At 68.9% G+C, this 55207-nt stretch carries 45 protein-coding genes and 1 tRNA gene; 25 read left to right on the forward strand and 21 right to left on the reverse strand.

Annotated features, from left to right (window positions below; translation table 11 throughout):
- Nucleotides 1–1432, reverse strand: a 1432-nt coding sequence (locus Q0326_RS00955; protein ID WP_298686222.1) for a hydantoinase/oxoprolinase family protein, incomplete at its 3' end; no start/stop codon positions are given.
- A gap of 135 nt (nucleotides 1433–1567) precedes the next feature.
- Nucleotides 1568–2164 (reverse strand): hypothetical protein, encoded by a 597-nt coding sequence (locus Q0326_RS00960; RefSeq protein WP_298686133.1) that lies wholly within the window; start codon nucleotides 2162–2164, stop codon nucleotides 1568–1570.
- Nucleotides 2165–2332: 168 nt separating this feature from the next.
- Here Q0326_RS00960 and Q0326_RS00965 point away from each other — a divergent pair, with 168 nt between their 5' ends.
- Entirely contained in the window at nucleotides 2333–3655 is a 1323-nt protein-coding gene (locus tag Q0326_RS00965) for a family 1 glycosylhydrolase (protein WP_298686134.1), read from the forward strand.
- 58 nt (nucleotides 3656–3713) lie between these two features.
- Here Q0326_RS00965 and Q0326_RS00970 read toward each other — a convergent pair whose 3' ends face one another.
- Complete coding sequence (locus tag Q0326_RS00970) at nucleotides 3714–5138, reverse strand: hypothetical protein (protein WP_298686136.1); 1425 nt, start codon at nucleotides 5136–5138, stop codon at nucleotides 3714–3716.
- Between the two features lie 93 nt (nucleotides 5139–5231).
- Complete coding sequence (locus Q0326_RS00975) at nucleotides 5232–7010, reverse strand: SLC13 family permease (RefSeq protein WP_298686138.1); 1779 nt, start codon at nucleotides 7008–7010, stop codon at nucleotides 5232–5234.
- Nucleotides 7011–7280: 270 nt separating this feature from the next.
- On the opposite strand from Q0326_RS00975, the gene Q0326_RS00980 reads away from it, so the two are divergent.
- The 3 genes from Q0326_RS00980 (at nucleotide 7281) to Q0326_RS00990 (ending at nucleotide 10435) form a co-directional block, all read left to right on the forward strand.
- Nucleotides 7281–8087, forward strand: a complete 807-nt coding sequence (locus Q0326_RS00980; protein ID WP_298686140.1) for a cytochrome b/b6 domain-containing protein — start codon at nucleotides 7281–7283, stop codon at nucleotides 8085–8087.
- Entirely contained in the window at nucleotides 8084–8848 is a 765-nt protein-coding gene (locus Q0326_RS00985) for a molybdopterin-dependent oxidoreductase (protein WP_298686142.1), read from the forward strand. Before Q0326_RS00980 ends, Q0326_RS00985 begins: the two co-directional genes overlap by 4 nt.
- Before the next feature lie 213 nt (nucleotides 8849–9061).
- Nucleotides 9062–10435: an L-serine ammonia-lyase gene (locus Q0326_RS00990; RefSeq protein ID WP_298686144.1), complete on the forward strand. Its 1374-nt coding sequence runs from the start codon at nucleotides 9062–9064 to the stop codon at nucleotides 10433–10435.
- Between the two features lie 731 nt (nucleotides 10436–11166).
- On the opposite strand, the gene Q0326_RS00995 is transcribed toward Q0326_RS00990, so the two are convergent.
- The 4 genes from Q0326_RS00995 to pstS all read right to left on the reverse strand — a co-directional run bounded on the left by Q0326_RS00995 (nucleotide 11167) and on the right by pstS (nucleotide 15050).
- Nucleotides 11167–11994, reverse strand: coding sequence for a phosphate ABC transporter ATP-binding protein (locus tag Q0326_RS00995; RefSeq protein ID WP_298686223.1), 828 nt, complete (start codon nucleotides 11992–11994; stop codon nucleotides 11167–11169).
- A 65-nt stretch (nucleotides 11995–12059) separates the two neighbouring features.
- Entirely contained in the window at nucleotides 12060–12902 is an 843-nt protein-coding gene (gene pstA / locus Q0326_RS01000) for a phosphate ABC transporter permease PstA (RefSeq protein ID WP_298686146.1), read from the reverse strand.
- A gap of 10 nt (nucleotides 12903–12912) precedes the next feature.
- Entirely contained in the window at nucleotides 12913–13875 is a 963-nt protein-coding gene (pstC, locus tag Q0326_RS01005; protein ID WP_298686148.1) for a phosphate ABC transporter permease subunit PstC, read from the reverse strand.
- 137 nt (nucleotides 13876–14012) lie between these two features.
- Entirely contained in the window at nucleotides 14013–15050 is a 1038-nt protein-coding gene (pstS, locus tag Q0326_RS01010; protein ID WP_298686151.1) for a phosphate ABC transporter substrate-binding protein PstS, read from the reverse strand.
- A gap of 395 nt (nucleotides 15051–15445) precedes the next feature.
- Between pstS and Q0326_RS01015 the strand changes: the two genes are divergently transcribed.
- The 6 genes from Q0326_RS01015 to Q0326_RS01040 all read left to right on the forward strand — a co-directional run bounded on the left by Q0326_RS01015 (nucleotide 15446) and on the right by Q0326_RS01040 (nucleotide 24564).
- Entirely contained in the window at nucleotides 15446–16522 is a 1077-nt protein-coding gene (locus tag Q0326_RS01015; RefSeq protein WP_298686153.1) for a D-alanyl-D-alanine carboxypeptidase family protein, read from the forward strand.
- A gap of 69 nt (nucleotides 16523–16591) precedes the next feature.
- Complete coding sequence (locus Q0326_RS01020) at nucleotides 16592–17968, forward strand: L,D-transpeptidase family protein (protein WP_298686155.1); 1377 nt, start codon at nucleotides 16592–16594, stop codon at nucleotides 17966–17968.
- A 105-nt stretch (nucleotides 17969–18073) separates the two neighbouring features.
- Nucleotides 18074–18706 (forward strand): murein L,D-transpeptidase catalytic domain family protein, encoded by a 633-nt coding sequence (locus Q0326_RS01025; protein ID WP_298686157.1) that lies wholly within the window; start codon nucleotides 18074–18076, stop codon nucleotides 18704–18706.
- A gap of 217 nt (nucleotides 18707–18923) precedes the next feature.
- Nucleotides 18924–20453, forward strand: a complete 1530-nt coding sequence (locus Q0326_RS01030; protein ID WP_298686159.1) for a glucan biosynthesis protein — start codon at nucleotides 18924–18926, stop codon at nucleotides 20451–20453.
- Between the two features lie 134 nt (nucleotides 20454–20587).
- The gene (gene mdoH, locus Q0326_RS01035; RefSeq protein ID WP_298686161.1) at nucleotides 20588–22510 is read left to right on the forward strand and encodes a glucans biosynthesis glucosyltransferase MdoH; all 1923 of its coding nucleotides are present in this window, start codon (nucleotides 20588–20590) and stop codon (nucleotides 22508–22510) included.
- A 101-nt stretch (nucleotides 22511–22611) separates the two neighbouring features.
- A complete protein-coding gene (locus Q0326_RS01040) occupies nucleotides 22612–24564 on the forward strand; it encodes an oligopeptide transporter, OPT family (RefSeq protein ID WP_298686163.1) in 1953 nt (650 codons plus the stop codon).
- Between the two features lie 93 nt (nucleotides 24565–24657).
- Here Q0326_RS01040 and Q0326_RS01045 read toward each other — a convergent pair whose 3' ends face one another.
- Nucleotides 24658–25137, reverse strand: coding sequence for a glutathione peroxidase (locus tag Q0326_RS01045; protein ID WP_298686165.1), 480 nt, complete (start codon nucleotides 25135–25137; stop codon nucleotides 24658–24660).
- A 9-nt stretch (nucleotides 25138–25146) separates the two neighbouring features.
- Entirely contained in the window at nucleotides 25147–25797 is a 651-nt protein-coding gene (locus Q0326_RS01050) for a DUF6134 family protein (protein WP_298686167.1), read from the reverse strand.
- A gap of 249 nt (nucleotides 25798–26046) precedes the next feature.
- On the opposite strand from Q0326_RS01050, the gene purC reads away from it, so the two are divergent.
- The 4 genes from purC (at nucleotide 26047) to purQ (ending at nucleotide 29447) form a co-directional block, all read left to right on the forward strand.
- Nucleotides 26047–26826, forward strand: a complete 780-nt coding sequence (gene purC, locus Q0326_RS01055) for a phosphoribosylaminoimidazolesuccinocarboxamide synthase (RefSeq protein ID WP_298686169.1) — start codon at nucleotides 26047–26049, stop codon at nucleotides 26824–26826.
- Between the two features lie 539 nt (nucleotides 26827–27365).
- Nucleotides 27366–28541, forward strand: a complete 1176-nt coding sequence (locus tag Q0326_RS01060; protein ID WP_298686171.1) for an acyltransferase — start codon at nucleotides 27366–27368, stop codon at nucleotides 28539–28541.
- Nucleotides 28538–28768 (forward strand): phosphoribosylformylglycinamidine synthase subunit PurS, encoded by a 231-nt coding sequence (purS, locus tag Q0326_RS01065; protein WP_298686173.1) that lies wholly within the window; start codon nucleotides 28538–28540, stop codon nucleotides 28766–28768. The genes Q0326_RS01060 and purS overlap by 4 nt, the downstream gene beginning before the upstream one ends.
- Before the next feature lie 10 nt (nucleotides 28769–28778).
- Nucleotides 28779–29447 carry a phosphoribosylformylglycinamidine synthase subunit PurQ gene (gene purQ / locus Q0326_RS01070; protein ID WP_298686176.1) on the forward strand — a complete coding sequence of 223 codons (669 nt, stop codon included), beginning with the start codon at nucleotides 28779–28781 and terminating at the stop codon, nucleotides 29445–29447.
- 111 nt (nucleotides 29448–29558) lie between these two features.
- Here the strand turns inward: purQ and Q0326_RS01075 are convergent, their stop codons facing one another.
- Entirely contained in the window at nucleotides 29559–30290 is a 732-nt protein-coding gene (locus Q0326_RS01075) for a queuosine precursor transporter (RefSeq protein ID WP_298686178.1), read from the reverse strand.
- Between the two features lie 55 nt (nucleotides 30291–30345).
- On the opposite strand from Q0326_RS01075, the gene Q0326_RS01080 reads away from it, so the two are divergent.
- The 3 genes from Q0326_RS01080 to Q0326_RS01090 all read left to right on the forward strand — a co-directional run bounded on the left by Q0326_RS01080 (nucleotide 30346) and on the right by Q0326_RS01090 (nucleotide 32766).
- Nucleotides 30346–30422 (forward strand) — tRNA-Arg (locus tag Q0326_RS01080).
- Nucleotides 30423–30565: 143 nt separating this feature from the next.
- Nucleotides 30566–31006 carry a VOC family protein gene (locus tag Q0326_RS01085; RefSeq protein ID WP_298686181.1) on the forward strand — a complete coding sequence of 147 codons (441 nt, stop codon included), beginning with the start codon at nucleotides 30566–30568 and terminating at the stop codon, nucleotides 31004–31006.
- A 119-nt stretch (nucleotides 31007–31125) separates the two neighbouring features.
- Entirely contained in the window at nucleotides 31126–32766 is a 1641-nt protein-coding gene (locus Q0326_RS01090) for an NAD(P)/FAD-dependent oxidoreductase (RefSeq protein WP_298686183.1), read from the forward strand.
- Between the two features lie 243 nt (nucleotides 32767–33009).
- Here Q0326_RS01090 and Q0326_RS01095 read toward each other — a convergent pair whose 3' ends face one another.
- The 4 genes from Q0326_RS01095 to Q0326_RS01110 all read right to left on the reverse strand — a co-directional run bounded on the left by Q0326_RS01095 (nucleotide 33010) and on the right by Q0326_RS01110 (nucleotide 38640).
- Nucleotides 33010–34626, reverse strand: a complete 1617-nt coding sequence (locus tag Q0326_RS01095) for a cyclic nucleotide-binding domain-containing thioredoxin-disulfide reductase (protein WP_298686185.1) — start codon at nucleotides 34624–34626, stop codon at nucleotides 33010–33012.
- Nucleotides 34627–34692: 66 nt separating this feature from the next.
- Nucleotides 34693–35586, reverse strand: coding sequence for a hypothetical protein (locus Q0326_RS01100; RefSeq protein ID WP_298686187.1), 894 nt, complete (start codon nucleotides 35584–35586; stop codon nucleotides 34693–34695).
- Between the two features lie 5 nt (nucleotides 35587–35591).
- Nucleotides 35592–36329 (reverse strand): hypothetical protein, encoded by a 738-nt coding sequence (locus tag Q0326_RS01105; protein WP_298686189.1) that lies wholly within the window; start codon nucleotides 36327–36329, stop codon nucleotides 35592–35594.
- Between the two features lie 151 nt (nucleotides 36330–36480).
- The gene (locus Q0326_RS01110) at nucleotides 36481–38640 is read right to left on the reverse strand and encodes a TonB-dependent receptor (RefSeq protein ID WP_298686191.1); all 2160 of its coding nucleotides are present in this window, start codon (nucleotides 38638–38640) and stop codon (nucleotides 36481–36483) included.
- A gap of 147 nt (nucleotides 38641–38787) precedes the next feature.
- Here Q0326_RS01110 and Q0326_RS01115 point away from each other — a divergent pair, with 147 nt between their 5' ends.
- The 3 genes from Q0326_RS01115 (at nucleotide 38788) to Q0326_RS01125 (ending at nucleotide 42043) form a co-directional block, all read left to right on the forward strand.
- Nucleotides 38788–39600, forward strand: a complete 813-nt coding sequence (locus Q0326_RS01115; protein WP_298686193.1) for a substrate-binding domain-containing protein — start codon at nucleotides 38788–38790, stop codon at nucleotides 39598–39600.
- Nucleotides 39601–39944: 344 nt separating this feature from the next.
- Nucleotides 39945–40475 carry a phosphoribosyltransferase family protein gene (locus tag Q0326_RS01120; RefSeq protein WP_298686195.1) on the forward strand — a complete coding sequence of 177 codons (531 nt, stop codon included), beginning with the start codon at nucleotides 39945–39947 and terminating at the stop codon, nucleotides 40473–40475.
- Between the two features lie 89 nt (nucleotides 40476–40564).
- On the forward strand, nucleotides 40565–42043 hold the full coding sequence (locus Q0326_RS01125; RefSeq protein ID WP_298686197.1) for a mannitol dehydrogenase family protein: 1479 nt from the start codon (nucleotides 40565–40567) through the stop codon (nucleotides 42041–42043).
- On the opposite strand, the gene lldD is transcribed toward Q0326_RS01125, so the two are convergent.
- Nucleotides 42040–43209 carry an FMN-dependent L-lactate dehydrogenase LldD gene (gene lldD, locus Q0326_RS01130; protein ID WP_298686199.1) on the reverse strand — a complete coding sequence of 390 codons (1170 nt, stop codon included), beginning with the start codon at nucleotides 43207–43209 and terminating at the stop codon, nucleotides 42040–42042. The two genes, Q0326_RS01125 and lldD, sit on opposite strands and share 4 nt — an antisense overlap.
- Nucleotides 43210–43534: 325 nt before the next feature.
- On the opposite strand from lldD, the gene Q0326_RS01135 reads away from it, so the two are divergent.
- The gene (locus Q0326_RS01135; RefSeq protein ID WP_298686201.1) at nucleotides 43535–44401 is read left to right on the forward strand and encodes a fumarylacetoacetate hydrolase family protein; all 867 of its coding nucleotides are present in this window, start codon (nucleotides 43535–43537) and stop codon (nucleotides 44399–44401) included.
- 71 nt (nucleotides 44402–44472) lie between these two features.
- Here the strand turns inward: Q0326_RS01135 and Q0326_RS01140 are convergent, their stop codons facing one another.
- Nucleotides 44473–45399 carry a polysaccharide deacetylase family protein gene (locus tag Q0326_RS01140; RefSeq protein ID WP_298686203.1) on the reverse strand — a complete coding sequence of 309 codons (927 nt, stop codon included), beginning with the start codon at nucleotides 45397–45399 and terminating at the stop codon, nucleotides 44473–44475.
- A gap of 229 nt (nucleotides 45400–45628) precedes the next feature.
- Between Q0326_RS01140 and Q0326_RS01145 the strand changes: the two genes are divergently transcribed.
- The 3 genes from Q0326_RS01145 (at nucleotide 45629) to Q0326_RS01155 (ending at nucleotide 49416) form a co-directional block, all read left to right on the forward strand.
- Nucleotides 45629–46963, forward strand: a complete 1335-nt coding sequence (locus tag Q0326_RS01145; protein ID WP_298686205.1) for a M28 family peptidase — start codon at nucleotides 45629–45631, stop codon at nucleotides 46961–46963.
- 150 nt (nucleotides 46964–47113) lie between these two features.
- The gene (locus Q0326_RS01150; RefSeq protein ID WP_298686207.1) at nucleotides 47114–48598 is read left to right on the forward strand and encodes a tyrosinase family protein; all 1485 of its coding nucleotides are present in this window, start codon (nucleotides 47114–47116) and stop codon (nucleotides 48596–48598) included.
- Entirely contained in the window at nucleotides 48595–49416 is an 822-nt protein-coding gene (locus Q0326_RS01155) for a DUF2182 domain-containing protein (protein WP_298686209.1), read from the forward strand. The genes Q0326_RS01150 and Q0326_RS01155 overlap by 4 nt, the downstream gene beginning before the upstream one ends.
- Before the next feature lie 332 nt (nucleotides 49417–49748).
- On the opposite strand, the gene Q0326_RS01160 is transcribed toward Q0326_RS01155, so the two are convergent.
- Nucleotides 49749–49955, reverse strand: coding sequence for a hypothetical protein (locus Q0326_RS01160; protein ID WP_298686211.1), 207 nt, complete (start codon nucleotides 49953–49955; stop codon nucleotides 49749–49751).
- Nucleotides 49956–50558: 603 nt separating this feature from the next.
- On the opposite strand from Q0326_RS01160, the gene Q0326_RS01165 reads away from it, so the two are divergent.
- Nucleotides 50559–52097 carry a sialate O-acetylesterase gene (locus Q0326_RS01165; RefSeq protein ID WP_298686213.1) on the forward strand — a complete coding sequence of 513 codons (1539 nt, stop codon included), beginning with the start codon at nucleotides 50559–50561 and terminating at the stop codon, nucleotides 52095–52097.
- A 212-nt stretch (nucleotides 52098–52309) separates the two neighbouring features.
- Here Q0326_RS01165 and Q0326_RS01170 read toward each other — a convergent pair whose 3' ends face one another.
- The 3 genes from Q0326_RS01170 to Q0326_RS01180 form a co-directional block, all read right to left on the reverse strand.
- A complete protein-coding gene (locus Q0326_RS01170; protein WP_298686215.1) occupies nucleotides 52310–53476 on the reverse strand; it encodes an acetyl-CoA C-acetyltransferase in 1167 nt (388 codons plus the stop codon).
- Nucleotides 53477–53479: 3 nt separating this feature from the next.
- On the reverse strand, nucleotides 53480–54265 hold the full coding sequence (locus Q0326_RS01175; protein WP_298686217.1) for an enoyl-CoA hydratase-related protein: 786 nt from the start codon (nucleotides 54263–54265) through the stop codon (nucleotides 53480–53482).
- Nucleotides 54262–55207, reverse strand: a 946-nt coding sequence (locus tag Q0326_RS01180; RefSeq protein WP_298686219.1) for a phosphotransferase, incomplete at its 5' end; no start/stop codon positions are given. The genes Q0326_RS01180 and Q0326_RS01175, both read right to left, overlap by 4 nt.

A 55207-nucleotide genomic window follows, 5' to 3' on the forward strand; every position in this document is an offset into this window, starting at 1 on the left:
CGTAGGCGGAGAGCACGCCGGCGAGCGGGTGGATCATCACCGTACCGATGCCGAGAGCGTCGGCGACCAGACAGGCGTGCTGGCCGCCCGCACCGCCGAAGCTGACCAGCGTGAAGCGCGTCGCGTCATGCCCGCGGCCGACCGAGATGGTGCGGATCGCCTTGGCCATGTCGGCGACCGCGATCGCGACCAGCCCTTCCGCCGCCGCCTGCGGGGTCATCGCCCGGCCCGTCGCCGCCGCGATCCCGGCGCACAGCGCGGCGAACCCCGCCTCGGTCGCGGCACGATCGAGCGGGGCGTCGCCGTGCGGGCCGAACAGGCGCGGGAAATGCTCGGGCCGGATCTTGCCGAGCAGCAGATTGCAGTCGGTGATCGTCAGCGGGCCGCCGCGGCCGTAGCAGGCGGGGCCGGGCACCGCGCCCGCGCTCTCGGGCCCGACCAGCAGCCGCGCGCCGTCGAACCGGCAGATCGAGCCGCCGCCCGCCGCGACCGTATGGATGCGCAGCATCGGCGCGGTGATCCGCGCGCCGGCCACCACCGCCTCCTGGTCGCGCTCGTAGCGGCCGGCGTGGAGCGAGACGTCGGTCGAGGTGCCGCCCATGTCGAAGCCGATAACGCGCTCGAAGCCAGCCTGCGCGGCGGTCGCGGCCATGCCGACGATGCCGCCCGCCGGCCCCGACAGGATCGCATCCTTGCCGCGGAACAGGCGCCCGTCGACCAGCCCGCCGTTCGACTGCATGAACAAGGGCGTGCCGCCCAGCGCCACGCTCAGCCCCGCGACATAGCGGTGCAGCACCGGCGAAAGATAGGCGTCGACGACGCTGGTATCGCCGCGCCCGATCAGCTTGATCAGCGCGCCGACCTCATGGCTGATCGACACCTGGCTGAAGCCGATCGTTCGCGCGAGCTCGGCGAGCGCGCGCTCGTGCGCAGGATAGCGATAGCCGTGCATCAGCACGATCGCGACCGCCCGCAGGCCGCGCGCATAGGCCGCGGCCAGTCCCGCGCGCGCCGCCGCGAGGTCGAGCGGGCGCAGCACATGGCCCGCGGCGTCGACGCGCTCGTCGATCTCGAGCGTTTCGGCATGGACCGGCGCCGCGCGCACGATGTGGCGCGCGAAGATGTCGGGGCGGTCCTGCGTGCCGATCGTCAGCGCGTCGCCGAAGCCGCAGGTGATCGCGAGCAGCACCGACTCGCCCTTGCGCTCGAGCAGCGCGTTGGTCGCGATCGTCGTGCCGATGCGGACGTCGGCCGGGGGCAGCGGCCCCGCGCCGCATCCGGTCAGCGACCGGATCGCGGCGACCGCGGCGTCTTCCCGGCGGGCCGGGTCTTCCGAGAGCAGCTTGGCGGTGACGATGCCGCCGTCGGGCTTACGCGCGACGACATCGGTAAAGGTGCCCCCGCGATCGATCCAGAACTGCCAGCCCGCCATTGCCGACCGACATGCCATCAAGCCGCGCGCGACGCCAGCGTGGCGCGGTGTGCGTTAGGTCTTCAATGCGCGCCTTCTCCCGCGAAAGCGGGCGCCCAGCGTTTCAAGCGCCGTAGACCGCGGATCAGGCGCGGATCAGGCGGTCTGGTCGATCAGCGTGCCCGGTTCGATCGTCGCGAGATAGTCCTTGGCGGGATCGGCCGCGGCGGCGCTCGCGGACGGCTTGCCGTATTTGATCTTGTCGGCGTCGGTCGCGGTACTGGTCGTCGTCGTCGTGCTGTCGTCGGTGTAGGTGATCGTCGTGGTCATCGTCGATCCGACGACCGTCACGGATTCGGACAGCTCGGTCTTGCTCGCCCCGCCGCCACCACCGCCGCCACCGCCGCCCGATCCCCCCGCCGACCCGCCGGTCGATGCGGCGGCCGCGGCGGGCGCCGCCGCCTGGCTGGTGATCCCCGACGCGGTCGATTGCGCGTCGACCTGATCGAGCGTCTTCTTGACCGCAGCGGCATCGTCCTTCGAGAGCTTGCCCGACGACACGTCGGCGGCGATCCGCGTGTCGAGCGCCGCGCGCACCGAGACCGAGCTGGTGACCGTCCCCGTGTTGCCCGCGGTCGCGGCGGTGGCGGCGGCGAGATCGGTCGCGACCAGCTTCGCTTTGTCCGCCGACAGGCCGTTGGCCTCGAGCTGCTTCAGAAGAGGATTGGTCGCGGTTACGCTGCTGATCGTCACGAGAATCTCCCTTATCCTACGCGGTAACGACAGGCGTGGCGCAGGCTTTAGGGTGGCAGTGAAAAAATTCTTTGATCCTCCCCTCTCGCGGAAGGGGAAGGATTTACGCCCGCCCCGCATCCCTCGCCGCGATCATGCGTTGGCAGGCAAATTCGTTACGGAGCTGCGATGACCCTGCCCCCGCCGTCACCGTCGCGCCGCGTGGTGATCGGCGGTCTCGCCGCCGGCCTCGCCGCCGCGCGCGCGCCGGGCCATGCCGCCTCCACGCGCCGCTTTCCGCCCGGCTTTCTCTGGGGGGCGGCAACCTCGGGCCACCAGACCGAGGGCAACAACCTCGCCTCCGACATGTGGCTGCTCGAGCATCTCGCCCCGACGATCTTCGACGAGCCTTCGGGCGACGCATGCAACAGCTTCGAACTCTGGCCCGCCGATCTCGCGCTGGTCCGCGATCTCGGGCTCGGCGCCTATCGCTTCTCGCTCGAATGGGCGCGGATCGAGCCCGAGCGCGGGCAGTTCTCGACAGCGATGCTCGACCATTACCGCCGCATCATCGAGGGATGCCACGCCCGCGGTCTCGTCCCGATCGTCACCTTCAACCATTTCACCACGCCGCGCTGGTTCGCCGCCGCGGGCGGCTGGACCAACCGCCAAGCCCCCGAACTCTTCGCGCGCTTCTGCGACAAGGCGGCACGCGCGCTCGCCGACGGGATCGGCTATGCGACCACGCTCAACGAGCCCGACCTGCTGCCGCTGCTCAACTGGCGGTTGACGCCGCGGCCGCACAGCAAATTGCGCGACATGCTCGCCGCCGCCGCGATCGCCTGCGGCACGCCCAAATTCTGCGCCGCCAACATGGCCAATGACGAGGACATCGCGGTGATGACCCCGCTGCTGATCGCCGGGCACAAGGCCGGGCGCGCGGCGATCAAGGCGGTGCGCCCGGCGCTGCCGGTCGGGGTCAGCCTCGCGGTGCAGGACGATGTCGCGGTCGGGTGGGACTCGATCCGCGATCTCAAGCGGGCGGAGGTCTATGCGCCCTGGTTCGCGGCGGCGCGGGACGACGAGTTCGTCGGCGTGCAGAATTACGAGCGCATGTATATCGGGCCGCACGGCACCACCGGTGCGCCGGCGGGCGTGCGGCTCGGCCATTCGGGGCAGGACAATAACCCCGCCTCGCTCGGCGCGGTGGTGCGCTATGTCCATGCGCAGGTCGGGCGGCCGGTGATCGTCAGCGAGAATGGGCTCAACACCCCGCACGACGCCGAGCGCGTCGCCTATATCCCGGCCGCGCTCGCCGGGCTGCACGAGGCGATCGCCGACGGCGTGCCGGTGCTCGGCTACATCCACTGGTCGCTGCTCGACAATTTCGAGTGGAGCGCGGGCTATGCGCCCAAATTCGGGCTGGTCGCGGTCGACCGCACCAGCTTCCGCCGCACGCCGAAGCCGAGCGCGCATGTGCTCGCGCGGATCGCGGCCGCCAATGCGGTGTGAGGCGCATAGTCCTTCGTCACCCCGGGCTCGACCCGGCATGACGGGAAGTCTGCGATAGCTAGATGGCCAGCGGCCCCGCCGTCGCGCGCAGCACCACGGAGATCGCGATCGCCGCCACGGTCACGCCGAGCGCCCAGCCGAGCCGCCCCCGGTCGACGCCGCGGCACGCGGCGAGCAGCACCGCCGCAAGGTTCGCCGCGACGATCAGCCAGAGATGGTAGCGCAGGTCCGATGCGATGCTGACCACCGCAAAGCTCGCGGTCATCATCAGCCCCGAGAAGGCGAGCGCGAGCCCGAGTTCGCGCGCCGGCTGGCGGGGGGTGGCGAGCAGCGTCCAGAAGATCCCCGCGAGCAGCAGCGCCCACACCGCCGGCACGCCGAGCGGCGTCCGCTCGAGCGCCGCCGCCAGCGTCTTGAGATCGAGCAGCCCGCGCGTCTGCGGGCCGCCCAGGCCATCGGGATTGGCGTCCGACTTGGACGGCGCGACCGAGCTGAGCTCGGCGGCGGGCGTCGCGATGCGCAGCGTCGCGTTGAGATGCGCGAGGCGGTGCTCGGCATAGGCGATCGGGTGCGCCGCGATCGTCGCCACCCAGCGGTGGATCACCGACGGATGCGTGTCGTCCTCGGCGGCGATCGCGTCGCCCATCGTGCCGCAACGCGTGCGATCGGCGAAGGGGTCCCAGTAGAAGGGCGTGTAGCAGTGCCGCGCCTCGGCCTGTGCCCACTCCGCAGGCGTCAGCCCAGGCGGCGCGGCGAGCGGGGCGAAATGCGCGATCCCCACCATGTCGAACACCGGCAGCGTCGCGGTGACCCCCGATCGCTCGGCGGCGAACAACCGGTGGTTGATCGGATCGGAGACCAGGATGACCAGGATGGTCGCGGCGCCCATGACCATCGCCCGCGCCCACCAGCGCCGCACCCCGCCCCAGCCCGCCAGCATCAGCGCGAACGGCACGACGGCGAACACCGCATTGGCGCGGACCAGCGCGGCGTAGCCGAGCAGCAGCGCGACGAGCGCGACCGCCGCCCACGGCAGCCGCCCGCCCGGCAGCCGGTACCAGGCGACGATCCCGGTTGCCGCAACCAGCGCCGCGATCATCTGCGTGTCCTTGACGACCACCGGCAACCAGTTGAGCAGGATCGGCGACAGCGCGACCAGCAGGGAGGCGAAGGCGGCGCGCGGCGCACCGCTCCGCGCCAAGCCACCCGCGAACAGTCCGATCCCCGCCCAATAGCCGGCGAGTTGGAGCAGCAGCATCGGCAGCATGCCGCGCCCCCCGACCGCGAGCGTCAGCGCCCACAGCCGCGCCATCACCGGCGGGTGCCAGTCGTCATACTGCCCGGCGAGCGCCTGCTCATATTGCCGCAGCGTGTCGTAGGCGGCGACCCCCGGCCACATCGTCCACAGGCACAGGCCGAAGAGGAGCAGGGACGCGAGCGCGATCCGGCGCAGCGATGCGTTCTGCTCGGTCCGTCTCGCCATGCAATCCTCGCGCTGCCCGCGCTCCCTATAGCGGGATTGCCCGCGAGGCGAAGCACGCTCTTCATCCTCGCCAAGCGAGCCCGGGGAGGATGTTCAGCCGGCCAGTGGCCAGAAGAAGGCGATCAGCGGCACGCCGACCGCGATCACCATGATCGAGAGCGGCAGGCCGAGCCGCCAATAGTCCCAGAATTTATACCCGCCCGGCCCCAGCACCAGCGTGTTGCACTGGTGGCCGACGGGGGTGAGGAAGTCGCAGCCCGCCCCGGTCGCCACCGCCATCAGGAACGGATCCGGGTTGAGATGCAGCGCCTTCGCCACCGACACCGCGATCGGCCCCAGCACCAGCACGGTCGGCGCATTGTGGAGGAAGGGCGAGCACAGCATCGACGCCACCATCAGCACCGCCAGCACCATCACCGGCGGCGAGCCGGTCAAGAGCTGGGCAAGTCCGCCCGCGATCAGGTCGGTGCCGCCGCTGTGCTGCACCGCCTCGCTGATCGGGGTGAGCGCGCCGATCAGGATCAGCACCTCGGGCTCGAGCGCGCCATAGGCCTCGCGCATCGGCAGCGCGCCGACGATCACCACCGCGACCGCCGCGCCGAAGAAGCCCGCGGTCACCGACACGATGCCCAGCGCAACCAGCAGGATCGCCGCCGCCAGGATCAGGATCGGCCCGAAGCGCTGGCGGCGGTTGCCAAGCTTGACCGTTCGTTCGGCGAGGGGGAGCAGGCGTAGCTGCCCCATGAAGTCGGCGAACGCGCTCTCCCCCGCCTGGATCAGCAGCACGTCGCCCGCGCGCAGCGTCACGTCGCGCAGCCGCTCGCTGATCCGCTGGCTGGCGCGGCCGACCGCGAGCAGCTTGACCCCGTGCCGCTCCTGGATTCGCGAGCGTTGCGCCGAACTCCCGATCAGCGGCGAGTCCGGCTGGATCACTGCCTCGACCGATCGCACCTCTTCGCGCGCCGCGTCGGTTTCGATGGCCTGTTCCGAGCGCGCGGGCTTGAGCGGGAGGCGGCCGAACAGATGCGACAGCGCCTCGTCGTCGCCCTCGAGCACCAGCACCTCGCCGGGCCGCAGCGGCGCATCGGGGCCGGCCGCGACGCGAGTGCCGTCCGCGCGCACGATCGCGACCAGCTCGACGCGGTCCTGGCCGAGATCAAGGTCGGCGATCGTCCGCATCGTGTCGGGCAGGTCGTCGGGGATCGTCGCCTCGGTGGAATAGGCGGCGCCCGCCGACACCGATTCGAGCCCCGCATTGCCGGCGCGGTCGCGCGGCAGCAGACGCCAGCAGAGGCTGACCACGACGAGCCCGAGCGCGGTCAGGCACAGGCCGACGGGCGCGAAGTCGAACATCCGGAACGGCTTGCCCAGCGTCTCCTCGCGGACCTGGCTGACGATGATGTTGGTCGAGGTGCCCACCAAGGTGACCAGCCCGCCGAGCAGCGACATGAAGCTCATCGGCATCAGCAGCGCCGAGACCGAACTTCCCTCGGTGCGGCCGAGCTTGAGCGCGGTCGGCATCAGGATCGCCAGAGCGCCGACATTCTTGGTAAGAATCGACAGCAAGGCGGTCGCGCCCGCCATCACCGGCACCTGCAGCGCGAGCGTCTTGAGCCGCACCAGCAGCGGCCGGATGCCGACCTCGATCACCCCCGATTTGGCGATCGCGGCACTCACCACCAGCGCCGAGGCGATGATCACGACGACGTCGCTGGTGAAGCCGCTGAACGCGCTCTTCACCGGCACGACGCCGACCGCCATGCCGATCAGCAGCGCGACCAGCGACACGACGTCGTAGCGGAAGCGCCCCCAGGCAAAGGTCGCGATCGCGCCCCCGACCAATGCGAACGACAGGATCTGGGGCGTGGTCACAAGGGCGGGCGCAGCGTCATCGCAGCAGACGACGCGCGATGGGGAGGATAAGTTGCGCGGGGTCGGTAACCGCGGCGGGCTGCGGCGCGTATAGCGTGCAGGAAGTGGCGATGTGAACCGATCTCGAATAGGGCGGGCCATCCACAAGCCACACCGTCATTCCCGCGCAGGCGGGAATCCATAGACGCGGCGTTTCGTCATCTGGCGTCGCGTGTATGGATCCCGGATCAAGTCCGGGATGACGAAAAAGAAAGAGCGGCGGAGACCCGAATGACGGACCATCCCGAGACGCCCCAAGGCGGCGACATCGTCTACCGCCACCGCTTGCCCGTGCGTCTCTGGCACTGGGTCAATGCGCTCAGCGTGATCGTCATGCTGATGAGCGGGCTGATGATCTTCAACGCGCACCCGCATCTCTACTGGGGTGCCTATGGCGCGAACCACGACCACAGCTGGCTCGACATCACCCCCGGCCATCTGCGCGTCGGGCCGCTGGTCATCCCGACGCCGGGCATCCTCGGCGTCTCGCCCGGCGGCCGCTTCGTCGCCTTCCCGCCGCTGGTCACCATCCCGTCGAGCTACAATCTCGCCCACGCCCGCGAATGGCACCTCGCCTTCGCTTGGGCTTTGGTCGTGCCGGGGCTGCTCTACTGGGCATGGGGCTTCGCGCGCCGCCACATCCAGCGCGACCTCGCCCCCACCCGCGCGGAGTTGCGGCCGTCGCACATCGCCCACGACATCGGCCAGCACGCACGCCTGCGCTTCCCGACCGGGGCTGCGGCGCGCTACTATAATGTGCTGCAGAAGCTGGCCTATTGCGCGGTGATCTTCCTGCTCATCCCCGGCGTCGTGCTGACCGGCCTGACCATGTCGCCGGCGATCGACGCCGCCTGGCCGTGGCTGCTCGACGTCTTCGGCGGGCGGCAGTCGGCGCGCTCGATCCATTTCCTCTGCGCGATGGGGCTCGCCCTGTTCATCCTCGTCCACCTCGTGATGGTCGTGCTCGCCGGGCCGATCAACGAGGTCCGCTCGATGATCACCGGCCGCTACCGCCTGCCCCGCGAGCGCGGCGAATGAGCGCGCCCCTCACCCGCCGCCGGCTGCTCGGCTCGCTCGCCGCGGGTGGCGGCGGACTGCTCCTCGCCGGCTGCGACAAGATCGACGCGTCGCCCAGCGTGCAGCGGATCCTCGGCCTCGCCGAGCCGATCAACCTCCACGCGCAGCGCCTCGTCTCGGACCGCGCCGCGCTCGCCCCCGAATTCTCGGCGTCGGAGATGTCGCCTTTCTTTCGCACCAACGGCACCTCGTCGCCCGGCACGCCCGACTATACGCAGCTCGTCGCGAGCAATTTCTCGGATTGGAAGCTGGCGGTGGACGGCCTCGTCGCCACCCCGCTGTCGCTGTCGCTCGACGCGATCCGCCAACTCCCGCGCCGCACCCAGATCACCCGCCACGACTGTGTCGAGGGCTGGAGCGCGATCGGCCAGTGGACCGGGCTGCCGCTGGGGATGCTGCTCAAGCAGGCGCGGCTGCGACCCTCCGCACGCTACATCGTGTTCCACTGCGCGGACCTGTTCAACGGCACGCCCTATTATGAATCGATCGACCTGATCGACGCCTTCCACCCGCAGACCATCCTCGCCTGGGGCATGAACGGCCACCCGCTCGACGTCGGCCACGGCGCGCCGCTCAGGCTGCGCGTCGAGCGCCAGCTCGGCTACAAGCAGGCCAAATATGTGATGCGCATCGAGGCGGTGGCATCGCTCGCCGGGATCAACGGCGGCAAGGGCGGGACATGGGAGGACGCGATCGGCTACCAATGGTATGCGGGGGTGTGAGGCCCGCGCCGCCTATCCCTACATCGTCGTCCCGGACTTGATCCGGGACCCATAGACGCGGCGCGCGAGAGGTGACGCCCGAGCGCGGCCCTCGCGCAACCGCCTGCGCGCCGCATCCATGGGTCCCGACTTTCGTCGGGATGACGAAGAAGAAGGGTCGGCATAAGCGGCCGCGCATTGCGCCCCCTTGCCCCGCTCGGGCATAGCCGCCGGATGGACATGCCCACCGACACCAGCCCCGCGATCAGCGTCACCGAGCTGTTCACGATCGGCATCGGCCCGTCAAGCTCGCACACCGTCGGACCGATGCGCGCCGCCTTCGCCTTCGCGCGGATGCTGGTCGAGGACGGGGTCGAGCCCGTGCGCCTCAAATGCGACCTCTACGGCTCGCTGTCGCTGACCGGCCGCGGCCATGGCACCGACGGCGCGGTGCTGCTCGGGCTGGCCGGCGAGACCCCCGAAGGCGTCGATCCCGATGCGGTGGCGGCGCTGGTCGCGCGCATCCGCAACACCCGCACGCTGCCGCTCGGGGGCGGCGCCGAAATTCCCTTCGACGAGTCTGCCGACCTCGTCTTCCACGCAAGCTTCCTCCCCGCCCACCCCAACGGCATGGCGTTCACCGCGGTGCTCGCCGACGGCAGCCGCATCACGCGGCGCTATTATTCGATCGGCGGCGGCGCGATCCGGATGGAGGGCGAGGTGCCGCTGCGCGCCAATGTGGCGGTGCCCTATCCGTTCGGATCGGGCGACGAGTTGCTCCGCCTCGGCGCGGCGACCGGCCTCAGCATCGCCGAGATCGTCCGCGCCAACGAGGCGGCGTGGCGCGACGAGGCCGAGACCGACGCCTTCCTCGCCTCGGTCCGCTCTGCCATGTTCGCCTCGATCGAGCGCGGCTGCCACGGCGAAGGCGAGCTGCCCGGCGGGCTCCACGTGCCGCGCAGGGCGCGCAAGATCCGCGAGAAGCTGATCGAGCGGGGCCCGCGATCGGATCCGGGGCTCGTGTTCGAGTGGGTCAGCCTCTACGCGCTCGCGGTCAACGAGGAGAATGCGGCGGGCGGCCGCGTCGTCACCGCCCCGACCAACGGCGCGGCCGGAGTGATCCCGGCGGTGCTCAAATATTATGAGGCGTTCGTCCATGGCGCGAACCCCGCCGGTTCGCGCGCCTTCCTCTACACCGCGTCGGCGATCGGCTTCCTCTACAAGACGCGGGCATCGATCTCGGCCGCCGAGATGGGCTGCCAGGGCGAGGTCGGCGTCGCCTGCTCGATGGCGGCGGCGGGGCTGGCGGCGGCGCTGGGTGCCTCGAACCATCAGATCGAGAACGCCGCCGAGATCGGCATGGAGCATAATCTCGGCCTCACCTGCGACCCGATCGGCGGGCTGGTCCAGATCCCCTGCATCGAGCGCAACACGATGGGTGCGATCAAGGCGATCAACGCGGCCTATCTGGCGCTGCACGGCGACGGCCAGCACATCGTCTCGCTCGACCAGGTGATCGAGACGATGCGCCAGACCGGCGAGGACATGAAGAGCAAATCTAAGGAAACCAGCCTCGGGGGCCTGGCGGTGAACGTGGTGGAATGCTGAGGGGCTGATAGCGGGCAGCGGCCGTCATCTTCTTCGTCATCCCGGACTTGATCCGGGATCCATACGCGCAGCGTCCGCTTCCCAGGCGGAGACCGCGCTTGTCATCGTCCCGCGGAGCCACGAACGCCTCGGCTATGGATCCTGACCTTCGTCAGGATGACGGGCTTTGGAGTTGGCTCTATCCAGCCGCTTGACAGAACGAACCTTTTAGGTTATACGCTTGCTCCGTCCGCTGTCGCCTCCGATCAGGGCGACGCAGCGGGCGGGACGGGGTGGCGGTGCGATCGGCCGCCCGAACGGCCGGCGTGCCGGGCATCCGGAGGGACAAGCCCGCTACCCATGTTCAACCAGGCCAGCGCCTGCTTGCCACCCCCGTGCCACGAGGGGCCCCGGCAGAGAACCAGGCGTCCGCCCCAATGGGATCGCATCGATTTCCGCGCTGCAAAGGCCGCTTCGGCTCTGAGAGCTTCTTGCGGCATCAGGCGACCGGCGACGATGAAGGCCCTCGCGGGAAGAGAACCCCGCACACCTCCGCCTGCCACGAGGCACGCGGGCACGCCGGCCGTTTCTCTCGTGCGCGACGGGAGAGGTGCGTCCGCAAATCCTACAGCAAAAGCCCTCTCCCTCAGGGAGAGGGTTGGGTGAGGGTGTCCAGCCTTCGAAGTGGGACGCGACGCTGACGCGTCGCTCCCTCTCACCCCGACCCTCTCCCCGTCGGGGAGAGGGAGAGGTCAGCCGAACCGCCCCGTCACATAGTCCCTGGTGCGCGGGCTCTGCGGGCGCTCGAACAGCTCGGCGGTGGGCCGGAACTCGATCATCTTGCCCAGGAACATGAAGCCGGTGTGGTCCGAGATGCGCGCCGCCTGCTGGAGGTTGTGCGTCACGATCACGATCGTGAAGTCCTTCTTGAGCTCCATCAGCGTCGCCTCGAGCTTGGCGGTCGAGACCGGATCGAGCGCGGAGGCGGGCTCGTCGAGGAGCAGCACCTCGGGCTCGACCGCGATGCCGCGCGCGACGCACAGCCGCTGCTGCTGTCCGCCCGACAGGCCCAGGCCCGAGGCCGACAGCTTGTCCTTGACCTCGTCCCACAGCGCCGCGCGCTTGAGCGAGCGTTCCACGATCACGTCCATCTCGGCCTTGGACTTCTTCTGGTGCAGGCGGACGCCGAACGCCACATTGTCGTAGATCGACATCGGGAAGGGCGTCGGCTTCTGGAACACCATGCCGATCCGTGCGCGCAACGCCGAGGTGTCGAGCCCGCTCTCGTTGAGCTCGACGTCGCCATCGCGCGCCTTGAGCCGGGCGAGGCTGCCGCGGTCGGACAGGATGTCCTCGCTGTTGAGCAGGATGCGGCCGGTCGCATGCTGGCCGGGATACATGTCGTAGATGCGGTTGAGCGCACGCAGCAGCGTCGACTTGCCGCAGCCCGACGGGCCGATCAGCGCGGTGATGCGGTTGCGCTCGACCGGCAGGTCGACGCCGAACAGCGACTGGGTCTTGCCGTAGGAGAAGTCGAGGTTGCGCGCTTCGAGCACGAGCTCGCCGGTCGGCCGGGTCATGATCGGTGCCTCGGTCGAGGCGGCGATGTTGGGCGACGCGGGCGAAATGGGGGTGGCGATGTCGTTCATGGACGATGCGTCTCCCGGGCGAGCAGGCGCCCGATGGTGTTGACGGCGAGCACGGCCACCGCGATCAGCAGCGCGCCCACCCAGGCGAGGCGCCGCCAGTCGTCATAGGCCGACAGGGCGAATTGGAAGATGGTGGTCGGCAGGCTGGCCATGGGCTGCGCCATGTTGAGCGAGAAGAACTGGTTGCCGAGCGAGGTGAAGAGCAGCGGCGCGGTCTCGCCCGAGATGCGCGCGAAGCCGAGCAGGCCGCCCGTCAGGAGGCCGGCGCTTGCCGCCTTCCAGATGATCGAGCGGATCACGAACCCGCGGCCGGCGCCCAGCGCCATGCCGGCCTCGCGCAGCGTGTTGGGCTGGAGCGCGAGCATGTCCTCGGTGGTGCGCGTCACGATCGGCACCGCGAGCAGGGCGAGCGCCAGCGCACCGGCATATCCCGAGAAATGGCCGAACAGATGCGCGACCATGATCTCGTAGACGAACAGGCCGATCAGGATCGACGGCGCCGAGAGCAGCACGTCGTTGAGGAAGCGCACGGCGTGGCCATAGGGCGTCTGGCCGCCATATTCGGCGAGCCAGGTGCCCGCGAGGATCCCGACCACGATCGCGATCGCCATGCCGCCCGCGCACATCAGGATCGAGCCGGTGATCGCGTTCTTGAGCCCGCCCGGCGAGCCGGGCGCGGGCTGCGTCATCGTGAAGATGTTGGCGTCGATCCCGCCGACGCCTTCCTTGACCAGCGACCACAGGATCAGCACGAGCGCGGCCAGCGCGATGAAGGTGGCAAGTCCGCAGGCGCCGACGAAGATGCCGTTGGTGAGCTTGCGGCGGAGTGCGCGGTCCATCAGCCCGTCCTCAATTCTTGTTGCCGGCGAGCAGCGCGCGCGCCACCGCCAGCACCGCGAAGGTCAGCACGAACAGCACCAGCCCGAGCGCGATCAGCGCCGAGGTGTGCATGTCGCTGGTCGCCTCGGCGAATTCATTGGCGATCGTCGAGGCGATCGTCGAGCCGCTGTCGAACAGCGAATGCGGAAAGCCGTGCGAATTGCCGATGATGAAGGTGACCGCCATCGTCTCGCCGAGCGCGCGGCCGAGACCCAGCATGATCACCCCGACGGTGCCCTTGCTGACATAGGGCAGCATCACCTTGGCGACGACCTCGAACGCGGTCGAGCCGAGCCCGTAGGCGGCCTCGCGGACCTGGCTCGGCACGGTCAGCAGCAGCTCGCGGAACACCGCCGCCATGTACGGCAGGATCATGATCGCGAGGATCAGCGAGGCGGTGAAGATGTTGGCGCCGTTGGGGACGCCCGAGAAGATCCGGCCGATCAGCGAATGGCTGTCGAAGTCCATCATGATCGGCAGCTGGATGTGCGTCGCGAACCAGGGCGCGAGCACGAACAGCCCCCACATGCCGTAGACGATCGAGGGGATGCCCGCGAGCAGCTCGACCGCGATCGCGATCGGCCGCGCGATCCGCTTGGGGCAGAATTCGACGAGGAAGACCGAGACGCCGAGCGCGAGCGGCAGCGCGATGATCAAGGCGAGGATCGAGGTGACGATCGTGCCCACAATGGGGCCGGCGGCGCCATAATCCTCGGTGACCGGGTTCCAGGCCGTCGAGGTGATGAAGCCGAAGCCGAATTTCTGAAAGGCGGGCCAGCCGCCGATGATCAGGCTGACCACGACGCCGGCCAGCGCCGCCATCAGCAACGTCGCCGCCGAGAAGCACAGCGTGCGGAAGATCGTCTCGCCAAGCGGGCTTTGCGCGCGCGCGGGGCGGTCTTCGGTCCGGGTGTCGATCGCTGCGGTGCTCATCGAAATCCACTCATGGCGTTTATTTGCGTGGGGGCGGACACACCGCCGGTGCGCCCGCCCTCATCCACCGCGCCGCGGCGCGGTTCGGCGATCGCGAGGGCAGGCGGCGTCTAGGAGGACGCCGCCTGCCCCGTCGATCACATGCCCGAATAGACCGGCTTGCCGCCCGCCTTGACGTTGGCGGTCCACTGCTTGCGGACCAGCGCCTTGACCGGCGCGGGCAGCGGCACATAGTCGAGCGAGGACGCGGCCGCGTCACCATTCTTGTAGGCCCAGTCGAAGAACTTCAGGACCGACTGGCCGGCGGCAGGATTGGCCTGCTCCTTGTAGACCAGGATGAAGGTCGCGCCGGTGATCGGCCACGCATTGGCGCCCGGCTGGTCGAGCAGCAGCAGGTAGTTGCCCGGCGCGGACGCCCATTTGGCGCCGGCGGCGGCAGCGGCGAAGGCCGGAGCGTCGGGCGACGGATATTTGCCGTTCTTGTTCTGCACGAGAACGTAGGCGGCGTGGTTCTGCTTGGCATAGGCATATTCGACATAGCCGATCGAGCCGGCGGTCTGCTTGACGAACGCCGAGACGCCGTCATTGCCCTTGCCGCCGAGGCCGACCGGCCAGTTGACCGCGTCCGACGCGCCGACCTTGCCGGCCCAGCCCGCGCTCTTCATCGAGAGGTAGGAGGTGAACAGGAAGGAGGTGCCCGAACCGTCCGACCGGTGGACGACGGTGATCGGCAGCGCCGGCAGCTTCACGCCGGGGTTGTTGGCGACGATCGTGGGATCGTCCCACTTGGTGATCTGGCCGTAGAAGATCGCCGCCAGCATCGGGCCGGTGAGCTTGATCTGGCCGGCACCGATGCCCGGGATGTTGACGACGGGCACGACGCCGCCGACGACGGTCGGGAACTGGTAGAGGCCGGCCGCATCGAGGTCGGCAGGCTTCAAGGGCTTGTCGGACGCGCCGAAATCGACGGTCTTCGCCTTGATCTGCTTGATGCCGCCGCCCGAACCGATCGCCTGATAGTTGAGGCCGGTGCCGGTGGTCGCCTTGTAGGTCTCGGCCCATTTGGCATAGACCGGCGCCGGGAAGGTCGCGCCTGCGCCAGTGATGTCGGCAGCAGGGGCAGCGGTTGCGAGCAGCGCGGCGAGGCCAGCGGTCGCGACGAAAGTCTTCAGCATGTGCGTGATCTCCGAGCGCCGGCGTCTCCCCTCCGGCATGCCTGTCCCTAGGAAGCGCCTGTTACGACACTGTGACACTCGCCATGATCCATGTCACATTGGTCTAAGAAATGGCGGAAATCCGGGCTATTCAGATTAACGACAGCTGCGCTTCGCTATCGGAAGCCGATGCGAATCATGCGATCGACACTGGCTCTCGTGCGGCGACCCGTTGAGTGCGGGCGTCCGCCCGTGCCGTCCGCGGCTTGGCTATGTGGCTGGCGCGCCCTATGATTCCTCTGAGGCCTTCTGCCTCGGCTTACAGGGCGGGACTCTTGCAGACCATTTTTTCGCGCCGCGTCCGATCGGGTGCGCGGTTCGCTGTTTCTCGCGTAGCCGGTGCATGGCTGATCGCCGTGGGGGCGCTGTCGCCGGTACAGGCCGCGGCGCCGCGCTATGCCGCCTTCATGGTCGACGCCAATACGCGCGAGGTGCTCTACAGCAACGCGCCCGACGAGCTGCGTCATCCCGCCTCGCTGACCAAGATGATGACGCTCTATCTCACCTTCGACGCGGTCGAGGCGGGGCGGATGCGGATCAGCGACCCGGTGACGGTCTCGGCGCACGCCGCGTCGCAAAGGCCGTCGCGGCTCGGCCTCAAGGTCGGCCAGAGCCTCAGCGTCGACAATGCGATCTCGGTGGTGGCGGTCAAATCCTGCAACGACATCGCGGTCGCGCTCGCGGAAAAACTCGGCGGCAACGAGCAGAGCTTCGTCGGCCTGATGAACGCCAAGGCGATGCAGCTGGGCATGCGCAACACGCATTTCGACAACGCCTCGGGGCTGCCCGATCCCGCCAACGTCACCACAGCGCGCGACCTGACGATCCTCGCGCTGGCGCTGATCCACGACCATCCGCGCTTCTACCGCTATTTCGGCCAGCGCGACTATGTCTGGCAGAATGCGACGATGATCAATCACAACCATCTGCTCGGCAAGATGGCCGGGCTCGACGGGATCAAGACGGGCTATACGGTCGATTCGGGCTTCACGCTGGCGGCCTCGGCGCAGCGCGGCAACCGCCGGCTGGTCGCCGTGGTGCTCGGCGAGCCCAGCCTGGTGGTGCGCAACCGCGACGCGCAGAACCTGCTCGAGGCGGGTTTCTCGGTGCTCGACCGGCGCGGCGTCGGCCAGGCGGTGACGGTCGCCTCGGTGCTGCCGCAGACCGACCATTCGGCGCTGCGGCTCGAACCGCCCGTCGATCAGGGCGCCTCCGACGAGCCCGACACGCCGATGCCGGCGCGCCGCGCCGTGCAGCGTGCCGCACCGGACCGTCACGCCCCCGAGCGCCATGCGCATGGCCGCCGGGACCGAGCGCGCGACCGCAAGGCCGAGAAGCCGGCGGCGCGGCACCACGACCATCATGTGGCCAAATCGCACGAGGCCGCGAAGAAATCGTCGAGCCACAAACGCACGCGTCGACACACATCGTAAGGCTGCTATGGTCCGAGGACGACGCGGACAGTCGCAGCCGCGTGACGTTGATGCAGGGTCCTTCCCGACATGGCCAGGATACCTCGTCCCCGCACCGCCGTGCTGGGTACTGCCGCCGCGGTTCTGCTGGTCGCGGGCGGGCTGCTGTGGCGGACGCACGGCGGGCCGAACGCGTCCGGCGCGACCGCGATCGCGACCGCCCCTCCCCCGCCGCCGCCACCCCCGCCGCTGCACTGGCCGGCCGAACCGCTCCACCAGCTGCTCGCCGCGGTCGAGGCGTACCGCGACGAGGGTCTGCACCCCGCCGACTATAAGCGCGACGCGCTTGCCGCCGCGATCGCCGCAGGCCGCGACGATCCCGCCACCGATGCGCTCGCCACGGGCGCCGCGCACGCACTCGCGCTCGATTATGCCGACGGCCATGTCCGCCACCGGTCGCGGCTCGACTGGCATGTCGTCCACGCCGCGCCCGCGACGCTCGACGCCGATCTCGCCGCCGCGGTGAAGGCGGATACGCTGGGCGCCTACCTCCAGGGGCTGCTGCCGCACGATCCGCGCTACCTCGCGCTCAAGGCCGCGCTGCACGCGACCGACCATGGCGATGGCGACGATGGCGAGGATGGTGATGCCGACGCGGACGCGCGCCGCGTCCACATCCGCGCGTCGATGGAGCGCTGGCGTTGGATGCCGCGCGACCTCGGCACCGACTATGTCTGGGTCAACGTCCCCACCTACCGGCTCGCGCTGATCCACGGCGACGATGTCGTCGCCAGCCATGTCGTCGTCGTCGGCGCGCCCAAGACGCCGACGCCGATGCTGTCCGCCAATATCGGCTCGATCATCGTCAACCCGTGGTGGACATTGCCACCGACCGTGCTGCGCGAGGGGGCGGGCAAGCACTATGCCGCCGCGCGCGGCTTCACCTACGTCACGATCGGCGGCAAGCCCTATGTCCGCCAGAAGCCCGGGCCCGACAATGCGCTCGGTCGGATGAAGATCGACATGCCCAACCCCTATGCGATCTACCTCCACGACACCCCCGCCAAATGGGGTTTCGCCAAGGCCGAGCGCGCGCTCAGCCACGGCTGCATCCGCGTCCAGGGGATCGCGACGCTCGCCGGCGAGCTCACCCAGCCCGACACGATCAGCGACGCGATGGCCGATCTCACCACGCACACGCTGCCGATCCAGAAGACCGTGCCGGTCTATATCGTCTATTTCACCGCCGCCCCCGATGCCGATGGCGATGTCGTCACCTATGGCGATCCCTATGATCGCGACGCCGAGCTGATCGCCGCGCTCGACCATGACAAGAGCTACAAACGCCCCGATTCGGCTGCGGCGGTGAAGCGGTCTTCGTTAACGCCGAAGCGAGAATCCACGACGAACGGTGCAGCGCCCGAGCCGGAACGTGCCGAAGATCCGGGAACCAACGCCACTTATTAGCATCGGGGGAAGGTTACCTCTGCTATAAGCATCCCCGGGCACATCGGGCACATGCAAGGACAGCTAGTGGATTCTCCTCGGGGGTCGGCGCTTTCGCGTCGTGAATTGCTTCGTACGGGTACGATCGTCACCGCGGGCCTGCTGGCCGGGCCGGCGTTCGCGCAGCTCAACACCGGGCTCCCCGGCGTCGGCCATCCCACCGCGACCGCGATGCCGGCCTCGCCGATGACGATCCGCCCCGATCTGTTCCGTCGCGCGCTCACCGCGCTGCAGCGGCATGGCGACCGGATCCAGCAGCGCGACAAGATGGCGATCGTCGATTTCGACCTGCCCTCGTCGCAGCCGCGCTTCCACATCGTCGATCTCGCCTCGGGGCGCAGCCGCAGCCTGCTCGTCGCGCACGGCCGCGGCTCCGATCCCGAGCATACCGGCTTCCTCACCCGCTTCTCGAACGACATCGGCTCGGAGGCCTCGTCGCAGGGCACCTATCTGACCGGCGACATCTATGTCGGCGCGCACGGCCGCTCGCGCCGCCTGCTCGGTCTCGACAGCACCAACTCCAACGTCGAGCCGCGCGCGGTCGTGGTCCATGCCGCCTGGTATGTCGGCGCCGACATGATCGCGCAGCACGGCAAGCTCGGCCGCTCGGAAGGCTGTTTCGCGCTCTCCGCCTCGGATCTCGAGGACACGCTGGGCAGCCTCGGCCAGGGCCGGATGATCTACGCCGACAAGGTGTGATCGGGGGGCGGCCGCTCAAACTAATCGAACGGCGAGGCCATTTTCATCCGTCATGCTGAACTCGTTTCAGCATCCCCTCTCTTCAGGGCCTTCGCCTGCGGCGAGCGGGATCCTGAAACGAGTTCAGGATGACGGTTCATGGTGTAGCGAAGCATGACTCAAGCGCGTCCGTCGAGCGCCTCTTGTAAACCGCCCCGCCCCGCCCGTATCTCGTGGCATGATCAACACGACACGACGCGACCTCATCGCCGCGCTGGGTGCCGTCGCCGCCCTGCCCGCCGGCCGCCTGCTCGCAGCGACCACCGGCGGGGATGGCCAGCCCTTCTCGTGGGACATGCTCAAGGCGCACGCCGCGACGCTTGCCCGCCAGCCCTACAAGGCGCCGCCCCCGCCCGCCCCCGGGGTCGACCATGTCGACTATGACGCGCTCAACGCGATCCAGTTCAAGGCGTCGGCCACCCAGCTGAAGGCGCCGAGCGGCGGCGTCCGCTTCTTCCCGATCACGCATTTCCAGCCGATCCCGGTCGAGATCTTCCTCGTCGACGGTAATGTCGCCAGGCCGTTCCGCTACAGCCCGAACCTGTTCGCCATGCCCGCCGACAGCCCGCTCGCGAAGCTCGGGCCCAATGGCGGCCTCTCCGGCTTCCGCGCGATGAACGCGGCGGGGACCAGCGACTGGCTCGCCTTCGCCGGCGCCTCCTATTTCCGCTCGTCGGGCGCGCTCGACCAATATGGCCTGTCCGCGCGCGGCCTCGCGATCGACACCGGCGGCCCCGGGCCCGAGGAATTCCCCTCCTTCACCAAATTCTGGCTGGGCCGCGGCGCCGACGGCGCGCTGCTCGTCGATGCGCTGCTCGAGGGGCCGAGCGTGGTCGGCGCCTACCGCTTCACCAACCGCAAGACCGCCGCCGGCGTCACCCAGGACGTCGAGGCCTCGCTGCATCTGCGCAAGGATATCGCGCGGCTCGGCATCGCGCCGCTGACCAGCATGTTCTGGTACGACCAGGCCGACCGCGCCCGCGCCACCGACTGGCGCCCCGAGATCCACGATTCGGACGGGCTGCTGATCCTCAACGGCAAGGGCGAGCGGCTGTGGCGCCCGCTGTCCAATCCGCCCGGCGCCACCGCCAACAGCTTCGCCGACAAGGGGCCGAAAGGCTTCGGCCTGCTCCAGCGCGACCGCAACCACGATCATTATCAGGACGACGGCGTCTTCTACGAGAAGCGGCCGACGCTGTGGGTCGAACCCAAGGGCGATTGGGGCGCCGGCGCCGTGACGCTGGTCGAACTCACGACCACCGACGAGACCAACGACAATATCGTCGCGATGTGGGTGCCCGCCGCCCCCGCCAAGGCCGGCATGCATTACGACCTCGCCTACCGGCTGCGCTGGATCGCCGACGAGCCGCTGTCGCCTGGGCCCGCGCGCGTCGTCGACATCTTCCGCGGCCAGGGCGGCCGCCCCGGCCAGCCGGTCAATGCCGCCGCGACCAAGCTGGTGATCGACTTCGCCGGCCCCGCGCTGGTCGGCCTCGGCCGGTCGAGCGGCGTCGTCCCCGATCTCGCCGTCACCCGCGGCACCGCCGACAATGTCGCTGCCTATCCCGTCGTCGGCCAGGCCGATCGCTGGCGGCTGATGGTCGACATCACCCCCGCCGGTCACGACCCCGTCGACATCCGCTGCGTGCTCCGCCGGGGCGGCGCGGCGCTGAGCGAGGTGTGCCTGACCCAGATAGCCGGCAAATGACGATCGCGCGTTCATCCGGCCAAGGAACCGGACGAACGCCATCGGGTTGTGATAAGGTTCAGCGCGGCGCAGACCGGCGACGATGGGAATGATGCCGGGCTTGGCGACCCGCTCTATGACATGAGGGTTCGAGATTGACCGACGACATCCGCGGCGCGACGGGTGCGGCCACCCCGGGACCGTGGACCCCGCACGCGCCCGACGACATGCCGCGCGAAACGCCGACGTCGATGCCGGTCCAGGCGCTCGACCACGCCCCCGACGCGCCGCCGCCGCCGCGCACCTCGCCGCCGGGGATGACCGAGCGCCGGCTGCTGCTCGTGCTCGGCACGCTGGTGATCGGCACCTTCGGTGCGGGCGAGATCACGCGCAGCCTGTCGAGCGACGGGATCTCGGGCAGCGACGTCGTGCTGATGCTGCTGTTCTTCGCGCTGTTCGCCTGGATCGCCTTCGGCTTCCTCAACGCCTTCGCGGGCTTCCTGCTGCTCGTCTCGGGCCGCTCGGTGCCGACGCCCGCCGCCGCGCCCCAGGCGCTGCCGACCGGGCGCACCGCGATCCTGCTGCCGGTGCACAATGAGGAGGTCGAGCCCGTGTTCGCGCGGCTGCGCGCGATGGCGCGGTCGGTCGCGGCGGCGGGCGGGTCGCAATTGTTCGAGATCTTCGTGCTCAGCGACAGCCGGCCCGAGCGCGAGGCGGCCGAGCACCGCGCCTTCCGCCGGCTGCGGGGGTTGAGCCCGCTGCCGATCTGGTATCGCCGCCGCACGGTCAACGAGGGCCGCAAACCCGGCAACATCGCCGACTGGGTGCGGCGCCACGGCGGCGGCTATGACTATATGCTGGTGCTCGACGCCGACAGCCTGATGAGCGGCGCCGCGGTGATGCGGCTGGCGGCGGCGATGGACCGCCACCCGCAGGTCGCGCTGCTCCAGACCATCCCGATGGTGATCGGCGGCGAGACGCTGTTCGCGCGCTGGCAGCAGTTCGCGGCGCGGCTCTACGGCCCGGTCTTCTCCGCCGGGCTGCTCTGGTGGTCGGGTGCCGAATCGAGCTTCTGGGGCCACAATGCGATCATCCGCGTCGCCGCCTTCGCCGAATCCTGCGGCCTGCCCAAGCTCTCCGGCCCGGAGCCCTTCGGCGGCCATGTCATGAGCCACGACATGTACGAGGCGGGGCTGCTGCGCCGGCGCGGCTGGGCGTGCCACATGGTCGCGATGCAGGACGGCACCTATGAGGAATATCCGCCCACCTTCGTCGAGCATGCCGCGCGCGACCGGCGCTGGTGCCAGGGCAATCTCCAGCATCTGCGCGTGCTCGATACCGCAGGGCTGCACTGGGTCAGCCGGCTGCAGCTGCTGATGGGGGCGTCCGCCTATCTCACCTCGCCGCTGTGGCTGATGCTGCTGGCGGCGAGCGCGATCGTTGCGGTCCATTCGCAGGGCGAGATCCAGATCATCGCGCCTTCGGGCTGGCTGCTCGGGCTGACGCTGGTGCTGCTGTTCGCGCCCAAATTCATGGCGCTGGGCTGGATGCTCGCCGATCCGATGCGGCGCGGCGGCTTCGGCGGCGGCTGGGCGCTGATCAAGAGCGTCGGGCTCGACATCCCGCTCGGCGTGCTGGTCGCGCCGATGATGATGCTGACCCAGACGCTCGCGGTGATCGACATCCTGCGCGGCCGCCCGAGCGGCTGGGCGGCGCAGAACCGCGTCTCGGACGGCATCGCGCTGTCGGATGCCGCGCGCCACTATCGCTGGCATCTGATCGTCGGCGGCGCGATGGCGGCCGCGGCGCTGCTCGGGCTGCAGGCGGCGGTGTGGATGGCGCCGATCTTCGCGGGGCTGCTCGCCGCGCCCCTGCTGGTCACCTGGACGTCGCGGGCCTCGCTGGGCCAGGCGTCCGCCCGCCACGGCCTGTTCCTGATCCCCGAGGAGCGGCGCCCCAACCCGCTGATCCGCGACGCCCAGCCGGGCGCCGAGGATCGCAGTGAACCGACCCCGCCGACCGACGAACCCCGCTGGCCGGCCCTCCGCACGATGCTGCCGCGACGGCAACCGTCGTGACCTGATCCTCCCCGAGCTCGCTCGGAGAGGATTTTCGCGCTGCACTCGCCATGCCCTCCCGCGCGATGTAACGCTCGTCCCTCAAACGAACGAGGACAGATATGCGGCGCACCACCACCGAGAACGAGCTGACCTTCGGCGCGCTCGCCCTCGGCGTGCTGCTCACCCTGTTGTTCACCGCCGCCAACGTCTTCCTGGGGCTGCGCGTCGGGCTCACCTTCGCGACCTCGATCCCCGCCGCGGTGATCTCGATGGCGGTGCTCAAGGCGCTCGGCCAGGCCGGCATCCTGCGCAACAACATCGTCCAGACCGTCGCCTCGGCGGCGGGCACGCTCGCCTCGATCATCTTCGTGCTGCCCGGGCTGGTGATGGTCGGCTGGTGGGCCGACTTCCCCTTCTGGCAGAGCTTCCTGATCTGCGCGACCGGCGGGCTGCTCGGGGTGATGTTCTCGATTCCCTTGCGCCGCGCGCTGGTCACCGGATCGGACCTGCCCTTCCCGGAAGGCTGCGCCGCCGCCGAGGTGCTCAAGGTCGGCAGCGCCGAGGCGGGCGGCAGCGGCGTCGAGGAAAGCCGCTCCGGCCTTTCCGCCTTGCTGTTCGGCAGCGTCGTCTCGGCGGGCTTCGGGCTGCTCGCGGCGATGCGGCTCGTCGCCGAGGAGGCCGGCGGCTGGTTCCGCGTCGGCCCGACCGCCACCGGCATGAGCTTCAGCCTGTCCTTTGCGCTGATCGGGGTCGGCCATCTCGTCGGTCTGTCGGTCGGCATCGCGATGCTGTTCGGGCTGATCCTGGGCTTCGGCGTCGCGACCCCGCTGCTCGTCTTCCTCCATCACGGCCCGGTCGACGTGCTCACCGCCGCGCCCGACATCTGGAAGCATGAGGTGCGCTTCATCGGCGCAGGCGTGATCGGCGCCGCCGCGCTGTGGACGCTCGGCAAGCTGATCGTGCCGATCGCCCGGGGGCTTACCGATGCGGCCGCCTCGTCGCGCGCGCGCAAAATTCCGGGCGGCGCGATCCTGCCCGTCGAGGAGCGCGACATGCCGGTCGCGATCGTCGGCGCGATCTGCGGCGCGCTGATCATCCCGATCGCCTGGCTGCTCGGCCATTTCGCGAGCGTCGGCCCGCTCGCCGGCATCGCGCTGCCGCTGGCGATCGGCGGCACGCTGTTCGTCTATGTTGCCGGAATCATCACCGCCTCGGTATGCGGCTATATGGCGGGGCTGGTCGGCTCGTCGAACAGCCCGGTGTCGGGGGTCGGAATCCTCGCGATCCTGGCGGCGGCGCTGCTGCTCGCCCTGTTCGTCGGACCCACGGCGGCGACCGCGCCGCATCTCGTCGCCTTCGCGCTGTTCGCGACCGCGATCGTTTTCTCCGCCGCGACGATCGCCAATGACAATCTGCAGGACCTCAAGACCGGCCAGCTGATCGGCGCGACGCCGTGGAAGCAGCAGGTCGCGCTGATGGTCGGCGTCGTCGCGGGCGCGCTGACCATTCCGCCGGTGCTCAACCTGCTCGGCCACGCTTACGGCTTTGGAGAACCCTCGCTCGCGCACCCCAATCCACTGCCGGCTCCGCAGGCGCTGCTGATCAGCGCGCTCGCCGAGGGCGTGCTGGCGCATGACCTCGACTGGAGCCTGATCGGCATCGGCGTCGCGATCGGCGCGGCACTGATCGCGCTCGACGGCTGGCTCGGGCGGACGGGCCGGATGCGGCTGCCCGCACTCGGCGTCGGCATGGCGATCTATTTGCCGATGTCGCTGACGCTGCCGATGGTGGTCGGCGCGCTCGTCGGCCACGCCTGGGAGCGCCGCAACGTCGACGAGGCGACGCGCCGGATCGGGGTGCTGATGGCCTCGGGGCTGATCGTCGGCGAGAGCCTGTTCGGCGTCGTCCACGCGATCCCGATCTCGATCACCGGGCTGCCCAAGCCGCTCGCGGTGGTCGGCGACGATTTCGCGCTCGCGGCGACGGTCGGCGGGTCGCTGCTGTTCGCGGTGCTGGTGGCGCTGACCTATCGCCGCGCGACGACCTTGGGGGCGCGGATAAGCGGTAAGTAACGCGTCATGCCGGACCCGATCCGGCATCTAGAGCCACAAGCGGGAACGCGTGAAGCCCTGGATCCCGGGTCGAGCCCGGGATGACGGATGCGTCTACAGCAGCGCCTCGATCGCCGGGACGAGCGTCTCGGGCTTGGCGGTCGGCGCGTAGCGGGAGACGACCTTGCCGCTCCGGTCGACCAGGAATTTGGTGAAATTCCACTTGATCCGCTCGCTGCCGAGCAGCCCCTTCGCCTCGTGCTTGAGATAGGCGTAGAGCGGGTGCGCGGCGGGGCCGTTGACCTCGATCTTGGCGAACAGCGGAAAGCCGACGCTGTAGGTCAGCGAACAGAAATTGGCGATCTCGGCGGCGTCGCCCGGCTCCTGCGCACCGAACTGGTTGCAGGGAAAGCCGAGCACCGCCAGGCCGCGCGTCGAAAACCGCTCGTGCAGCGACTCGAGCCCGTCATATTGCGGGGTGAAGCCGCATTTGCTCGCGGTGTTGACGATCAGCAGCACCTGTCCGCGATAGTCGGCGAGCGGCTTGGTCTCGCCCGCGATCGTCTCGGCCGAGAAGTCATAGATGCTCGCCATGCGCGTCCCCTATTGGCGCTGGTAGCGGATCGTCGAGCCGTCCATCACCTTGAAGCTCAGCCCCGCCCAGCTCTGCCGCGCGTCGTACCACAGGTCGGTCTGGACGTCGCCGGTCAGCGCGAAATGGTTGGCGCGGATCTGGGTGCCCGCGGCGGTCGGGATCAAGTTGCTGCCGATCGCCGCGATCTTCGGGTGCATCAGCCGCCCGTCCTGGACGTTGATGAACGGCCCGTCGAGCTCGCGGCGGTTCCAGTGCGTCGCGGGCAGCGCGTTGGCGGGCGCCGTGTAGCGCGGCGCCTTGGTCCCCTCGACGACCAGCCCGCTCGCGTCGCGGCGCGCGGTGACGCGCTGCGGCGTGCCATTGTCGCTCGAGACCGCCTGGAGGCCGACGAGCTGATCGCCGACCCAGCTTTCGGTGGCGTGATGGGCAAAGCGATACAAGGTAATGAAGCCGATCTTGACCATCAGGTCGATCGCGATGCGCACGGTCAGCGCGTCGCCGCTGCGCTCGAAGGCAAGCGTGTGGGTGCCGAGCTTGGCGCCCTTGCGGACGATGTCGAAGCCGAGCCGGTCGCCGGGCACCGGAAGCCCCGCCCGAGACAGTGCGGGCATCGCCGCCAGCATCGCGCCACCGAGCAGCAGCTCGCGTCGTTCGATCATGCGCATCCCTTCGCCAAGTTTGGGACGACTGATCGTGCCCGGCCCGTATCGATTCGCCCTTCGCAATAGCAGCAATGGCGCCCGCGCCAGCTTCGAAAGTGACTGGCGCCGCCTAGCGATTGGTCATGGTGCCCGCCGACCCTCGCCGCATTGAAAAGCCGTGTCGCATCCGTTAGAGGGGCCGCTACGCCCCGGCCGCGTCGAAACACGCGTCGGGGCTTATGTCTTTTGGGCCGTCAGGAACCGCGCATGGCACGTCGCCGCCAGATCTACGAAGGCAAGGCCAAGATCCTCTACGAGGGCCCCGAACCCGGCACGCTCATCCAATATTTCAAGGACGACGCGACCGCGTTCAACGCCCAGAAGAAGGGCACGATCAGCGGCAAGGGCGTGCTCAACAACCGCATCTCCGAGCATGTCTTCACGATGCTCGGCAATATCGGCGTGCCGACCCACTTCATACGGCGTCTCAACATGCGCGAGCAGCTGATCCGCCAGGTCGAGATCATCCCGATCGAGATCGTGGTGCGCAACGTCGTCGCGGGCAGCCTCGCCAAGCGCCTCGGCATCGAGGAGGGCACGCAGCTGCCCCGCACAATCATCGAATATTATTACAAGGACGATGCGCTCGGCGACCCGATGGTCACCGACGAGCATATCGCCTGCTTCGGCTGGGCGAGCCAGGAGGAGATGCACGACATCTCCGACATGGCGATCCGCGTGAACGACTTTCTGACCGGGCTGTTCGCGGGGATCAACATCCGGCTGGTCGACTTCAAGCTCGAGTTCGGCCGCCTGTGGGAGAATGATTTCGCGCGCGTGATCCTCGCCGACGAGATCAGCCCCGACGGCTGCCGGCTGTGGGACATGGCCACCAACGAGAAGCTCGACAAGGATCGTTTCCGCCAGGATCTCGGCGGCGAGGTCGAAGCCTATCAGGAGGTCGCGCGCCGGCTGGGGCTGCTTCCCGAAGGCGCCGAGACCTCGGTGCTCGACATGGAAAGCCACCGCAAGAAGCGCGGCAAGTAAGGCCACGTCCGCCATCCTGACGAAGGCCAGGATCTGACGCGCTACGCCTGTCTGCCAGACAGTATCGACATTCAGCGTAAGGCATCGGTTCGTCCATCATCGTGGCCGTCGTCCCGACGGAAGTCGGGATCCATGGACACGGCCTGTTCGCAACCGGGCCCGACATTGGCGTGGCGGCACTGCCGCCCGACAATGACGAATCCTCGGAATATCGACGTGTCGCCGTCCATGGGTCCCGGCTTTCGCCGGGACGACGAAGACATCCGAATGTCGATCCATGCCAGCGCGGCGTCTCTGCATCCTGAACCAAGGCCAGGATGACGACGGCCGCGAGGCTTGCCCTACCCCCGCCGTCATTCCTGCGAAGGCGAGAATCCATAGACGCGGCGCCGGACGAGCGAACGCCGCGTCTATGGATCCCGGACCGAGCCCGTCCTGAGCCTGTCGAAGGGTCCGGGATGACGAAGAGAAGTGGCCGACCCGAACAGCTTACGCATCCTTCATGCACCCCTCGCCTTCGTCGGGCGTTGCCTGACCGAATGGCCACCGCATCCCGTCCCGCCGCCGACCTCCCGACCCGTGACCCGCCGGTCCGCGAGGCGATCGGCATCGCGCGCGTGCTGTGCATTCTCGGCATCGTCTATGTCCACGCCTGGACCGGGCTCGACGGCGACCGACTCGCCAAGCTCGACTCGACGCATCAGGGCATCCTGCGCTGGGTGCTGATCGAGCTCGTCGGGCGCAGCGCGGTGCCGCTGCTCGGCGCGATCTCGGGCTGGCTGTCGGGGCCATCGGCGCGCAAACGCAGCTACGCGGGCTTCGTCAGGGTCAAGGCACGCACCATCCTGGCGCCGATGCTGCTGTGGAACGTCATCGCGCTCGTGCTGGTCAGTGGCTTCGCTTATTGGGGCCATCTCGCCGCCCCCATCCCGGCGAACCTGTGGGAGGCGCTCGACTGGATCGGCTGCGTGACCCAGCCCAATCCGATCAACGTCCAGATCAGTTTCCTGCGCGACCTCTTCCTGTGCATGTGCGCGGCGCCACTGTTCGCACGGCTCAGCGACCGCTGGCTCTGGGCGGCGTGGGGCCTGGCCCTGCTCTGGTCGGCGAGCGGGTTCGTGTTCCCGCTGCTGCTGCGGCCGCCGATCCTGCTGTTCTTCCTGTCGGGCATGCTCGCGCGCCGCGCCGGCACCGCCGAGCGCATCGCCGCCTGGCCGCTCTGGGCCTGCCTGCTGCCCTATCTGCTGTTCGCGCCCGCCAAGATCGCCGCCTCGAGCTTCTACGACGCCTGGCTCAAGACGCATGTCGCCGCCGCCGACGCGATCGACCTGCCAATCCGCTTCGCCGCAGCGCTCGCGCTGTGGCGGATCGCGCTCGCGCTGGTGCCCCGCTTGCTCGGCCGCACCATCGTCGGGCTCGAACGCTATGCCTTCCTGCTGTTCTGCTGCCATCTCGTACTGATCTGGCTGATCGGGCCGTTGATCGGTCACGCGGTCGGCAAGATGGGGACGCCGCTCTACCCGCCCTATCTGCTGCTCCAGCCGCTGCTCGCGCTCGGCGGCACGATCCTGGTCGGGCGCGCGCTGGAGTGGGTCTCGCGGCCGACTGCGGGGCTGCTCAGCGGTGGTCGGCTCGCCGCGCCGCGTCCTGCACGCTTGCCCCGCGGCGCCACTTCCGCCAAAGGGACCGCGTCACCGCCCGGAGCGATTTCATGAAGACCCGCGTCATCGTCACCCTCAAGTCCGGCGTGCTCGATCCGCAGGGCAAGGCCGTCCATCACGCGCTGACCGGGCTCGGCTTCGGCGGCGTCAACGACGTCCGCATCGGCAAGATCGTCGAGCTCGATCTCGCCGACGGCACCGACGCCGCTGCGCTCGACGAGATGTGCCGCAAGCTGCTCGCCAACACGGTGATCGAGAATTATCGGATCGAACAGGCCTGAGGAGGCTCATATGAAGAGCGCCGTCATCGTCTTCCCCGGTTCCAACTGCGACCGCGACCTCGCCGTCGCGCTGCGCGAGACCACCGGTGCCGACCCTGTCATGGTCTGGCACGGCGAGACCAGCCTGCCCGACGGCATCGACATCATCGGCGTCCCCGGCGGCTTCTCCTACGGCGACTACCTGCGCTCGGGGGCGATGGCCGCTCGTTCGCCGGTGATGCGCGCGGTGGCCGACGCCGCCGCCAAGGGCGTCGCGGTGCTCGGCGTCTGCAACGGCTTCCAGGTGCTCACGGAAACGGGGCTGCTGCCCGGCGCGCTGATGCGCAACGCCGGGCTCAACTTCGTGTGCCGCGACGTCGAGCTCACCGTCGCCAATGCCCAGACGATGTTCACCGCGCGCTACGACGATGCCGAGGCGATCAAGATCCCGGTCGCGCATCACGACGGCAACTACTTCGCCGACGATGCCACGCTCGACCGGCTCGAGGGCGAGGGCCGCGTCGCCTTCCGCTATGCCGGACCGGTCAACGGGTCGGCGCGGCATATCGCGGGCATCGTCAACGACGCCGGCAACGTGCTCGGCCTGATGCCGCACCCCGAACGCATGATCGAGACCAGCGCGCACGGCCGCGCCGACGGGCGCCGGCTGTTCGAGGGCCTGATCGAAGCGCTGGGCTGATTTCCCGTTCCCCGGCGCAGGCCGGGGCCCAGGCCTCACGTCTATATTCGATCGTCGCGCCCCCCATACGCTCCGGGCCTGGGCCCCGGCTTTCGCCGGGGAACGGGTTGCCTACCTCCGCCGCCCGAACGGCGAGAAATTGGTGGCCCGGTCGAACACATCGACCCCCTCGGAGCGCTTGAGGAATTCTACCACCGCATAGGTGACCGGGGTCAGCAGCACCTCCCACCCGACCTTCATCGCCCAGTTGGTGACCATCACGGTCAGCACCAGCGCATACGTCCAGCCGCCCGCGCCCCAGAAGGCGAGCGGGTAGAAGATCAGGCTGTCGACGCCCTGGCCGAACACGGTCGAGCCGACCGTGCGCGTCCACAGATGCCGTCCGTCGGTCCAAACCTTCATCCGCGCCAGCACGAAAGCGTTGACGAACTCGCCCGCCCAGAAGGCGCAGACGCTCGCCAAGACGATCCGCGGCACCTGCCCGAACACCGCCTCATAGGCGGGCTGGTTGGTCCAATCGGCGGCCGGCGGCAGCGCCACCACCACCCACGCCATGAACGCCATGAACAGCACGGCGGCAAACCCCGCCCAGATGCAGCGCCGCGCGCGGGCATAGCCATAGACTTCGGTCAGCACGTCGCCGAGCACATAGGAGATCGGGAAGAACAGGATGCCCGCGCCGAAGGTGAAGCCGTGCAGCGTCGCGACCTTGCCCGCGCCGATCACGTTGGACAGCAGCAGGATCGCGACGAATGCTGCCATCAGGAGGTCGTAATGGCGAAAGCCGCGCTGTTCCGCGGCGGTGGCATCGATCGGGCGCGGCGCGGCGGGGCTGTCGGTCATGCCGCCACCGTATCGTGGTTTCCCGGTCGCGCAATCCGCGCTAAGCGGACGCAACGCGCCCGTAGCTCAGCTGGATAGAGCACGAGCCTTCTAAGCTTGTGGTCGCAGGTTCAAGTCCTGCCGGGCGCGCCATATCCTCGTCTGTTCATGGCCAGCCCCGTTCGCCCGCCGGCGTCGCGCGTCGCGGCTCGATGTCGTTGACGCCTATCCTCGAACAAGGCAGCATTCACCCCGGTAGCACGCGGCAGCGGGCGCCCGACCGGGGAGCAGCCATCATGAAGACGGGCTTCTTGACAGCATTCGCGATCTTGGCGTTGCCGATGGCGGCGGTGGCCGCCGATCCGCCCGGCCACATCACGGGGCTCGGCGGCGTGTTCGTGACCAGCAAGGACCCGACGGCGCTGGCCGCCTGGTACCGGGACGTGCTCGGCATCCGTCTCGAACCCTGGGGCGGCGCGATATTGCGCTACGATGCCTCGGGCCATCCGCCGATGGCGCTCTGGAACGCGATGCCGCAAGACAGCGACGAGATCACCCCGTCGCACCGTGCGTTCATGATCAACTTCGCGGTCGACGACCTCGATGCCTTCGTGAAGCGGCTGGACGCCAAGGGCGTGAAGATCCTCACGCGCACGCAGGACAAGACCGGCAAGTTCGCCTCCATCCTTGACCCAGACGGGACCAAAATCGAGTTCTGGCAACCACCCGCGAAATGACCGCGCCGGCCCTCCCGCCGCGCGGGCGTTGAGGATTTTGCCGACCGGCTGCACCGGCCTCGCGACGTGCGCGCGCGACATGCTGGCGGCATCGCCCCAACCGGCCTAGAGCACGCGCCATGCTCCGGATAACCGACCTCAAACTGCCGCTCGGCCACGCCCCCGAGGCGCTCGCCGCCGCGGTGCTCGACCGGCTCGCCCTGACCGCGGACGCGCTGCTCGACTTCGCCGTCGCCCGCCGCGCCAATGATGCGCGGCGCAAGTCGGCGATCGTGATGGTCTATTCGGTCGACGTCGCGGTGCGCGACGAGGCGGCGGTATTGGCGCGCTTCGCCGGCGACCCGCATGTCCGCCCGACCCCCGATACGCGCTATCGCTTCGCATGCCCCGTCCCGATGGCGGCGCCCGCGGTCCGCCCCGTCGTGGTCGGCACCGGCCCGTGCGGGCTGTTTGCCGCGCTGATCCTCGCGCAGATGGGCTTGCGCCCGATCGTGCTCGACCGCGGCAAGGTCGTGCGCGAGCGGACCCGCGACACCTGGGGGCTGTGGCGGCGCGGCGTGCTCGATCCCGAATCGAACGTGCAGTTCGGCGAGGGCGGCGCGGGCACCTTCTCCGACGGCAAATTGTGGAGCCAGGTCAAGGATCCGCGCCATCTGGGCCGAAAGGTGCTGACCGAATTCGTCACCGCCGGCGCCCCGCCCGAGATCCTCACCGAAGCGCATCCGCATATCGGCACCTTCCGGCTGGTGACGATGGTCGAGCATATGCGCGCCACGATCGAGGCGCTCGGCGGCGAATATCGCTGGGGCCAGCGCGTCGACGATCTCGACGTCGCCACCGACGCCGACGGGACGCGGCGCATCCGCGGCCTGCAGCTCTCGACCGGCGACCATCTCGCCGCCGACCATGTCGTGCTGGCGATCGGCCACAGCGCGCGCGACACTTTCAAGATGCTCCACGCGCGCGGCGTGCATATCGAGGCGAAACCCTTCTCGATCGGGGTGCGGATCGAGCATCCGCAATCCTGGATCGACCAGGCGCGCTTTGGGGCGTGCGCGAAACATCCCGATCTTGGTGCCGCCGCCTATACGCTGTCGCATCACTGCGCCAACGACCGCACCGTCTACAGCTTCTGCATGTGCCCGGGCGGCCGCGTCGTGGCGGCGACGTCGGAGCCTGGCCGCGTCGTCACCAACGGCATGAGCCAATATTCGCGCGCCGAGTTCAACGCCAATTCGGGGCTCGTCGTCGGCATCGATCCCGAGCGCGACTATCCCGGTGACCCGCTCGCCGGGATCGACCTGCAGCGCCGGCTCGAGGAAGCCGCCTTCGTCGCGGGCGGGTCGAGCTATGCGGCACCCGGCCAGCGCGTCGGCGATTTTCTGGCAGGCCGTCCCTCCAGCGCGTTCGGCGAGGTCGTGCCGTCCTACAAGCCGGGCGTGACGCTGACCGATCTTGCGGAATGCCTGCCCGCCTTCGCGGTCGACGCGATCCGCGAGGCGTTGCCCGTCTTCGGCCGCCAGATCGCCGGCTACGACCATCCCGATGCGATGCTGACCGGGGTCGAGACGCGCACCTCCTCGCCGATCCGCATTACCCGCGGGCGCGATTTCCAGAGCCTCAACACGCGGCAGCTCTTCCCGGCAGGCGAAGGTGCTGGCTATGCCGGCGGGATCCTGTCGGCGGCGATCGACGGCATCAAGGTCGCCGAGGCGGTCGCGCTGAGCATCGCGGCGGGCGGCCAGGCGGATCCGCGCTAGGGCTGGAGCATCCCGCCGATCAGCGTCTCCGTTCCGGGGCCGATCGATATGTCACGCCCGTAGGACGGATCGACATTCAGCGGTGGCCGGCTCGCTGCGACCAACGAAACGTCATGCTGAACGTGTTTCAGCATCCCCTTTGCTGCGATCATACCGCCTGGGGCGCGCGGGATGCTGAAACGAGTTCAGCATGACAGGTAAAAGCGACGGCTATCGTTCGACAAAATCCAATGTCGATCCGCCCTAGCCGTTCAGATACGCCCACACCTTCGAGATCACGACCGATCCCTCGCCGACCCCGGAGGCGACGCGCTTGACCGAGCCCGCGCGCACGTCGCCGACCGCGAAGATGCCGGGGTCCGAGCTCGCATAAGGCGAGCCGCCGCCGACATCGCCACCGGTCAGCACGAACCCCTTGTCGTCGAGCGCCACCAGCCCCGAGAGCCAGCCGCTGTTCGGCGAGGCGCCGACCATGATGAACAGCGCACAGCTTGCGACCTCGCGCGTCGTTCCGTCCGCAACGGTGCGGACCGTGACACCCTCGAGCTTGTCGTCGCCGTGCAGCGCGCTGACCTCGGCGCCATATTCGATCGTGATCGCCGGATCCGCCTCGAGCCGGCTGGACAGATAGTTCGACATCGACGCAGCAAGCGACGTACCGCGCACCAACAGGCGGACATGCGTCGCGGCGCGACTGAGAAACATCGCCGCCTGCCCCGCCGAATTGCCGCCGCCGATGACGATCGCCTCGGACTCGTGGCAATAGCGCGCCTCGTTCTCGGTCGCGGCATAATAGACCCCCGCGCCCTCGAACTCGGCAAGCCGATCGATCGGCAGACGCCGATATTGGACACCGGTCGCCACCACGACCGCGCGGGCGCGCACCCGCTGGTCATTGTCGAAGGTCGCGCAGAAGCTGCGGTCCTCGAGCCGCTCGAGCTTGGCGACACGCCGCGGCATCACGAAGCGCGTACCGAACTTCATCGCCTGGACCTCGCCGCGCCAGACCAGGTCCGCGCCCGAAATGCCGGTCGGGAACCCCATATAATTCTCGATCCGGCTCGACGTGCCCGCCTGCCCGCCGATCGCGATATCCTCGACGACCAATGCGCCGAGCCCTTCCGCCCCCGCATAGACGCCCGCCGCGACGCCTGCGGGGCCGCCGCCGACGATCAGCAGGTCGAACGCCTCGTCGTCGACCAGATCGCGATTGAGCCCGAGCAGCCGCGCGACCTTGTCGGGCGTCGGGTCGGCGACGATGTTGTCGCGGCCGAAGATCACCGCCGGCCGGTCGGCGCTGATCGCGCAGCTGGTCGCGACGCTGTCGGCCTCGGCGCTACCCAGCGGGTAGGAGGAATAGGGCAGCCGGTTGCGGCTGGCGAAGTCGGCGATGCGGCGGACGCCGCGGTCGACCTCCTCGCCGATCAGCACCAGCGAGCCGTCGTGCGCATCGAGCTGGCGGCGGCGGCGCGCGGCGAGAACGGTGATGACGATGTCGGACATTTCGGGAATGTCGGACATCAAGCGGAGCATCGCCCTACGCGGTACCACGATCATGCGCGTATCGCGGACGGCGCGCATCGCCATCGACCAGTTGCCGCCGTTGAGGAACGCGATCTCGGCCATGAATTGCGTCGGACCGAGCGTCGAGGGCAGATGACGCTCGCCGGTGAAGGCGTTGACCACCTCGATTTCGCCGTCCTCGATGTAGAGGAAGCTGTCGACCGGATCGCCCGGCTGCACGACGAACCGGCCGGCGGGATAATGAGCGATCGTGCCCGCGGCGCGCACCGCCTCGACATGCGACGCCGCGAGCGGCACGCGCTGCATCTCGCGCAAGTCACGACCAATCGTTTCCATGCTGCTGTCCTCGCCCCCGGAGACGCGATCCTGCCGCGGCGCGGCGCAATGCGCAACGCGGCAGCGTCAGCGCGTCAGATAAGCGAGCATCGAGCGCGTCACCGCACCCTCGGCGGCGCGGTCGAAGGCGGCGAACATCGGGCCGGTGTTGATCTCGAGGAAGACCGGTTGTGCGTCGCCGTCGCGGGTCTTGAGATCGCAGGCGGCGAAGTCGCAGCGCACCGCCGCGGCGACCCGGCGGCAGCCCTCGACGGCCTCGGCGATCGGGCCGAGCCGACCGCGATAGTCGAGCCGCGTCGCGGGGTCGGGGCGATAGTCGAGCGCGGTCGAGGCGATCTCGAACACATGCGTATCGTCGCCGATCACGAAGACGCGATATTCGGGATAGCCGAGCCGTTCCTGGACGATCGCCGGGATCGGCGCGCGGTGCGCCGCCGGATCCTGCCCGTCCAGCGCATCGGCGAGCGGCTGGACATAGGCCCCGCCACCGACCGGCTTGGCGATGGACGCCGTCGCGTCCCGCGCTCTGACCGCGCGCAGATCGTTGCCGATCCAACTCGTCGGGATCGACAGGCCCAGCGTCCGCGCCAGCTGGAGCTGATAGGGTTTGATCCCCGACTGCGGCGAGATCTCGCGATTGAAGAGCCGGATCTCGGGCCGTCCCGCCGCCCACCCCAGCAGTATATTGTGCCAGCCGAGCGCGCGGTCGAGCGGGGCAGAAGGGTTGCGCGGTGTGAACACATCGTAGCGCAGGAACAGGCCCGCGGGATCCACCGCGGCACCGTCGATGATCATCCGCCCGGTCGCGACATCCCAGTCGAGGCATGGCTCCGCGTCCAGGTCGACAAGCACCGGGACGACGCCCAACCCGTGGCGGTGCGCCGCCTCGATCAGACAGGCGAGACTCGGATCGCCACGCCCCCCGCCGATAAGAATGTCGCGCGGCGCTGGCCGCGTCACGCCGGTCAGCGTATGCCAAAGGCGTTGATCCCGCCCAGCGCGACATTCTCCCATGGATCAGGCTGCGGCTTGAACTGCTCGCTACCGGGGGCGGACCAATGTTCGGCGGCGAATATCGAAAGATGCTCGGCGATCGGCAACGAGGCGCCGTGTTCCCCGGGGAAGAAGGTCGGCGTCTCCCCGAGGAAATGCGTCGGCCCCTCTTCGCCGTAGACTAGCGTCGTGATCGGCGGCTGATGCTCTTCGCCTACGGCAAACGTGGACATATGCTCCTCGCCGGCCGCGAAGGTCTTCGCGCCGATCAGGTCGGCCGCCGCGGCGGGCGACGGCCGCCCACCCTGCGCCTCGCCGGCGATCTGCGTCGTCGGCGGCGACTCCTCGCCGAAGACCAGCGAGGTGATGCCGCCATGACCGCCGATGCCGTGTTCGACGAGCAGGCGCGTCAGCTCGTTGGTGCGCGCGTGGACCTTGACGCCGACGATCTTCGCGGCGTCCTTCCAGACATGATGCGCGACCGCCTGAACGGGGAAGGCGACGAAGACCTCCTCCGGCGGCGTGCCGACAAAGGCCAGATCGAGAATACCGTCGGCCGACAATTCCTCTTCCAACGGCACCAGCGCAATGTCGTTCCACCCCGTGGAGACGACGGTGCCAGCCGCGGTGATCAGCAATTCCGGCGGATTGGACTTGGTAAGCGCCAATTGGATGCCATTGACCGAATAAACACGCGTCGTCCTCGCCATGCTCCGTCTCCAGACCGCGACTATCTCGTCATCCGCGACGATCTATTCGCAGGCTAGGAGGCGCGATTATTGAGAACAAGCAATGATGGGACCGATTTGGCGAGTTTACCTACGCCCCGCCACGACAGGACCGACGCGCCTCGATGCCGGCTCAGAGATCGAATTCGAGCTCCGCCATCACCGTCCGCGGCGCGCCGGAATAGGCCGTGTTCGCGCCCGGACTGCCGACGATGTTGCCGTCTGCGATCGACGAGAAATAGCGCTTGTCGCCGATGTTGATCACATTGAGCCGGAGCGTCTCGTGGTGGTCGAACCACGCCGCGGTATAGCGCACGCCGAGGTCGACGGTCGCATAAGCTGGCGCGAAGCTCGTGTTGGTGTTGGTCGCCGCGCGATCGCTCTCGTAATGGACCGCGCCGGTCACCGCGAAGCCGCCCGCGATCGCCGGATGGAAGTCGGCGGTGACGTCGCTCTTGAAGCGCGGCACGCCGACGACGCGTCCGTCGTTGGTCGCGGCCACGCCGGTGTCGACCAGCCGCGCGTCGATATAGGTCACGCCGCCGAACAGGCTGAGCGACGGCGTCAGCGACCCCTGCCCGAACAGTTCGCCGCCCCAATTGCGCTGCGTGCCGACCACCGCGAAGATGTTGGTGACCGCGCTGGTGGTGGCGAGCGGGCGGGTCATGCGAAAGCCCGCAGCGCTGATCAGGAAGTCCGGAGTCAGCTGATATTTGGCGCCGGCCTCATATTCGCGGTCGCGGTAGGGCGACAGGATCTGGTTGACGTTGACGGTGCCCGCCGGCGCGCTTTCGCCCTGCTCGACGCTGTTGGCGTAGGTGGCATAGAGGGTGACCGCGTCGACCGGCTTGTAGGTCAGGCTGACGGTGCCGCTGACGACGCCATTCTCGCGATCGGCGCTGGTGACCGCGCCGGTGGTCGACCAGCTTCGCGAGTTGAGGAACGAGGTACTGAGCGTCCCTTGCAGGGCGATGCGGTCGTCGAGGTGAAGCGTATCGCTGGTGACGATCGACTGCACCGCGAGGCGCGCGGACTTGTATTCGCCGCCATCGAGAGGGGTCGCCTTGGTCGGCAGGATGGTCGGGTTGGCGAGGTTGCCGGTGCCGAGCGCGACCGCGATCGACTTGCGGTAGCTGTACTGGCCGTTGACGAACCCGTTGGTGCCGATCGCGATGTCGTTGGCGAGGCCGAAGATCGGCACGGTGCCGGTCAGCGCGGCGGTGTTGCTGGCGACGGTGAAGCGCGGCACCGCGGTGAAGTTCTTGGTGACGGTGTAATCGCCGGCATTGTCGGTCAGCGTGTTGGTAATGCCGTAGAGGCCGCGATCGGCATTCTGGTAGAGGCCGCCCACCTCGAATTTCCAGCCGCCGCCGAGATCGTGCTTGAACTTCATCAGGCCGGTGTCGGTCCTGAGGTCGACGCCTGCGTCGGGCTGGCCATAGCCGGGGCGGGTCGGATCGATCGCCGCGGGCAGCACGGTCTTGCCGCCGGTGAAATAGACGATGCTGCCCGGCAGCCCGTAGCCGCGCGTCTCATAATGGCTGGCATCGGCCTCGATCACGGTGAAGTCGTCGAGATGGATGTCGAAGTCGGCCGAGATCAGCGTGCGGTTGAAATGGCTGCCGTCGACATAGCCCTCGCCCTCGCCGTGGACGATGTTGAAGCGGTAGCCGATCGGGCCGGCGGTCGCGCTCGCGTCGACCTGCCCGGTCCATAGCCCCCGCGCGTCGAAGCTGCCGACGAGACGGAGCAGCAGCGCGTCGGTCGGGCGCTTGAGCTGATAGTCGAACACGCCGGCCGGCGACTGCGGGCCGTAGAGCGCGCCGGTCAGCCCGTTGAGGACCTGGACGCTGGCGAGATTCTCGGCGGGGATGGCGGTGGTGCCGACGATGTTGAGCCCGTCGAGGCGCGTGTCCTGCACGATGCTGCCCTGGAAGCCGCGGGACTGCGGCCGCGACACCTCGAAACCCTGCTGATCGCGCACCTCGACCGAGGGCAGGTAGCGCAAGATGTCGTTGACCGTGCGCGCTTGGTTGTTGACGATCAGCGCCTCGGGCACGATCGTAATCGACGCCGGCGTATCGGCAACAGGGCGATCGCCGAGCGGCCCGAGATCGGCGTCCTTGCCGGCATAGGCGGCGTCGGCGGCATAGGCCTTGTCGGCGGTGACGACGATCTCGCCGGTATTGGTCGGAGCGGCGGTCTGCGCCCAGGCGGCGCTCGCCATCCCCCAGGCGACGGCAGCGAGCGAAACGAGACGGATTTCGGCACGGCCGAGGCACAGGATCGACATACGCAACTCCCCTTCGCGCTATGTTTGCGCAAATATCGCGGCGCCCTTGCCGGACTATGTCGCTGGCGCATAGTGACAATCCGGCAAGGTCCGGGCGGAACACCGATCGCCCGGCGATTGCGGCGTTACGGCAACAAGGATGGTATGATGGTGTCGCGTTTCCAGGCCGCCTTGCTCGCGACATTCGCAGCGCTGCTAACCCCGGCCGCCGCGCGGTCCGACACCGTGGACGTCTATGCCGCCGGCAGTTTACGCGGCGTGATGTTGGCGCTGGCACCAAAGGCGCTGGCCGTGGGCATCACGCTCCAGCCCTCCTTCGGCGGCTCGGGGGAGTTGCGCGATCGGATCGACCGGGGCGCAAAGCCCGACCTGCTGCTCTCGGCCGACATGACATCCCCCCGCGGGCTCGCGGACGGCGGTCGCACGGTGGTGCCGGCGATCGCCTTTGCACGCAACCGGCTGTGCCTCGTCGCACGGCGAGCGCTGGACCTCACGCCCGAGACCTTCGTGTCGCGCCTGCTTCGTCCGGACGTGCGCATCAAGACGTCGAAGCCGATCGCCGATCCGTCGGGCGACTATGCGATGGCGATGTTCGACTTGATCGATGCGGCGCGACCCGGCGCGGGCAAGGCGCTGCGCGCCAAGGCCGACGCCCAGATGGCCGCGTCGGCGCCGGCGACCACCCCCGGCCAAAATGCGACCGCAGCGCTGTTCGCCGCACAGCGCATCGACGTCGCGGTGACCTATTGCAGCGCGAGCGCCGATCTCGCGAGGGCAGCGCCCGGTCTGACGAGCATCGCCGTACCGGCCGCGTTCGATCCCAAGCCCGTCTTCGGCATCGCGCTGCTGACGGCCAAGCCCGCCGCGCTCCGGCTGGCGCTGCTCTTGCTCTCGGATGCCGGACAGGCGGCCCTGAGCTCCGCCGGGCTGATCCCCTTGGCCGATGGCGGGAGACCGTAGGGCCGGTCGCCAGAGTTGATTATGGGATCATGTCAGCGTGCCGGCCCGGCCCGCTGCGAACGGTCGATGTCGACGAGCAGCCGCAGCATGTCGGCGGGGATCGCCTGTCCGCGCGGCTGCGTGAACGCCTGGTTGAGTGCTTCTGCCACAAGCCGGCCCCTTGGAAGATTGTCGTCGCCACCCGTCATCGGCCGGATCATCGACTCGCGCGCCGCGCTTCGCAATTAGATGAAGGTCTTGGCGGCATCACACCCCCGCCGATCGACCGGCCCGTTCACCGGCGATTGCGAGCCGGAGGACGACGGGATATCGCCCCGCGTTCCCGCCTCTGCAGGATAATGCGCATGATCCCCTCGCCGGAGCCGACGCTCTGCTACATCGCGCACGCCAGTCTCCTCGCTTATGTCGAGGCGCTGGCGCAGGCGATCGAAGCGGACGCCTGGCGCGCGGACTTCCTCGTCGGCATCGGCCGTGGCGGCCTCGTGCCGGCCACCTATCTGTCGCACCGCACCGATATTGCGATGCTGTCGGTCGATCGGTCGTCGAGGGTCGCCGGTTTCGCCGACGACTTGCTGGCCAAGCTCGCCCGCCAAACGAGGGAGGGCGCGCGCCTCCTGTTCGTCGACGACATCAACGACAGCGGCGCGACGATCGCCGCTCTGCGCGACACGATCCGCGCGCAGGGCGGCGTCGCGGATCGGCTGCGCGTCGCGGTGCTGATCGACAACAGCCGGTCGATCGCCCGCGTCGACTATCGGGCACGCACGATCGACCGCCGGACCGACAAGGACTGGTTCGTCTTCCCCTGGGAAGCCGTCGCGCCGCGTAACCGGCTGGTCGACGATGCGCGGGACGTTCCCGAACGGCTGGGCTGAGCGCCAGGACCGTCATTCAGCGCCGTTGACACGCGCCCTGCGCGCCGGTCAGGGAGCGCTACCATTCGGCTATCCGCAGGGTCATCACGATGCAGCGCCTCTCCTCGACCACGCTCGGCCGATTGCCTGTATCGGTGCGCCGACCACGCTATGCGCGGGCCGACGTCCGCAACGGCGTCGTCCATCTCGGGATCGGCGCGTTCCACCGTGCGCACCAGGCCGCGGTGTTCGACGCGGCGCTCGGCGCGGGCGACCTGCGCTGGGGGATCCTCGGCGTGTCGCTCCGGTCGCCGGGCGTGCGCGACCAGCTGGTGCCGCAAGACGGGCTCTACACGATGCTGGTGCGCGACGGCGCGGGCGAACAGGCGCAGATCATCGGCGCGGTACGCGACGTGCTGGTCGCCCCCGAGGATCCCGCGCGGGTGATCGCGGCGCTCGCCCACCCCGACACGCATATCGTCACGCTGACGGTGACCGAGAAGGGCTATTGCATCGATGCCGCGACCGCCGCGCTCGACCGCGGCAACGCCGACGTCGCGCAGGATCTCGCCGACCTGTCGGCGCCGCGCACCGCACCCGGCTTTCTCGTCGCCGGGCTGGCGGCACGCCATGCTGCCGGGCTGCCGCCGTTCACCGCGCTGTCGTGCGACAACCTGCCGCACAACGGTCGGCTGCTGCGTGCGGCGGTGATCGAGATGGCCAGGGCGCACGATCCCGCGCTCGCCGACTGGATCGCCCAGCACGGCGCCTTTCCCCAGTCGATGGTCGACCGCATCGTACCGGCGACCGACCCGCGCGACATCGCGACGCTGGCCGAGACGACCGGCCTGCAGGATCAGGGCCTCGTCAAGACCGAGCCGTTTCTGCAGTGGGTGATCGAGGATCGCTTCTGCGGACCGCGGCCGGATTTCGCGGCATTCGGCGTCCAGCTCACCGATCGCGTCGAGCCTTGGGAAGACGCCAAGCTGCGGTTGCTCAACGGCGCCCATTCGGGGATCGCCTATCTTGGCGGCCTCGCCGGCATCGACCATGTCCACGAATTCGTCGCGCGCGCCGACGGCCGCGCCTTCGTCGAGGCGCTGTGGGACGAGAGCGCGGCAACGTTGACGCCGCCGCCCGGGCTCGATGTCGCCGCCTATCGCGGTCAGCTGATGGCGCGCTTCACCAATCCGGCGCTGGCGCACCGCACCCGCCAGATCGCGATGGACGGATCGCAGAAGCTGCCGCAGCGCCTGCTCGCGCCGATCGCGATCCGGCGCGCGCGCGGCCTGTCGGTCGACGCCCTTGCGCTCGGCGTCGCGGCCTGGATGCTGTGGCAGCGCGGGCTCGACGAGGCCGGCACGCCGTTCACGGTCGACGACCCGCTGGCCGCCGTCACCGCCGCGCGACTGGACGGCGTCACCGATCCCGCGGCGCAGGTCGCGGCGCTGATGGCGATCGAGGCGATCTTCCCGCGCGACCTGGCCGAGGATGACGCACTGCGCGCGACGCTGACCGGGCAGGTCACGCGTCTCGCGCGGGACGGCGCGCTCGCGACGCTACGCGCCCTTGGCGAAGCGGCCGTCTAACGACCGCCCGGCGCCCCGGCATCGGGAACGAGTCGCGAGCGGTCGATCGCGGCGATGCTGGTCGCCCCGGTGAGCGCCATCGCCACGCGCATCTCGGCCTCGACGAGCTTGAGCATGTGCGTGACACCCGCCTCCCCCGCCGCCGCGAGCGCATAGACCCACGCCCGCCCGAGCAGGACGCCCTGCGCGCCGAGCGCGAGCAGACGGATCACGTCGAGCCCCGACCGCACGCCGCCATCCGCGAGCACGGTCAGCGCACCACCGACCGCATCGACGATCGGCGGGAGCGCCCGTGCGGTCGACGGCACGCCGTCGAGCTGGCGGCCGCCATGGTTGGAGACGACGATGCCATCGGCACCGATGTCGGCAGCGATCCTGGCATCCTCGGCGTCGAGTATGCCCTTGATGATCAGCGGGCCACCCCATTCCGATCGGATGAAGTCGAGATCGCGCCAGCTCACCGTCGGATCGAAATTATTGCGCATCCACGCGAAAAAGTCCTCGAGCCCGCTATTCTTGCCGAGCACCGGGGCGACATTGCCGAGCTGGTGCGGACGGCCATGGATCCCGACGTCCCAAGCCCAGCGCGGATGGGTGACGCCCTGCCAGATGCGGCGCAGCGATCCGGCGGCGCCCGCCGCCCCCGCGAGGCCGGAATGATAGTCGCGGTAGCGCGACCCCGGCACCGGCATGTCGACGGTGAACACCAGCGCCGAGCAGCCCAGCCCCCGCGCCTTCTGCAGCAGGTCGCGCATGAAGCCGCGGTCGCGGATCATGTAGAGCTGGAACCAGAAGGGATTGACGACGCCCGCTGCGACCTCGTCGAGCGGGCAGGCCGAGACGGTCGACAGGCAGAAGGGAATGCCCGCCGCCTCCGCCGCGCGCGCCGCCTGCACCTCGCCGCGCCTTGCGTTCATGCCGGCCAGCCCGATCGGGGCCAGCGCCACCGGCAGCGCCATCTTGCGACCGAACAATTCGGTCGAGACGTCGATCGTCGAGACGTCGGTCAGCACGCGCTGGCGCAGCGCGATCGCTTCGAGGTCGGCGACGTTCCGCCGCAGCGTCACCTCGGCATAGGAGCCACCGTCGATATATTCGAACAGGAAGGGCGGCAGCCGCCGGCGCGCCAGCTCGCGATAGTCGAGTGCGGATGCGGCACGCCTCATCGCGGGGTCACGCCCAGGCTGCCGTCGACGGGCGCCGCGGCACCGGTAACACAGACGATCCGTTCCTCGAGACGCACTGCACACAGCCTTTCATCATGACGCCGCGGAGCCGCGCCAGCCGCGCGATCGCTCACGGTGACACGGACATCGTCGACGGACGCACCATCCGTGATTCATGCCTATATTGCGCGGCGTTCGACACGTCGATTGCGCCGACGATGCGACAATCTTATCGCCGCGTTGAAGCCCCGCGATCGAACGCATCGCTCGGCGATTCTACCACGATGTCTCGCTCCGCTACCCCTACGCATGAAGGACCGCATCCATGAAGCTCTGCCGCTACGGCCCCAAAGGCGCCGAGAAGCCCGGCCTGATCGACGCCGACGGCCGCATCCGCGACCTGTCGTCGCAGGTCGCGGACATCGGCGGCGAGACGCTGGGCGCCGATGCGCTGGCCACGCTGGCCGCACTCGATCCGACCGCCCTCCCGCTCGTCGAGGGCACGCCGCGCTACGGTGCGCCGGTCGCCAAGGTCGGCAGCTTCATCGCGATCGGGCTCAACTATGCCGATCACGCCGCCGAATCCAACCTGCCCGTGCCCAGCGAGCCGGTCGTGTTCAACAAATGGGTGAGCTGCATCCAGGGTCCGAACGATCCGGTCGTCATCCCGCGCGATTCGCTCAAGACCGACTGGGAGGTCGAGCTCGGAGTCGTGATCGGCACCCGCGCCAGCTATGTCGAGGAGGAGGACGCGCTCGACCATGTCGCCGGATACTGCGTCGTCAACGACGTCTCCGAGCGGCATTGGCAGATGGAACGCGGCCCGACCTGGGACAAGGGCAAGGGCTTCCCGACCTTCGGCCCGATCGGCCCCTGGCTGGTCACCAAGGACGAGCTCGGCGATCCGCAGCATCTCTCGATGTGGCTCGCCGTCAACGGCAAGCGCGTCCAGGACGGCAGCACCAAGACAATGGTCTTCACGGTCGCGCAGATCGTCGCCTATTGCTCGCGCCTGATGACGCTCGAACCCGGCGACGTGATCACCACGGGCACGCCGCCCGGCGTCGGCCTTGGACAGAAACCCGAGCCCTGGTTCCTCAAGGCCGGCGACGTCGTCACGCTCGGCATCGAGAAGCTCGGCGAGCAGCGGCAGGATTTCGTCGCCTGGTCGCGCGAGGCGACAGCGGCTTAGCCCTCTGGACGGGCCGCTTCGGCGGCCCGTCGCCAATCACGGCGGCGTGGTTCGGCGCGTCGACGAGCGCGTCAGCTGCACGACGCTGCGTCAGGCTGCGGCGTAGCGTCCGGCACGGCGAGCCCGCGCGCCCTCGACGCGCCGTCCAGCGTCGGTGAGGGCCCGGACCCCGACAGGTCGATCGCCGAGGCATAGAAACGATCCTGTTCGGCGACGGACAAGGGCACGAACCGGAACCCCAGCGTCTCGTACATGTCGAGCAGGCGCGGCAGCATGTGCGCGTCGAAGGCGCCCAGGTGGAGCAGCAGCACATAGGGTATGTCCCGCCCGTAGAGTTGCGCCGACATGCGGCGCTCGCGTTGCACCTCGGCCCGCGCGGCGGTCAGATAGCTGTCCTCCAGCTGCGCGACGGCGCCTCGATCGTTGCGCGCCGCGCAGCGCGCATAGGGGGCGTTCCAGGCATAATCACCGAAGCTCATCGTCACCGCGGCGATCCGGTAGCCGCGCTGGCGCAGGGCGGACCGGACAGCGACCCGCGCGGCCACGGTCGCACCCTCGTGAAGAAAGGGGTAGCGGAACCAGTGCCAATCGGCACCGGGCATCGCCGCCGCCAGCGGCGCCTCGTTGCGGACCGCGTCCGCGATGAACGCCGTCGGCCCGGCCGTGTCGAGGTCGAGATGTGAATAGCCATGGTTGCCCAGCGGGAAGCCCGCCGAGCGCCACGCCGCGACGACCGCCGGCGACTGCGGATCGTCGATCCCGAACCCCCTGTTGTAGAAGCCCTGCGCCGGCACCGCGTGCGCGCGCAACGCGGCCACGATCGCATCGACCACGGCCCTGCGATCGACGCCTGGCGGCAGGGGCCCGTGCGCGGGTATGTCGTCGATCGTGATCGCCAGTTGCGGCGCCGGCGGGGCGGAGGTGGCAACCGGCGGGGCGACGGCGGGTGCGGTCGCGGCCAGCAGCGCGGCGAGCAGGACCGAGAATGCTGGTGCCATGGATCTCCCCACTCGCGTCGACCTGCGGCCCGCCCGAACAAGGCCGCAGTCGCGATCGGCGCTCCGATTAGGGCTGGGTCGCCGGTCTGTCCAGATTACCCAAGGATATCAGATGCGCGCCGGCTACACTGAAGCCGCGAGACGCTGCCAAAACAGGAAAGATCGCGTCGCCGGGTTTCTTGACGAAGCCCGGCGCTCGGTCCACCGCGACGCGCCTAGGAGACAGTCTATGCACATCATCCCGTTCGCGGCTCTCTTGCTCGCCACCGCCGCCTCGGCGGCCCCCGCGGCGATTCCGTGGACGGTCAGTTCCCAATCGGTGCGTGCGCACGAAGACTTTCTCGCTGGCGACGCCTTGCGCGGCCGCGGCAGCGCGACGCACGATGAGGCGGTCACGGCCGCCTATGTCGCCGCGCAATTCGAGGGCTTTGGCCTTCGCCCGGCGCCGGGCATGTCGGACTATATCCAGACCGCGCGCGTGATCCGAACCCGGGTCGCGTCCGCCCCGACGCTGGCGATCGCCGGTAAGCCCGTCGCCGGACTGCGCCTGATCGTCGGCGGCGCGGCGGCGGTGCAAGGTCCGATCGTGGTCGTGAACAGCCTCGCCGCGCTCCCCGATACGGCGGCGGTCGTCCTGTTCACCGCCGACGTGCCCGCGTTCGACGTGTGGCGCGCGGTGCGCACCAAGCATATCGGGCTGCTGATCGCCAAGGACAGCAAGACGGCGGCCGACTGGTTCGCCCAGATCGGCGGGGAGACGAGCATGCCGCGCTATCTCGCCGAAACGCCCCCCGCCCCGCGCCCCACCTTCGCGACGCTGCCCGCGGCAACCGTCGACTCGATCAAGGCGGGGGCGGATGCGCGCCTCTCGGTCCCCATCGCGCGCGACGAGACGCCGACCAGCAACGCGATCGGCTATCTGCCGGACACCGATCCCAAGGCCGGCGTGATCCTACTCTCGGCGCATCTCGACCATCTCGGCCAGACCGGCGACGGTCCGGTGATGCACGGCGCCAATGACGATGCTTCGGGGACGACCGCGGTGCTCGAACTGGCGCAGGCGCTGGCCGCCGGCAAACCGCACCGCCGCGGCATCCTGTTCGTCTGCTATGGCAGCGAGGAGATCGGCGGCTACGGCTCGCGCTATTTCGGCGCGCATCCGCCGGTGCCGCTGACCGACATCGTCGCCAACATCGAGTTCGAGATGATCGGCGCGCAGGATCCCAAACTGCCCAAGGGCGCGCTGATGATGACCGGCTTCGATCGGTCTGACCTTGGCGCCGCGCTGCAGGCGCATGGCGCGCATGTTGCGGGCGATCCGTATCCGCAAGAAAACTTCTTCGAGCGCTCGGACAATTATTCGCTCGCGCTGCGGGGCGTGGTCGCGCACACCCTGTCGGGCTGGGCGGTCGTGCCCACCTATCACAAGCCGACCGACACGATCGCCAATCTGGACATCGATTATATGACAAGCGCGATCCAGTCGCTGATCGCGCCGGTGCGCTGGCTGGCCGACGGCAGCTTCACGCCGAAGTGGACAGGCGCGGGCGCACCCAAGGAATAGTATATTCCCTATCATGTAGAGCCGCCCGGCGTCGCCAAGCCGCTGGGATAGGACCGTAAATGGTTCAGACTCCCCGCGCGGCGGCGACGCGACCCGCTATAGCGTGAACCTGGTCGCCGAGCCTGACGGCGACGTGCGCAAGGGGGACACATGGCTGATCAGCGCGAGGACGCTTGGAAACTGGGCGCCGGTTGGAACGACACGCTTCTGTGGTACGCCAAGGCCATCATCGCCTTGAAAGGCCGAGCGCTGACCGACCGGACGAGTTGGCGGTATCTCGCGGCCATGCACCAGTTCGACCAGAGCCTCTGGATGCACCAGGGCATTATCGACCATACGACGGCACTCCCGGCGCAAGCCGATATGGACGTCGCCTGGAACCAGTGCCAGCATTCGTCCTTCTATTTCCTTCCCTGGCACCGCGGCTATCTTGCACGCTTCGAACAAATCATTGCGGCCACCATCGCAGCGCTGCACGGTCCCACCGATTGGAAACTGCCCTATTGGAACTATCTCGACGCGACCAACCCCAATGCGCGCAAGATCCCGCAGGCGTTCCTCGAGCCCTATCTGCCCGACGGCATAACCCGCAATCCGCTTGAGGACGTCCCTCGGTACGGTCAGAAAATCCTCGCAGCAAATCCACAGCTGAAAATTCCGGACATCGATCTGACCGCGATGAACGTGACCAAATTCACCGGTATATTCAGTTTCGGTGGAAGCCCGACGGACTTCTCAAATCCCGACATCGGCGTACGCGGACAGCTTGAGAACGTACCGCACGGGTCGGTCCATATCTTGGTCGGCGGTGCGCCGCCGGCTGATGTCGACTTCGGCTATCTGTCGCGCTTCGAGACGGCTGGCCTCGACCCGCTGTTCTGGCTCCACCATTGCAACATCGATCGCCTGTGGGCGGCCTGGATGACCAAGCCCGGCGTCGAGATGGAGGTCGGTCAGCAATGGCTTGACGGTCCATCCGATCGCGCTTTCGCCGTCCCGACCGTCGACGGTTCAGGATTGGAGACATACACGGCGCGCGATACGCTCGCGGGGGGTAAGTTCTATCCGGATTACGACGATCTCCACGCGGGTACCGGCGTTGCCGCTCTGCTCGGCGGCGCCCGAATGGCCGACATCGTGAAAGGATCACCCGTTATGGCCGAACCAACCGTCATCGGTGCGAACAGCGAGACGCTGACGGTCGGCACAGCCGCAGTCGAGACCGCCGTGAGGATAGCCGCGCAGGAGCGCACGGCCCTTGTCGCTGCCATAGGTCGCACGGCGCCCGATGCGCCTGCGGACGAGCAGACCTTTCTCCAGCTCGAGAACATCCGCGGCAAAGGCGTGGCAGGCGGTCTTCAAGTCTATGTCAATTCACCCGCCGGCGCCGATCTGCCCGAGGATCGCTTTGCCGGGAGCGCTGCCTTGTTCGGTCTGAGCAGTGTCTCCGCGGTCGACGGCGGGCATGGCGGCAACGGAATCACATTGGTCTTCGACATCTCCGACCTCGCAAAGCGCCTTGCCGCTGCCGGGGACTTCGATCCCGCGCATCTTCGCGTGAAAATCGTCGCGGCGCATTCCGGCGGCGACGCGGACCCTATCACGATCGACCGCGTCAGCGTGCTGCGGCAATGACAGGCCGCCTGTCGGCAACCGACGGCGCGACAGGTCACTCCCGACCGCGCCTGCTGCTCGCGACCTTTTCCCAGCCCCCGTTCAGGACGCCGATCCTGTTCGCGGCGGCGGCCTCGGCGCTGTCCTCGCTGTTTGATATCCATGCGGCGTTGCCCTTACTCTGCGGCAATGCCGGCGGTCACACGCCGCTGACGACGATCGCGGCAAGCTGGCATTTCCTGATCGCCACGAACCCACCCGGCACCGTACTGCAGCTATGGCTGATCATGCTCGCCGCGATGATGACGCCGCTCATCGCTTCGCCGATGGCGTATGTCCGCGCATCAAGCCTCGTCGCGCGTCGGTGGCGCGCGGTCGCAATATTCCTGTCGGGCTATTTTGGCGTCTGGACGCTCGCCGCGGTCCCCGTCCTAGCGATCGCCTTCGCGCTTCGCCTGCTTGCAGGCGGTGTTGCTGCGGCCGCGCTCGCGGCCTGCGGTATCGCCTTGCTATGGAGCGCCTGTCCCTATCAGCAGGCCGCGCGGAATCGCGGGCACCGGCTGAGACGCATCGGCCTATTCGGTGTCCAAGCCGTTTGCGATTCTTTCCTCTTCGGCGCGAGACTTGGTGCGTGGTGCCTGCTGAGTTGCTGGGCGTGGATGCTGGTGCCGCTGTTCGCCTCGCGCGCGCATCTGCTGGCCATGCTCGCCGTCACGACGATCTTGATGGCCGAGCGTCTACAAGGGCCCGGTGTTCCGCACTGGCGCATTCCGCTCATCCCGCCCGCCGTGCTGATCCGGCTCACATCGCGCACGCAAATGGCGCGGCGAAAAGCTTGAGCGATGCGGCGTCATCGGCGGCGGTAGCGCTGACGCGGGCAACGGCGCGGCGGTCGCATAGTCGCCGATTGCGATTACTGCATTCGGTCCATCGTTCACCGCACTTGCATGACAACGCTGCCAACGGCATAGGAGCGGTGCCTTTCAGGCATCCTCTCCTAAAACTTCCGGCCGTCCTTCGGGGCGGCCTTTTTTTTGGCCGTGCGATCCGGCCGATCTGCGGGCGACCTAGCCCCTCGACGTGAGACTATTCGGTAAGCCGACGGAGAGCCCGCGGAACGCGCCGATTAGATCGTCCCCGGCCGGATATCATGACGTGAGAAACGCACCGATCAATAGAGCGCACGCTTGACTGCGACGCCGAGCGTGCGGCCAACCGAGCGCAGATAGCCCGCCCCCGAGCCGGGAACGCCCGTTTCAGTCTCGATGAGATCGTCTCTCCGGTTGAGAATGTTGCTCACGGACGGAGCGACACTGAAGTCCGGTGGCGGCGACAAAGACGGGCTGGCCCCTGCACCATCGGTGGGATCGGGCAGCATCGCCCGTTCGCGCTCGTCCGAGCGGGCTGCGGGAAGTCTCCAACGTGATGCGGCCACGTTCGGCGGAAGGCTCCAGCCATGTCTGGCGGCAGGTGCCGGTGTCGTCCAGAAGATCAAGCCGATGGCGACAGTCGGAAGCGCGCAGCGTCTGAGGGTCTGCGACGGTCTCGAGGGGTGCGACGCCCTCCGGTGGCGGAAACGCCCGAGCATCGCGTAGGATTATCGAATGGAGCGGCCTGCGTAAAGGCGGCGCGTGCGACTCCCCTGACCACAAGCTTAGCGCGAAGTTGCGGGCAGCTCTCGAATGGACAGCGCATTCCGAGCGCGCCCGACAGGCTTTCCGTCCCCCGCCTATCGCCTCGCCGTTCCCGATCGGCATCAGCCCTGCCGACTTGGCATTCGATGGGACCTAGCCCGATCATGGACTTGGTCCCATCCCGCTGAAGATCTTTCGGGCATGCGCGCGGAACGCCTTGGAAAGTGGTTTTATTCACCGCGGCGCAGCAGCATAGCGGCGCCCGACTAGCCCTTTCCTTCCATCCTGATACGCTGCGGCGATCCCCCGTCACGACGGTCGGCCTGCGTCCCGAGAAGAGATTGATCATGAAGCGCCTGCTCGCCACCGCCCTGCTCACCACCGCCCTGGTCGGTGCCGCCCGGAGCGCGCCCGCTGCGGCGCAACTCACGCTGCCCCACCTCTTCAGTAACCACGCCGTGCTGCAGCGCGATCGGCCGCTTCGCGTCTGGGGCTGGGCGAGCGCCGGGGCCGCCATCGCCGTCTCGCTGCACGGCCAGAGCGCGACGGCGGTTACCGACCGGCTGGGACGATGGGAGGTCTGGCTGAAGCCCGAAGCGGCAGGCGGGCCCTATGTGCTGACCGTCGACGGGGGCGCCGCAGAGGGCACGTCGCGGGTCCGGGACGTGATGCTCGGCGACGTGTGGTTCGCATCGGGCCAGTCGAACATGGAGTTCCCGCTCAAGGGCTTCGGCGGCGCACCGTTGAAGAACGCCGCTGCCGAGATCGCCGCCGCAACCGATCCGCGCGTCCGGCTGCTGCGCCTAGAGCATAAGGGTAGCCCGGTCCCGCTGCGCGACATCGACGCGCGCTGGACGACCGCCACGCCGGCGACCGCGGCGGATTTCTCGGCAATAGGCTATTTCTTTGCACGCGAGATCGCCGCGCGAGAGCATGTGACGGTCGGCGTGATCGACTCGACCTGGGGCGGCACCCCCGCCGACAGCTGGGTCTCGACCGAGGCTTTCGCGACCGACGCCACGCTCACCCCCGCATTCGACGCGCGCGCGCGATTCCAGCAGGACCAGACCGACGCCGATCTCGCCCTCGCCGCCGAGGCCCGCGAGGACGCCGCGGTGCGAGCGTCCGGCGGCAAGCCTCCCGCGCACCCCTGGCATCCGCCCGAGGAGGCGTACCGGCCGTCATCGCTCTACAACGCGATGGTCGCGCCCTTCACCGGTTACGGAATCAAGGGCGTGATCTGGTATCAGGGCGAGACCAACAGCAACGCCGCGCGCGCGCCCTATTATGAAGCGCTATTCCGCGCGCTGATCACCGACTGGAGGCACGATTTCGCGCAAGGCGCCTTTCCCTTCCTGTTCGCGCAGATTTCGTCGTTCAACTCGCCCGCCGAGGAATGGGGCCTGGTTCGCGACGCGCAGCGCCGCGCGCTGGGGCTCGTCAACACCGCCATGGCCGTGACGACCGATGTCGGCGACCCCGGCAACGTACATCCGAGCGACAAGCAGACCGTCGCCGCCCGGCTCGCCCTCGCTGCGCGGGGCGTCGCCTATGGCGATCGCGTCGCCTATCAAGGCCCGCTGTTCCGCCAGGCGACCGGCGAGCCCGGCGGGCTGCGCGTCTGGTTCGATCACGCTGACGGCATGACCAGCCGCGGTGCGCCCGTGATCGGCTTCGAGATCGCGGGGGCGGACCGCAAATTCATCCCCGCGACCGCGCGGATTGACGGCGCAACCGTGGTGGTGACGGGGCCCGTACCGCAACCCCGCTACGTCCGCTACGGCTGGAGCAACGTCGTTCCCGGCAGCCTGTACAATGCCGCAGGCCTGCCGATGTCGACCTTCTCCTCCGAGGAGCGCATCCAGGGACATCTGACCTTCCCCTGAGCGGGTAGTATCGCCCGCCCCGTCGGTTGACGCCACCGATGCGCCACGGCGTGGATTGGCTATGGCGGCCGATCGTCGCGCAGGGTCTCGATCGACAGCTTCGGACGTCAGCAGAGCGTCGCGGACGTCGCCGCGCAGCCGCGCCTGGCGAGCAAAGCGCCTCACAACCGCCGATCCGCCATTCGACCGCCTGTGTTATCGGCGCATACCGATCACAGCGCCTCGACGATGGTGACGTTGGCGATGCCGCCGCCTTCGCACATGGTCTGCAGGCCGTAGCGCTTGCCGCGCGCCTTGAGCGCATGGATCAGCGTCGCCATCAGCTTGGTGCCCGACGCGCCGAGCGGATGGCCGAGCGCGATCGCGCCGCCGTTGACGTTGAGCCTTGCCGGGTCGGCGCCGAGCGCTTTCAGCCACGCCATCGGGATCGCGGCGAACGCCTCGTTGACCTCGAACAGATCGATCTGGTCGAGCGTCATGCCGGCGCGCGCGAGCGCCTTGCGGGTCGCCGGGATCGGCTCCTCGAGCATGATCACCGGATCGCCCGCGGTCACCGTCAGGTTGACGATCCGCGCCAGCGGCGTGAGGTCGAAGCGCTTGAGCGCCGCTGCGCTCACCACCATCACCCCCGAGGCGCCGTCGGTCATCTGGCTGGCATTGGCGGCGGTGATCGTGCCGCCCTCCTCGAGCGTCTTGACCGAGGCCATCGCCTCCATCGTCCCGCCGCGGCGCACGCCGTCGTCGACCGCGAAGACCCGACCGTCCGGGGTGGTCACGGGCACCAGCTCGGCGGCGAACGCCCCCTCGTCGATCGCGGCCGCCGCCTTGGCGTGGCTGGCGAGCGCATAGGCGTCCATGTCCTCGCGCGACAATCCATATTTGGTGGCGATCGCCTGTGCGCCGTGGAACTGGCTGAATTCGGCGACGCCGTAGCGCTGCTGGATCGCCGTCGACCACGGCCCGGTGCCGACGCCGGCCTGCGCGTGGAGCGCGAAATTGGACATCATCGGCACCCGCGTCATGCTCTCGGCGCCGGCGGCGATGACGATGTCCTGCGTCCCCGACAGGATCGCCTGCGCCGCGAAGTGCAGCGCCTGCTGCGACGAGCCGCATTGCCGGTCGATCGTCACCGCGGGCACGCTGTCGGGCAGTTTCGAGGCGAGCACGAGGTTGCGCCCGAAGGCGAAGGCCTGCTCGCCCGCCTGCGTGACGCAGCCGACGATGACGTCCTCGACCGCGGCGGGATCGATCCCGGTGCGCTCGACCAGCGCATCGAGGATGGTGGCGCCGAGATCGGCGGGGTGGACGTCGATCAGGCCGCCCTTGCGCGCACGGCCACCCGGGGTGCGCAGCGCTTCGACGATATAGGCCTCGGCCATCGGTCAGACTCCTCTGAAATCGGGGGGACGCTTGGCGAAGAAGGCGGCAAGCCCTTCCTTCGCCTCGGCGCCGGCGGCCTGCGTCATCGATATAAGCTCGCGATCGAGCTGCGCATCGAGGCTGCTCTCGAAATTCCGGTGCAACAGGTCCCGCACCGCGCCGGTGGCGGCGACCGGGCCGTCCGCGAGCCGGGTCGCGACCGCCTCGCCCTCGGCCTCGAGCGCCGCGTCGTCGACGAGCCGCGTGACCAGGCCGATCGCCGCGGCCTCCTCGGCCTTGACGCGGCGGTTGGTGAGCAGGATGTCCTGCGCGCGGCGCAGGCCGACGAGGCGCGGCAGCAGCCAGCTCAGACCGCCGTCCGCGGTCAGCCCGATCGCGCCATAGGCCGGGGTATAATGGGCGGACCGCGCCGACAGCACGATGTCGCCGAGGATCGCGAGGCTGAGCCCCGCTCCTGCCGCCGGGCCGTTGACCAGCGTGACCAGCGGCTTGGGCATCGCCGCGAGGATCAGCACCGCCTGGTGGAGCGTCTCGATCAGCTCGTGCAGCAGCGCGGGCAGGTCGTCGCCTGCGGCCCGCATCGCCGCCACGTCGCCACCCGCGCAGAACAGCCGCCCCGCCCCGGTCAGCACGACGCAGCGGATCGCCGCATCGTCTGCGCACCGCGTCGCCGCGTCGCGCAGCGCGCGCGCGAGCGGCAGGTCGATCGCATTGCCGACCTCGGGCCGGTCGAGCGTCAGACGCGCGACGCCACCGGCGATCTCGACACGCAGCACCCCGTCGCTCATGCGCCGGCCCTTTCCGCTTGTGCCCATGCCAGCGCCATCAGCTCGGGCAGCACGGCGACGCGGTCGCGCGCCTGGGCGGAGGCCGCGGTGCCGCGAATGACGCGGCCCTTGATACCGTGGAAGATCGCCGCGATCCGGAAGAAATTGAACGCGACGTAGAAATCGTAGCCCGGCATGCCGTCGGTGCGGCCGGTACGGCGGCAATAGCTGTCGAGATAGGCCGTCTTGTCCGGGATGTTGAGCGCCGCCAGGTCCGCACCGGCGAGCCCGGCGACGATGTGCGGCGGCATCCGGTACATCATCGCCTGATAGGCGAAGTCCGCGCCGGGGTGGCCGAGCGTCGACAATTCCCAGTCGAGCACCGCCAGGATGCGCGGCTCGGTCGGATGGAAGATGATGTTGTCGCAGCGCATGTCGCCGTGGACGACCGCGGTCTCGTCGCCCGCCGGGATGTTGGCGGGCAGCCACGCGACCAGCCTGTCCATATTGGCGTCGCGGCCGGCGTCGGAATCGTCGAGATATTGGGCCGACCAGCGCGCGATCTGGCGTTCGAAATAATTGCCGGGGCGGCCATAGTCGCCAAGGCCGACCGCAGCATAATCGACCTGATGCAGTCCCGCGATGGCGGCGTTCATGGCGTCGAAATAGGCGGGACGCGCGTCGCGGGCGACGCCGGGGAAAGTGGCATCCCAGAAGATGCGCCCCTCGACCATCGCCATCACGTAGAACCACGTTCCGATCACGCTCTCGTCGGTGCAGACGCCATAGACATGCGCGACCGGAAAGCCGGCCTTGCCCAGCCCGGTCAGCACCTTGGCCTCGCGGTCGATCGCGTGCGCGCCCTTGAGCAACACGCCCGGCGGCTTGCGGCGCAGCACATACATGCGCGCCGGCGTGACGAGCTTGTAGGTCGGGTTCGACTGGCCGCCGGAAAATTGCTCG

This window comes from uncultured Sphingomonas sp. (assembly GCF_937859915.1).
Taxonomy (GTDB): domain Bacteria; phylum Pseudomonadota; class Alphaproteobacteria; order Sphingomonadales; family Sphingomonadaceae; genus Solisphingomonas.

Excerpts from the sequence above, each read along its gene's own strand:
- Q0326_RS01075 (WP_298686178.1), bottom strand. The coding sequence starts at position 30,290 with ATGACCGACAGCCCCGCCGCGCCGCGCCCGATCGATGCCACCGCCGCG.
- Q0326_RS01140 (WP_298686203.1), bottom strand. The coding sequence starts at position 45,399 with ATGGCACCAGCATTCTCGGTCCTGCTCGCCGCGCTGCTGGCCGCGACC.
- Q0326_RS00995 (WP_298686223.1), bottom strand. The coding sequence starts at position 11,994 with ATGACCCGGCCGACCGGCGAGCTCGTGCTCGAAGCGCGCAACCTCGAC.
- Q0326_RS01125 (WP_298686197.1), top strand. The coding sequence starts at position 40,565 with ATGCAGCGCCTCTCCTCGACCACGCTCGGCCGATTGCCTGTATCGGTG.
- Q0326_RS01050 (WP_298686167.1), bottom strand. The coding sequence starts at position 25,797 with ATGATCGAACGACGCGAGCTGCTGCTCGGTGGCGCGATGCTGGCGGCG.
- purS (WP_298686173.1), top strand. The coding sequence starts at position 28,538 with ATGAAGACCCGCGTCATCGTCACCCTCAAGTCCGGCGTGCTCGATCCG.
- Q0326_RS00985 (WP_298686142.1), top strand. The coding sequence starts at position 8,084 with ATGAGCGCGCCCCTCACCCGCCGCCGGCTGCTCGGCTCGCTCGCCGCG.
- Q0326_RS01135 (WP_298686201.1), top strand. The coding sequence starts at position 43,535 with ATGAAGCTCTGCCGCTACGGCCCCAAAGGCGCCGAGAAGCCCGGCCTG.
- Q0326_RS01120 (WP_298686195.1), top strand. The coding sequence starts at position 39,945 with ATGATCCCCTCGCCGGAGCCGACGCTCTGCTACATCGCGCACGCCAGT.
- Q0326_RS01145 (WP_298686205.1), top strand. The coding sequence starts at position 45,629 with ATGCACATCATCCCGTTCGCGGCTCTCTTGCTCGCCACCGCCGCCTCG.
- purQ (WP_298686176.1), top strand. The coding sequence starts at position 28,779 with ATGAAGAGCGCCGTCATCGTCTTCCCCGGTTCCAACTGCGACCGCGAC.
- Q0326_RS01060 (WP_298686171.1), top strand. The coding sequence starts at position 27,366 with ATGGCCACCGCATCCCGTCCCGCCGCCGACCTCCCGACCCGTGACCCG.
- Q0326_RS01095 (WP_298686185.1), bottom strand. The coding sequence starts at position 34,626 with ATGGAAACGATTGGTCGTGACTTGCGCGAGATGCAGCGCGTGCCGCTC.
- Q0326_RS01165 (WP_298686213.1), top strand. The coding sequence starts at position 50,559 with ATGAAGCGCCTGCTCGCCACCGCCCTGCTCACCACCGCCCTGGTCGGT.
- Q0326_RS00965 (WP_298686134.1), top strand. The coding sequence starts at position 2,333 with ATGACCCTGCCCCCGCCGTCACCGTCGCGCCGCGTGGTGATCGGCGGT.
- pstS (WP_298686151.1), bottom strand. The coding sequence starts at position 15,050 with ATGCTGAAGACTTTCGTCGCGACCGCTGGCCTCGCCGCGCTGCTCGCA.
- Q0326_RS00980 (WP_298686140.1), top strand. The coding sequence starts at position 7,281 with ATGACGGACCATCCCGAGACGCCCCAAGGCGGCGACATCGTCTACCGC.
- Q0326_RS00970 (WP_298686136.1), bottom strand. The coding sequence starts at position 5,138 with ATGGCGAGACGGACCGAGCAGAACGCATCGCTGCGCCGGATCGCGCTC.
- Q0326_RS01105 (WP_298686189.1), bottom strand. The coding sequence starts at position 36,329 with ATGGCGAGGACGACGCGTGTTTATTCGGTCAATGGCATCCAATTGGCG.
- Q0326_RS01170 (WP_298686215.1), bottom strand. The coding sequence starts at position 53,476 with ATGGCCGAGGCCTATATCGTCGAAGCGCTGCGCACCCCGGGTGGCCGT.
- Q0326_RS00990 (WP_298686144.1), top strand. The coding sequence starts at position 9,062 with ATGGACATGCCCACCGACACCAGCCCCGCGATCAGCGTCACCGAGCTG.
- Q0326_RS01155 (WP_298686209.1), top strand. The coding sequence starts at position 48,595 with ATGACAGGCCGCCTGTCGGCAACCGACGGCGCGACAGGTCACTCCCGA.
- Q0326_RS01040 (WP_298686163.1), top strand. The coding sequence starts at position 22,612 with ATGCGGCGCACCACCACCGAGAACGAGCTGACCTTCGGCGCGCTCGCC.
- Q0326_RS01110 (WP_298686191.1), bottom strand. The coding sequence starts at position 38,640 with ATGTCGATCCTGTGCCTCGGCCGTGCCGAAATCCGTCTCGTTTCGCTC.
- pstA (WP_298686146.1), bottom strand. The coding sequence starts at position 12,902 with ATGGACCGCGCACTCCGCCGCAAGCTCACCAACGGCATCTTCGTCGGC.
- Q0326_RS01085 (WP_298686181.1), top strand. The coding sequence starts at position 30,566 with ATGAAGACGGGCTTCTTGACAGCATTCGCGATCTTGGCGTTGCCGATG.
- Q0326_RS01160 (WP_298686211.1), bottom strand. The coding sequence starts at position 49,955 with ATGCTGCCCGATCCCACCGATGGTGCAGGGGCCAGCCCGTCTTTGTCG.
- Q0326_RS01045 (WP_298686165.1), bottom strand. The coding sequence starts at position 25,137 with ATGGCGAGCATCTATGACTTCTCGGCCGAGACGATCGCGGGCGAGACC.
- Q0326_RS01150 (WP_298686207.1), top strand. The coding sequence starts at position 47,114 with ATGGCTGATCAGCGCGAGGACGCTTGGAAACTGGGCGCCGGTTGGAAC.
- Q0326_RS01175 (WP_298686217.1), bottom strand. The coding sequence starts at position 54,265 with ATGAGCGACGGGGTGCTGCGTGTCGAGATCGCCGGTGGCGTCGCGCGT.
- Q0326_RS01115 (WP_298686193.1), top strand. The coding sequence starts at position 38,788 with ATGGTGTCGCGTTTCCAGGCCGCCTTGCTCGCGACATTCGCAGCGCTG.
- lldD (WP_298686199.1), bottom strand. The coding sequence starts at position 43,209 with ATGAGGCGTGCCGCATCCGCACTCGACTATCGCGAGCTGGCGCGCCGG.
- pstC (WP_298686148.1), bottom strand. The coding sequence starts at position 13,875 with ATGAGCACCGCAGCGATCGACACCCGGACCGAAGACCGCCCCGCGCGC.
- purC (WP_298686169.1), top strand. The coding sequence starts at position 26,047 with ATGGCACGTCGCCGCCAGATCTACGAAGGCAAGGCCAAGATCCTCTAC.
- Q0326_RS01090 (WP_298686183.1), top strand. The coding sequence starts at position 31,126 with ATGCTCCGGATAACCGACCTCAAACTGCCGCTCGGCCACGCCCCCGAG.
- Q0326_RS01020 (WP_298686155.1), top strand. The coding sequence starts at position 16,592 with ATGGCCAGGATACCTCGTCCCCGCACCGCCGTGCTGGGTACTGCCGCC.
- Q0326_RS01030 (WP_298686159.1), top strand. The coding sequence starts at position 18,924 with ATGATCAACACGACACGACGCGACCTCATCGCCGCGCTGGGTGCCGTC.